The organism is Pseudomonas auratipiscis (assembly GCF_036324085.1).
Classification (GTDB): domain Bacteria; phylum Pseudomonadota; class Gammaproteobacteria; order Pseudomonadales; family Pseudomonadaceae; genus Aquipseudomonas; species Aquipseudomonas auratipiscis.
This window is the reverse complement of the sequence record NZ_JAZDCU010000007.1, coordinates 111,393-167,806: the sequence shown is the minus strand read 5'-3', so window position 1 is coordinate 167,806 and position 56,414 is coordinate 111,393. Positions and strand designations below refer to the sequence as shown.

Sequence of the window (56,414 nt, the reverse complement as noted above, 5' to 3'; positions counted from 1 at the left end):
AAAAAGCCCGGCAGTGCCGGGCTTCTTCGTACTGGGAATACTGAAAGCCCGGGGCTTACAGGATGCTCAGCGGGTACTCGACGATCAGACGCAGCTCGTCGATCGATGGCGAACCGTAGTACACACCATCGCCGGAACGGTAGGTCGCTTGACGGACGCGGAAGCTCAGGTCCTTGGCAGCGCCTTCTTGCAGCACATACTTCACGTCGATGTCGCGTTCCCATTCCTTACCGTCGTCGGTGGTACGGGTCTTGGCATCGGTACCACGGGCGTAACGCGTCATGAAGGTCAGGCCAGGCACGCCGAACTCAGCGAAGTTCAGGTCGTAGCGGGCTTGCCAGGACTTTTCGTCTTCGGCGTTGAAGTCGGAACGGGCAATGGAGTTCGCCAGGAAGATCGAGCCACCACCGTCGATGCCGTAGGCATAGTCGCCGTCACCGCTCAGAGCCTGGTATGCCAGGGTGAAGGTATGAGCACCAATGTTGTAGGCGCCGGAAAGGCTGAACGCGGTGTTGTCGAGCTCGCCGCCGCGGGTGCGGTAAGCGCCGGTGCGGTTGTCGCCGATGGACTTGGTGTCATAGATGTTGAAGTCGAACACCAGGCCTTGGTTGTCGCTGATTGGCAGCGCCCAGTTGATGTTGCCGTACCATTTGCGGAAGTGGTCTTCTACATGAGAGTAGTAGACGCTGGAGCTGAGGTTGTCAGTGAGGGCGTAGGTGCCACCAATGACGTCGGCTTGGGTCAGACCAGGATTTTTGAGGCGGTCATCATCAAGGCCACCAATGCTGTCATGGTAGGACTGTGATTGCGCATTCAGCGCGGTGAAGCGACCAGCGTTCACCTCCAGGCCTTTGATTTCGTTGGTGGTCAGCAGGAAACCTTCAACGGTTTCAGGCAGCAGACGGCTGTCGTCTGTTGCCAGGACCGGCATGGCAGTGAACTGGGTGCCGTATTTCAGCACGGTGTCGGAGATGCGCATTTTGACTGCGCCGCCGCCTTCGGAGAACGAGTCTTCGGAGCGACCGTCGGAGCCGGTAGGGAATTGGCCGGTGCCGGCGCGACCTTTGCCGCTGTCCAGTTTCAGGCCGAGCATGCCGATCGCGTCAACACCAAAGCCTACAGTACCTTGAGTGAAGCCCGATTCGTAGGTGCCGAGAAAGCCCAGACCCGTTTCTTCAGCACGGCTTTGCTCGCTACTTGGAACGTTGCGGAAGTCACGGCTGAAATACAGCATCCGAGTTTTGACGCTCAGTTGGCTGTCTTCGATAAAGCCCTTGGATTCACTCTGAGAAGACGCAATTGCCATCTGCGAGGTGCCTGCTGCAACAGCCAGGGCGATCATGCTCCACTTCATCACGCGCATCGTGATTTGCTCCTTTGGTTTTTAGGAAGAGTACTGCCGTCGCCGATTGGTTTTTTTATGCGGCGCGGCTCTTTCTTTTTGTGTCGGCGGAAATGTATATCACGCTGACTGTAGTTGGCGATATGGGGATAAAGAACCTTTCGGTAACTTTATGGTCATGTCGCTAACGGTTAAGTCCCTGTCGCAAATCACGCCCCGGTTTTCGCGGGTCGTGCAACTCCAGTGCTGTTCCGAGCGGCTTAAGGATAGGTAAAAAACATCTAACCCCCACATCCCCGGAACTCCCTGGTTCACCCATGCAACTGTTGTTATTTGTCGCACTTCACCGCCTCCAGTGCAGGTGTCGTGCCGACTGTGGCGAAAGGGAATGCAACAAGCGTGCTCAAAATTCCGCACAGTTCACAAAATTTTCACAACGGCGCTAATCACAGGGCGAAAGCCCCGTAAATCCGGGGGCTAAGATCGGTTGGTTTGCTGGTCTGTGTCGTTCGGGAATAAGCGCAAAAGCTGTCCGTTAAGTCAAAGCGTTACCGTTAGAGTCGTGCGCTGAGTAGTTTGCGGATACTTTGAGTGCTGGCATCCGCAGCAGGGCCTCATTTTGGTGCGAAAAGTAGCGTTTACCAGGATGTCAGGCTGTTACCTGATTCGTTGCAGGGAGTCCGATGGCAAAAAAACGTTCAAAGCGGTGCGCTTCATGCTGATCTACCGGCTGTCCGGCGGTGCTCCAGCATGCAAACGGGGGTATCCTGCAGCATTAGGTCTGCGGCGCAGGGTTTGGCGGTGAGTGGACAAAGTATTAAACAGTTGTAGGAGATTCTCCCGTGTTTGAATTGGACCCACGCTTGCAGCAAGACACCTATGTGCTTGGGGACTTCCCCCTTTCGCGACTGTTGTTGAGCAAGGATGCCAACTACCCGTGGTTTATTCTGGTGCCGCGTCGCGCGGGTATCAGTGAGTTGTTTCAACTTGATGACAGCGAGCAGCAGCAATTGTGGAAAGAAACCACCGCGCTGGCTGAAACACTTAAAGACTGTTTTGCTGCCGACAAAATGAATGTTGCCACGCTTGGCAATGTCGTCAGTCAACTTCATATGCACGTTATAGTGCGCCGCCGTAATGATCCGGCCTGGCCTGCTCCGGTCTGGGGTAGCAAGCCGGCGACCGCTTATACTGCTGAACAAGTTGCAGGCATTCGCCAGCGACTGGCGACTGTTCTCGATGACAACTTCACATTCGCCGAGGCTTAAGACATGACACTCGAAGCGCGGGTAACAGAGTTGGAGAGCCGTTTGGCCTTCCAGGACGATACGGTGCAAACCTTGAACGATGTCCTGGTCGAACAGCAGCGGATTGTCGAGCGGTTGCAGTTACAGATGGCAGCGCTGCTCAAACGTTACGAAGAGATGGTCGGCCAGTATCAGAGCAGCGAGGAGGAAGCGCCGCCGCCACATTATTGATCGGCGCGCATCCCCAGGCATAAAAAAACCGCGGACGCTTTGGCTCCGCGGTTTTTTTCTGCTCGATCAGCGCCGTGGGGCGGCGATTACATCTTCTGCCTGCAGGCCTTTGTCGCGATTCATGACCGAAAACTCCACACGTTGGCCCTCGACCAGTACGCGGTGACCTTCGCCACGAATAGCGCGAAAGTGCACAAAGATGTCATCGCCAGAATCACGCGAGATGAAGCCGAAGCCTTTGGAAGTGTTGAACCACTTGACCGTCCCGGTATCACGGTTGGTCATGTCGTATTGAGGGGCCTGGCTACGGGCACTGCCGGTTTTGAGGAAGCCGGCAACCAAATGCACCACTACGGCCAGCAGGGCACAGCCCAGGGCTGGCAGGTTGCCCAGCTCCGGGCGGGCCAGCAGGGTAAGCGTCTGTAACACCACTGCCAGCACCAGCAAGACGCTCGCCAGGCGTTGCAGGTGGAGGCGGGCACCTTTGTAGTAATGGGGTACTACGGGAGCGAGGAGCAGGTTAAGCAAACCGAAAAGTGCCAGGTAAACGGCTTCCGGTTGTTGCAGCAGCGGTTGCGCATCAGTTCTGAGGCTGGGAATGAAGGACAGCAGCAAAGCTGCAGCGCCCGTCAAAAGGTGGACGATTTTGAACATGTTGGTTGGCTCACATTTATAAGGCACATCACAGGAAGAGCTGACATCACGGCGCGCATTGGGTTGAGAAGCGCAAAAACGTGAGAAAAGGTCAGCCTATGCGCCCCTGCATTAACAATCGTCAGAGACGGCACGCCGCCTATTTAACAGCAAAGCCGGGGGCTTCTCAAATCATAGGCCCGCCGTGTGTCGCTTGCCTTGGATCAAGGTCTCGCTGCCTGCAGCCAGCGGTCGCAAGTCTCTGGCTGCAGGCGGTGACGAGTCTTGATACAGTGGGGCGTACCTGCTTGATCATCAAACATCATGGAAAGGGGAATCGCATGGCTATTGATATCGGTATTAGCGAAGAAGATCGCAAGTCTATCGTCGATGGATTGTCGCGACTCTTGTCGGATACTTATGTACTTTACCTGAAGACTCATAACTTTCACTGGAACGTGACCGGTCCGGCTTTTCGGACATTGCACTTGATGTTCGAAGAGCAATATAACGAACTGGCGTTGGCGGTTGATTCCATTGCAGAACGAATTCGCGCTTTGGGTTTCCCGGCGCCGGGTGCTTATTCCATTTATGCACGCCTGTCTTCGATCAAGGAAGAGGAAGGCGTGCCGGCAGCCGATGAAATGATCAAGCAACTGGTTGAAGGGCAGGAGGCCGTGACCCGCACAGCCCGGGGTATTTTCCCGCTGCTGGACAAGGTCAGCGACGAGCCCACCGCAGACCTTTTGACCCAGCGCATGCAGGTGCACGAGAAAACGGCGTGGATGCTGCGCTCGTTGCTTGAAGGCAAGTAATCTCACGCCCTTCAAACAGTTGGTAGCCAGCGCCCGAACCACGATGTTCGGGCGTTTTGTTTGGTGGGGAAGTAGTTCTGTTCTTACATGATTCTTCGCAGGTTATCGAGGAATCCTACAATTAGAGTGAGTGGGTCTGCTGGATTCAATGCGCGGGTGCAGTGCTTATTAGGGTTCATCTTCAGGTAATAGCGATTGCCCGGAGTTGTTTCCCCGATAGTTAAAGTGCGTGGTGCTTGTATGTCTTCATGGATGAATCGTGTGGGGCGCGTGGCGGGCGATACCGGTACAGAGGGTATCGATCCGTTCGAGGCGGACTTCAATATGGGCCTGGCACAGCCATTGTCACGCTCGGTGCGACTGAACGGATTTGCCACTTGTCTGCGTCTGGAGGAAATCTACTGGCACGTGCTTGAACGGATTGCCCAGGCAAACCATTGCTCGGTCAACGCCGTGCTGTCCTACGTGGATCGCGAGGTGCACCTGCGTCATGGCGGGGTAAAAAATTTCAGTGGCCTGATTCGGGTGGTCTGTGTGGTCTATCTGCTGGGCACCCAGGTGGCACGCTAGTCGGTTGTCGGGCTGCACAGCACTCCTTAACCATATATAATCCCGCTCTTTACTGCCTGAACCCGCCCGCGCTGTGGTTAACGAGACACACTTATGCCCCTGTACGACTATCAATGTGCTTCCTGCGATCACCAGATGGAAGTCCTTCAGAAGATCAGCGCAGAGCCGCTGAGCGATTGCCCGGCCTGTCAAAAGCCGGCGCTGAAGAAGCTGATCTCCGCACCGGGGTTCCGTCTGGGCGGTACAGGCTGGTACGAAACCGACTTCAAGACCGGTGCAAAGAAGAATCTTGCGGGCGGCGACAAAGCCGACTGAGTTGAATGCACCGGCCGGGTCTTGCACTATTAGCCTTTTGTGGCGCCAAGACCTCCACTGAACACACGAATGACGAGAAGCGAAACCACCATCATGATGCGCAGCCATTATTGCGGCCAACTGAACGAGAACCTGGAAGGTCAGGAAATTACCCTTTGCGGATGGGTCCATCGTCGCCGCGACCACGGCGGGGTGATTTTCCTCGATATCCGTGACCGCGAAGGCATGGCCCAGGTCGTATTCGACCCGGATCGCGCAGACAGCTTTGCTGCCGCCGATCGCGTGCGTAGCGAGTACGTGGTGCAGATCACCGGTAAGGTACGCCCACGTCCAGCGGGCGCTGTGAATGCCAATATGGCGTCCGGTGCCATCGAAGTGCTGGGTTATGAGTTGACCGTCCTGAACGAAGCGGAAACCCCGCCGTTCCCGCTCAACGAGTACTCCGACGTCGGCGAAGAGACCCGCCTGCGCTATCGCTTCATCGACCTGCGTCGCCCGGAAATGGCCGAGAAGCTGCGTCTGCGCTCGCGGATCACCACCAGCATCCGTCGCTTCCTCGATGAAAACGGCTTCCTCGATGTTGAAACACCAATCCTCACCCGTGCCACTCCGGAAGGCGCGCGTGACTACCTGGTGCCGAGCCGTACCCACGCTGGCAGCTTCTTCGCACTGCCGCAATCGCCGCAGCTGTTCAAGCAATTGCTGATGGTCGCGGGCTTTGACCGCTACTACCAGATCGCCAAGTGCTTCCGCGATGAAGACCTGCGTGCCGATCGTCAGCCAGAGTTCACCCAGATCGACATCGAGACCAGCTTCCTCGATGAGTCCGAGATCATGGGCCTGACCGAGAGCATGATCCGCAAGCTGTTCAAGGAAGTCCTGGACCTGGAGTTCGGTGAATTCCCGCACATGACCTTCGAAGAAGCCATGCGCCGCTACGGCTCCGACAAACCAGACCTGCGTAACCCGCTGGAACTGGTTGATGTTGCCGATCAGCTCAAGGACGTAGAGTTCAAGGTCTTCAGTGGCCCGGCCAACGATCCGAAGTGCCGTGTTGCCGCCCTGCGCGTTCCTGGCGCTGCCAGCATGCCGCGCAGCCGCATCGACGAGTACACCAAGTTCGTCGGCATCTATGGTGCCAAGGGCCTGGCGTACATCAAGGTCAACGAGCGCGCCAAAGGCGTTGAAGGTCTGCAATCGCCAATCGTCAAGAACATCCCTGAAGCCAACCTCAATGTGATTCTCGATCGCGTTGGCGCGGTCGACGGCGACATCGTGTTCTTCGGCGCCGATAAAGCCAAGATTGTCAGCGAAGCACTGGGTGCACTGCGGATCAAGGTCGGCAACGACTTCAACCTGCACACCTGCGAGTGGGCCCCGATGTGGGTTGTCGACTTCCCGATGTTCGAAGAGAACGACGACGGCAGCTTCACTGCCCTGCATCACCCGTTCACAGCGCCCAAGTGCACGCCTGAAGAGCTGGCGGCCAACCCGGCCACCGCGCTGTCGCGTGCTTACGACATGGTCCTCAACGGTACTGAGCTGGGTGGCGGTTCGATCCGTATCCACCGCAAGGAAATGCAACAGGCGGTCTTCCGCTTGCTGGGTATCGAGGCAGCAGAACAGGAAGAGAAGTTCGGCTTCCTGCTCGACGCTCTGAAGTTCGGTGCACCGCCGCATGGTGGCCTGGCTTTCGGTCTGGACCGTCTGGTCATGCTGATGACTGGCGCCCAGTCGATTCGTGAAGTGATCGCCTTCCCGAAAACCCAGAGCGCCGCTTGTGTCATGACTCAGGCGCCTGGCCTGGTCGATGCGAAGGCTCTGCGCGAGTTGCACATCCGTCTGCGTGAACAGCCCAAGGCTGAGTAAGTAGACCCCGGGCGCATCCAAATGGATGCGCCTTTGCGTTAAGCGGTACGGAATTTATTGTTCCTGCCCGATTGTTGTCGGGCAGGGGCGTGGCATTGTTTCAAAGGATTCGGAGTCGTTATGGCTGGTCATTCCAAATGGGCAAACATCAAGCACCGCAAAGAGCGTCAGGACGCCAAGCGGGGCAAGATCTTCACCAAGTGGATTCGTGAGCTGACCGTTGCTGCCAAGCAGGGCGGCGGTGATCCGGGCACCAACCCGCGTCTGCGTCTGGCGCTGGACAAGGCGTTGGGTGCCAACATGAGCCGCGACATCATCGACCGGGCCATTGCCCGCGGTGCTGGTGCGACCGAGGCCGATAACGTTGAAGAGCTCAGCTACGAAGGCTATGGCCCTGGTGGCGTGGCGATCATGGTCGAGGCCATGACCGATAACCGCAACCGTACCGCAGCTGCCGTGCGCCATGCCTTCAGCAAATGTGGCGGCAACCTGGGTACTGACGGTTCCGTGGCCTACCTGTTCGAGCGTAAAGGACAGATCAGTTTTGCCGCTGGGGTCGACGAAGATGCGTTGATGGAAGCGGCAATGGAAGCCGACGCTGACGACGTGGTCAGCAACGAAGATGGCTCCTTTGATGTCTTCACCTCGTTTGCCGGCTTCTATGCCGTGCGCAATGCCTTGGAAGAAGCAGGGTTCAAGGCGGCGGACGCCGAAATTGTCATGCAGCCGACCACCAGTGCCGAACTGGACCTCGAGGGTGCGCAAAAGGTGCTCAAGCTGATCGATATGCTGGAAGATCTGGACGACGTACAGAACGTCTACTCCAATGCTGAGATCCCCGATGAGGTCATGGAGCAACTGGGTTAACTCGCTTCCAGCCGATTTTCTCCAAGCCGGGTCTGCTTGCAGGTGTACTGTACCTGCAAGCAGATCCGGCTTCTGTCTTTACAACGACGCCTAAGCGCGTCATTGAGTATGCAGGCGTTATGACTCTGATTCTTGGCATCGACCCGGGCTCGCGCATTACAGGCTACGGTGTGGTGCGCCAGGGGCCCCGGGGCTGTGAGTATGTGGCATCCGGGTGCATTCGAACCGGTAGCGGCGAGTTGCCCGAGCGCTTGCAGATAGTCTTTCGCGGGGTGCGCGAAATCATCAGCCAGTACGGGCCGGTAACCATGGGGATCGAGCGAGTGTTCATGGCCCGCAACGCCGATTCAGCGCTTAAATTGGGGCAGGCCCGCGGCGCCGCTATCGTGGCGGCCATCGAGGAGGGGCTGGAGATTGCCGAGTACAGTGCGACCCAGGTCAAGCAAGCGGTTGCCGGTACCGGTGGCGCTAATAAGGAGCAGGTGCAGATGATGGTTATGCACTTGCTCAAGTTGACCAAAAAGCCGCAGATCGATGCTTCCGATGCCCTGGCCATCGCCCTGTGCCATGCCCATACTCGCTCCAGCTTGTTACCCCATGGGCTTTCCACTGCACGAAGCCGTAGCGGACGTCTGCGGCTCTGATAGCATCATGCGCTGAAACAAATTTTGACCGGGCAATGCCATCGGCCATTGCATTTGCTGTTAGGGTTGGTCGGTTGTTTGCCGGCGCCCATGAGGAAGGATTGCAACGTGATTGGACGTTTGCGCGGTACATTGGCTGAAAAGCAGCCGCCGCACCTGATTGTTGATGTCAATGGCCTGGGCTATGAGCTCGAAGTGCCCATGACAACCTTGTATCGTTTGCCCAAGATTGGCGAAGCGGTAACGTTGCACACCCACCTGGTGGTGCGTGAGGACGCTCATCTGCTCTACGGCTTTCATGAAAAGCGCGAGCGCGAACTGTTCCGTGAATTGATCCGCCTCAACGGCGTAGGTCCCAAATTGGCCCTGGCGTTGATGTCGGGCCTTGAGGTCGACGAACTGGTGCGCTGTGTTCAGGCGCAGGATACGTCGGCGTTGGTCAAGGTACCAGGTGTCGGCAAGAAGACTGCCGAGCGCCTGCTGGTCGAGCTTAAAGACCGCTTCAAAGCCTGGGAAACCTCTCCTGCCATGTTCGCCCTGGTGCCCAATGGACCAGCGCCTGTGGCCAGTGTGTCCAGCGCCGAAGCCGATGCCGTCAGCGCGCTGATTTCCCTGGGCTACAAACCCCAGGAAGCCAGCAAGGCGGTGGCTGCTGTCGATGCCAAGGGTTTGAGCAGCGAAGAACTGATCCGCCGCAGCCTGAAGGGAATGATCTAAGTGATTGAAGCTGATCGGCTGATAGCCGCCACCGGGCGTGACCGCGAAGAGGTCCAGGATCGGGCGATTCGCCCGCTGCGTCTGGCCGAATACATTGGTCAGCCAGTGGTGCGCGAGCAGATGGCCCTGTTCATTCAGGCGGCGCGCGGACGCAGCGAGTCGCTGGATCACACGCTGATCTTCGGCCCGCCGGGGTTGGGCAAGACCACCCTGGCCAACATCATCGCGCAAGAAATGGGCGTATCGATCAAGAGCACTTCGGGCCCGATTCTGGAACGACCAGGCGACCTGGCGGCATTGCTGACCAATCTCGAACCTCACGATGTGTTGTTCATCGATGAGATCCATCGCCTGTCACCGATTGTCGAAGAAGTGCTGTACCCGGCCATGGAAGATTTCCAGCTGGACATCATGATTGGCGAGGGACCGGCAGCCCGTTCCATCAAGCTCGACCTACCGCCTTTCACCCTGGTCGGCGCCACCACGCGGGCCGGCATGCTGACCAACCCGTTGCGTGACCGTTTCGGTATTGTCCAGCGCCTGGAGTTCTACAACACTGAAGACCTGGCCACTATCGTCAGCCGCTCCGGTGGCATTCTCGGTTTGCCGATCGAAGATGAAGGGGCTTTCGAGATCGCTCGCCGGGCGCGAGGTACGCCACGCATTGCCAACCGCCTGCTGCGTCGGGTGCGAGACTTTGCCGAGGTTCGGGGCAAGGGGCATATCACCAAGCCGATCGCCGACATGGCGCTGAACCTGCTAGATGTCGACGAACGTGGTTTCGATCATCAGGACCGTCGCCTGCTGCTGACCATGATTGAAAAATTCGACGGCGGGCCCGTCGGGGTCGACAGCCTGGCTGCAGCCATCAGTGAAGAGCGCCACACCATCGAGGATGTACTGGAGCCCTACCTTATTCAGCAGGGCTACATCATGCGTACGCCGCGAGGCAGGGTGGTAACCCGGCATGCTTATCTGCATTTTGGCCTGAACATCCCGAACAGACTGGGTGAGTCGGTCTCTGCCGAAGGTTTTTCTGCCCAGCCCGATGAATGACAGATTTATCTGGTGTTTTCGTGGTCCTATCGGCTGTCATGGAAGGACCACGCTGGCAATACGACATAATCAATGAAAAACAGTTGCTGGGGCGGATTGGCAAGCTGAGGAGTAAGCACTAGAGTATGCGCGCGCAAAATGGGCTTGAGTCGTTCGCACACCGTTGTCGGGTCTATTACGAAGACACTGATGCGGGCGGCGTGGTGTATTACGTCAATTACCTGAAATTCATGGAGCGTGCCCGCACCGAGCGGTTACGCGCCCTGGGCTTTGCCCAGTCGGCATTGGCGCAGGACAACCTGCTGTTCGTTGTTCACTCCAGCGAAGCGCGCTATCACGCGCCTGCGCGGTTGGACGACGAGTTGCGGGTTACCGCGCAAGTGCTTGAGTTGAACCGTGCCAGCCTGCGATTCGTGCAGCAGGTATGGCGCGAAAAAGATGCAACGCTGCTCTGCGAAGGGCAGTTCCTGGTGGCCTGTGTGCGCGCCGATACTTTCAAACCCCGGGCCATTCCCCCAGCGCTGCGAACGGCATTCGCCGAGGCGGGCGATCCGGGTACTCATTCAAATGCAGGAGATTAAGCGTGGAAGCTAACGTCGTCGACCATACCTCCATGTGGAGCCTGGTCAGCAATGCCAGCATCGTGGTGCAGCTGGTTATGCTGGTTCTGGTTGCCGCATCGGTAACGTCATGGATCATGATTTTTCAGCGCAGCACCATGCTGCGTGCCGGTCGTCGAGCGCTGGACAGCTTCGAAGAACGTTTCTGGTCGGGTATCGACCTGTCCAAGCTGTACCGTCAGGCGGGCAGCAACCCCGACCCGGATTCGGGTGTCGAGCAGGTATTTCGTGCCGGCTTCAAGGAGTTCTCACGCCTGCGCCAGCAGCCAGGTGTTGACCCAGATGCGGTGATGGAAGGTGTCGGTCGTGCCATGCGCGTCGCCATTTCCCGCGAAGAAGAGAAGCTTGAGCAGAGCCTGCCGTTTCTGGCCACTGTCGGTTCCACCAGCCCGTATATCGGTCTGTTCGGTACCGTGTGGGGCATCATGAACTCCTTCCGCGGTCTGGCCAGCGCCCAGCAAGCCACCCTCGCCACTGTGGCTCCGGGTATTGCCGAAGCACTGATCGCTACCGCGATCGGTCTGTTCGCTGCAATTCCAGCGGTTATCGCCTACAACCGCTTCGCGGCCCGCAGTGAAGTCTTGATCGGCCGTTACTACACGTTCGCCGACGAGTTCCAGGCCATTTTGCACCGTAAAGTGCACACCAGCGAAGAGTGATCAGGTAAAAGCCCATGGCCCGAGTTCGCCACAAACGCAAGCCGGTCGCCGAGATGAACGTGGTGCCTTACATCGACGTGATGTTAGTACTGCTGGTCATTTTCATGGTGACCGCACCGATGCTCAACCAGGGCGTGAAGGTTGATCTGCCCAAGGTTTCCAGTGAAGCCTTGCCGCAGGACAACAACGTCCAGGTCCTGACTATTTCGATCAAGGCTGACAAGACCTATTACTGGAACCTTGGCAGTGAAGTCGACACCGACAAGCAAATGGACAAGGCCATGACCTTGCCGCAGATGACCGACGCGGTGACCAAGATCATCGCTGCCGGCCGTGACCAGGGCAAACAGACCCAGGTCTTCATTCGTGGCGACAAAACTGTCGACTACGGCGCGGTCATGGGTGCCATGGGCGGGTTGCAAAAGGCAGGTGTCGGTAACGTTGGCCTGATTACCGAGGCGCCCTGATGCAACAGCGAGAGCCATCCGCCTCGGAAAGCTATTTCTGGCCCAGTGTCTGGGCCATTGCGCTGCACGTTCTGGTGTTCGGCATGCTGTTCGTCAGTTTTGCCATGACGCCGGAGCTGCCGCCGGCCAAGCCTATTGTTCAGGCAACCCTGTACCAGCTGAAATCGAAAAGTCAGGCCACCACCCAGACCAATCAGAAGATTGCGGGTGAAGCGAAGAAAACCGCTTCGCGCCAGACCGAAGTCGAGCAGATGGAACAGAAGAAGGTCGAGCAGCAAGCAGTAAAAGCTGCGGAACAAAAGAAAGAAGAAGCTGCTCAAAAGGCGGAAGAAGCGCGCGCCGAAGCCGAAGCGAAAAAGGCCGAACAAGCCAAGCAGGCAGAGGAAGCGAAGAAAACAGCCGAGGCCAAGAAAGCCGAGGAGGCCAAGAAGGCCGCCGAGAAACAACAGGCTGACATCGCCAAGAAGAAGGCTGAAGAGGAAGCCAAGAAAAAGGCTAACGAAGAGGCCAAGAAGCAGGCGGCTGAAGAAGCCAAGAAAAAAGCAGCCGAGGACGCCAAGAAAAAGGCAGCCGAGGATGCCAAGAAAAAAGCAGTAGCCGAGGAAGCAAAGAAAAAGGCTGCTGAAGACGCCAAGAAGAAAGCTGCAGCTGATGCGGCCAAGAAGAAGGCGCAGGATGCGGCCCGCAAGGCAGCAGAAGACAAGAAAGCCCAGGCCCTGGCCGAGCTTCTGTCCGACACTACCGAGCGGCAACAGGCATTGGCTGACGAGCAAGGTGACCAGGTTGCCGGCGATTTCGACGACCTGATCCGTGCACGTGCGGCCGAGGGCTGGGCGCGTCCACCTTCTGCGCGCAAGAACATGACGGTGGTTCTGCAGATCGGCATGCTGCCCGATGGCACCATTACTTCGGTGAGCGTAGCTCGCTCCAGTGGCGATGGTCCGTTCGACAGCTCGGCAGTTGCCGCGGTCAAGAACATTGGTCGGTTAACCGAAATGCAGGGCTTGAAACCGAGCGAATTCAATCCCTATCGTTCATTCAAGATGACATTCACACCTGAGGATCTAGCCTTGTGATTAAACTTCTTCGAGGACTGCTGGTTGTTCTCTGCTGCGTAGCAGGAATGGCCGTGGCAGAAGAAAAGAACATCCTGGTCACCAGCGGCAGTGATCGCGCCACCCCTATCGCGGTCGTACCGTTCGGTCTGCAGGGCGGTAGCGTGCTGCCTGAAGACATGGCCGACATTATCGGTAATGACCTGCGCAACTCCGGTTATTACTCGCCGATTCCGCGCCAGAACATGATCAGCCAGCCTAGCCAGGCCAGCGAAGTCATCTTCCGTGACTGGAAAGCCCTGGGTGCCCAGTACGTCATGGTCGGCAGCATCGTTCCGGCTGGCGGTCGCCTGCAGGTGCAGTACGCACTGTTCAACGTCGCGACCGAGCAGCAAGTGCTGACCGGTAGCGTCTCGGGCAGCGTCGATCAATTGCGCGACATGTCGCACTACATTGCCGACCAGTCGTTCGAGAAACTCACCGGTATCAAGGGTGCGTTCTCTACCCGCATGTTGTACGTCACGGCCGAGCGCTTCTCCACCAACAATACGCGCTACACCCTGCAGCGTTCGGACTACGACGGTGCCCGCGCCGTTACCCTGCTGCAATCGCGTGAGCCTATCCTGTCGCCGCGGTTTGCGCCTGATGGCAAGCGTATTGCCTATGTCTCGTTCGAGCAGAAGCGTCCGCGTATCTTCGTTCAGCACATCGATACTGGTCGTCGTGAGCAGATCACCAACTTCGAAGGCCTGAACGGTGCACCGGCGTGGTCGCCTGACGGTTCGCGCCTGGCGTTCGTGCTGTCCAAGGACGGCAACCCTGACATCTATGTAATGAACATGGGTTCGCGCCAACTGTCTCGTGTTACTGCAGGTCCGGGTATCAATACCGAACCGTTCTGGGGTAAAGATGGTTCGACCATCTACTTTACTTCCGACCGTGGTGGTAAACCGCAAATCTATAAAACCAATGTTTCGGGCGGTGGCGCCGAGCGTGTAACTTTTGTAGGAAACTACAACGCCAACCCTAAACTTTCTGCGGATGAAAAGACCTTGGTGATGATTCATCGCCAACAAGGTTTCACCAACTTCAAGGTGGCTGCACAAGATTTGCAGCGCGGTAGTGTAAAGATTCTCTCTGAAACAAGTCTTGATGAGTCTCCTACTGTTGCGCCCAACGGCACCATGCTAATCTACGCCACCCGCCAGCAGGGCCGGGGAGTCTTGATGCTCGTCTCTCTCAACGGACGCGTGAGGCTCCCGCTTCCTACCGCTCAAGGCGAAGTCAGAGAACCGTCCTGGTCCCCTTACCTGAACTGACGCGGCGCTTTACGTTGTACTTAACACATTGGGGTTCATTAGGAGTTTCACGATGGAAATGCTGAAGTTTGGTAAGTTTGCTGCGCTGGCTCTGGCCATGGCCGTAGCTGTAGGTTGCTCTTCGAAAGGCGGCGACGACGCTGGTCAAGGCGCTGTTGACCCTAACGCTGGCTACGGTGCCAACACTGGCGCTGTTGACGGCAGCCTGAGCGAAGAAGCTGCTCTGCGCGCAATCACCACCTTCTACTTCGAATACGACAGCTCGGACCTGAAGCCAGAAGCCATGCGCGCTCTGGACGTTCATGCCAAGGACCTGAAAGGCAACGGCGCTCGCGTCGTGCTGGAAGGTAACACCGACGAGCGTGGTACTCGCGAATACAACATGGCTCTGGGCGAGCGTCGTGCGAAAGCCGTTCAACGCTACCTGGTTCTGCAAGGCGTCTCTCCTGCTCAGCTGGAACTGGTTTCCTACGGCGAAGAGCGTCCAGTTGCTACCGGCAACGACGAGCAGTCCTGGGCTCAAAACCGTCGCGTCGAACTGCGTAAGTAATTCGATATGCGAACGTGCCGTCGTGCTCTAACCGTCCTGGCGCTCAGCCTGCCACTCGTGGCCTGGGCTGAGGTTCCTGTTGTTGATGACAACGCTGGCTATAGCGGCGCAAGCAGCTATCCGCCATCGGGTTATGGTACGAACGGCGCCTACGCCGGGGGAGGGGTTACCGCCCCTGCCTCGGCGCAGGGTCAGCTGTTCATGCAACTGCAGCAAATGCAGGATCAGCTATCGCGTCAACAAGGCATCATCGAAGAGTTGCAAAACGATGTTGCGCGCATGAAACAGGAAAGCCTGGAGCGATACCAGGACCTGGATCGGCGTATTGGAACCGGCGCTCCTGCCGAGGCTCCACAGAATTCTTCCGCGGGTGGCGAAGCCGCCGGCGCCGCTGCAGGGGCTGCCGCTGCGCAGCAACCAGCAGCCAGCAGCGAACCTGGTGATCCGGCCAAAGAAAAGCTCTACTACGATGCTGCTTTCGACCTGATCAAAGCCAAGGATTTCGACAAGGCCAGCCAGGCGTTCAACGCCTTTCTGCGCAAGTACCCCAACAGTCAGTACGCCGGCAATGCCCAGTACTGGTTGGGTGAAGTGAACCTGGCCAAGGGTGATCTGCAAGCTGCAGGGCAAGCCTTTGCCAAGGTCAGCCAGCTGTATCCCAAGCACAACAAAGTGCCGGATTCGCTGTACAAGCTGGCCGATGTAGAGCGCCGCCTGGGCCACACCGACCGGGTCAAGGGCATTTTGCAACAGGTCATCACCCAGTACCCGGGTACCTCCGCAGCACAGCTCGCTCAGCGCGATCTGCAAAAGCTCTAAACCAGCTGTTTCAAAAGAAACCCGCGCTTGCCGCGGGTTTTTTCGTTAGAATCTCTGCCCTTTTATTGAACTACGCTGCTGAAAACTACGCGATGCCGGGTTTTCAGCAGTGCCTGACGGAGGCGGACAGCCTGTTTAGCTGTTACGCCCGTGGCGACTATGCAAGACACATTACGTATTACCGAAGTTTTTTACTCTTTGCAGGGTGAAACGCGCACCGCTGGCTTGCCCACGGTTTTTGTCCGTCTCACCGGCTGCCCGTTGCGCTGCCAGTATTGCGACAGCGAATATGCCTTCAGTGGCGGCACCGTGCGCACACTCGACTCTATCCTTGAGCAGGTAGCAGGCTTCAAGCCGCGCTATGTCTGTGTCACCGGGGGTGAGCCGCTGGCCCAGCCCAATGCCATTCCTTTGCTCAAGCAGCTGTGCGATGCAGGTTACGAGGTTTCGCTCGAGACCAGCGGCGCGCTGGATATCTCCAAGGTGGATACGCGTGTCAGTCGGGTTGTGGACCTGAAAACGCCGGGCTCCGAGGAAGTGCACCGCAACCGTTACGAGAACATCGAGCTGCTGGGCGCAAATGACCAGGTCAAGTTCGTAATCTGTTCGCGGGAAGACTACGACTGGGCGGTGTCAAAGCTCATTCAGTACGGTCTGGAAAAACGTGCGGGTGAAGTGCTGTTTTCGCCGAGCCATCACCAGGTGAGCGCTACAGATCTCGCTGATTGGATTGTGGCCGACAATTTGCCGGTTCGTTTTCAGATGCAGTTGCACAAGCTGCTGTGGAATGACGAGCCGGGACGCTGACAGGAGTGAATGCAATGACTGAGAAACGTGCGGTAATCCTGCTTTCCGGTGGCCTTGATTCGGCAACCGTGGTGGCCATGGCCAAGGCCGATGGCTACAAGTGCTACACCATGAGTTTCGACTATGGCCAGCGTCACCGTGCCGAGTTGAACGCTGCTGCGCGAGTGGCCCGTGACCTGGGTGTGGTCGAGCATAAAGTGATTGGCTTGAACCTGGACGGGATTGGCGGCTCGGCCTTGACCGACAGCAGCATCGATGTGCCCGAGGCGCCCTCTGAGGGCATTCCGGTAACCTACGTGCCGGCGCGCAATACTGTGTTCCTGTCGCTGGCGCTTGGTTGGGCAGAGGTGCTCGAGGCGCGGGATATCTTCATTGGCGTCAATGCCGTGGACTACTCGGGTTATCCGGATTGTCGCCCAGAGTTCGTCGAAGCATTCGAGCGCATGGCTAACCTTGCCACCAAAGCCGGTGTAGAAGGGCAGGGCTTTCGTATCCAGGCGCCGCTGCAGAACTTGAGCAAGGCGCAAATCGTTCAGGCCGGCGTTGCCCATGGTGTCGATTACAGTCTTACCGTTTCCTGCTACCAGGCCGACGACGAAGGCCGTGCGTGCGGTAAATGTGACAGCTGCCGCCTGCGCGCCGATGGCTTTAAAGCAGCGGGTGTAGAAGACCCAACACGATATTTTTAAATTATTTTGCGATGGGGTGTTGATTTCCTGTTAGAAATCAGTATTATACGCGCCATCCAACGGGTCGTTAGCTCAGTTGGTAGAGCAGTTGGCTTTTAACCAATTGGTCGTAGGTTCGAATCCTACACGACCCACCATATGCTGTAAGTCAAAGCCCGCGTCCTGCAAAGGTCGCGGGCTTTTTCGTTTTCATCTTTTTTGAATTGTCTGGAGTACTGCGTGTCTCACCGTGGGTTCATGACAAAACACTCAAGTTCCCGCATCATGGTTTTCCACTTGAATGCATGACAATCAGGAATAGGCCCGCTTTGCGGGTCACGCATGAGGCATGAAGTAGCTATGACTGAAGGTTGTATCAACGCAGGTTCCGAGGCCGTGAGCAGTCAACCACTGGTATCGATTGTTGCCCCTTGCTATAACGCCGAGAAGTACCTCGAAGTAGCCCTGCAGAGCATCTTCGCCCAGGACTATGGCAACTTTGAAGTGATCATTGTCGATGACGGCTCGACCGACAATAGCCTCGCCATGTTGCGCGCCTTGCAGCAAACCTACGATTTTCAGCTCTACACTCAGCCCAACCAGGGGGTCAGTGCCACATTGAACAATGGCCTGGCCCACGCCAAAGGCGTTTATGTTTCAACGCCTGACCTGGATGACATCATGCTCCCTCATTCGATCAGCACCCGAGTTCGCTATCTCGATGAGCACCCCAAGGTCGGCTGCGTTGGTGCGTTGATTGCCTATATGGACAGCGATGGCGTCGAGATAAAAACCCAGCACCGTAGCAAGGTGAAGAAGTTCAGTTTCGACGAGATCGTCAGTGACGCTGTGGTCATGGGGGCGCCGGGTGCGCTGTACCGGATGGAGGCGATGAAGGCTGCTGGCTTCTACGATCCTGCGATCAAGGTTCAGGATTTCCAGATGACCTTGCGTATTGCCAGCAAGGGTTACGAGATTCATGAGTTGCCGGTGGTGGTTACGCGCTATCGTCGGCATCCCAATAACTTGTCGCGGCGCTTCAAGGTATTGCTTGATGCCGACCTGCAGGCCATGGCGCCTTTTCAAGATCATCCAGGTTACGAGAAGGGCCGCTCGGTCCTGATTCACAAGGCCTTGAAGTACGCTGTGGTGTCAGACAAAAAGTACGCATGGAGCTTGCTGCGCTCCATTCCGTTGCGTCATTTCAACCGTACGACGTTCAAACGACTGAAGCGTCTCGTACTGCACCGTTGATGTTCATCCGCCTACAAAAACGATAACAACTGCACGCAAGGATCAACCTGTGAAGCTTTTCGAGATGCTGAAGGATCGCCGAGAGTACAAGCGACTGCGCGCGATGGACAGGCTTGAACGCAAGGCCGAGAAGATCCGCCTTAGATACCCTCGATACACCATCGGTACCGGAACCTACGGAATCCCCGAAGTGATTGAGTTCGGTGATGACACGGTGCTTAAAGTAGGTTCCTACACCTCGATCGCAGAAGGTGTGCAAATTCTCCTCGGCGGTGAACACCGCACCGACTGGCTGACGACTTATCCTTTCCCAGCGATGGTCGATGAAGTTCGCGACATCAAGGATTACGCCCCGAGCAAAGGTGATGTGGTCATCGGCAGTGACTGCTGGATCTGTACCAATGCAGTCATTCTCTCCGGTGTAACCATTGGCCACGGTGCCATTGTGGCAGCTGGTGCCGTCGTTACCCGTGACGTGCCGCCTTTCGCCGTGGTGGGTGGTAACCCCTGCAAGCAGATCAGGTGGCGCTTCGAGGAGGACGTTCGTGCCCTGCTGCTTGAGGCCGCGTGGTGGGATTGGCCGATGGAAGAGGTCAAGGCGGTGGCGAGAATGCTGTGCAGCACCGACCAGGAGGCATTCCTCGCCTACATCAGGACGCGCAAGGCCCAGTAATCATTTATGATCGCCCGCTTGGCCAGTAGCTCCTGCGGGAAAAGGATGTTGTGTGTTTTTCAGGTCTGTTCTGATCGCCCTCATGTTGGCGGTATCTGCTTGTAGCTCTCACTCCCCAAGTTCCGGGGTTTCTGCCAACAAGGTGGTAGCCGGTAGCTACAAGGTCAAACGTGGCGACACGCTGTACTCGATTGCCACGCGTCACGGCTGGAACTTCAAGGAACTGGCGCGCTATAACGGGATCAGCCCGCCCTATGCGGTTAATGTCGGTCAGACAATTCGGTTCGGCGGATCGAAAGCTACGTCACGAAACAGAACCACTACTGCCAGCAAGAGCAAATCGGTTGCCCCGGCCACCAAGGTGACGCTGCGCGGTTGGGCGTGGCCGGTACAGGGCGCGGTGATCGGTCGCTACTCTGCGGCGGATAAACTCAGCAAAGGCATTCGTATTGCCGCCACTCAAGGGCAACCGGTGTTCGCCAGCCTCGGCGGCAAAGTGGCGTTCGCAACGAATATCCGCGGCTACGGCAACCTGATCATCCTTCAGCATGGTCCCTCCCATGCCAGTGTCTACGGCCACAACAGCAAACTGCTGGTCAAGGAAGGGCAAACTGTCAGCAAGGGCCAGAAAATTGCCGAGGCAGGCGACCTGGATGCCGATCGCGTGCAGCTGTACTTCGAGATTCGCCAGAACGGCAAGCCGCTCGATCCGCTTAGTGTCCTGCCGGCCGCCAGTTGAATTACTGGTACTTGATCACGATGCCCTTGAGCTTGCGCCCTTCGACAGAATGTATGTCACGGTCCCACAGGGGGCCGCTGACATAGGCCGACAGTGGCTGGATACGGTCGTAGACCACAACGACGGCATCACCACCAATCTTGGCGGCTTCGCTGCGCAGTTTCTGTTCTACGTCGCTGATAGGCGGCGCTGGCTCGACACTGGCATCGACGAGAATCTCGCCCAGGCGCGTATGCGCACGCAAAGGTTCGCGGCGCAGCACTTCAACATGAGCTGCGTCGGTGGGGGCGGCGTGTTCAACGCCGACATATTCGGTAGTGCGGGCATCGATGCTGCTGCAGCCAGCCAGTGCCAGCAGCAGCGCACCTGACAAGCAGAGTTTACTGATTGTCTTCATGGCTTCTCCCCTTCGGTACCCGTTGCCCAATGCAACGCGACTCAACTGACAGTAGCTGCAATTGAGTCACTGGCAAGGGGTCGAAGGCGGGGCTCAGCCGAGTACTTCTCGCAGGCGATACCACATCATTCCCAAGGCCAGCAGCGGCGAGCGCAGGGCCTTGCCGCCAGGGAAAGTCATGTGAGGCACAGCGCTGAATACATCCATGCCTTGGCTATGACCAACATCGATGGCTTCGGCGAGCAGGCGAGCCGTCCAGTGGGTAACGTTCAGGCCATGGCCCGAGTAGCCTTGGGCGTAGTACACGTTAGGGTGCTGCGACAGGCGGCCAACCTGCGGAAAACGGTTGGCAGTGATGCCAATCTTGCCACCCCATTGGAACTCGACTCGGGTGTCAGCCAATTGCGGGAACACTTTGAGCATCTTCGGACGCATGTAAGCGGCGATGTCCAGCGGATCACGACCGGAGTAGTGACAGGCGCCGCCGAACAGCAGGCGGCGATCTGCCGTGAGGCGGTAGTAATCCAGGCCGACTTTCTGGTCGCACAACGCCAGGTTCTGCGGGATCAGTGCATCGGCCTGCGCAGCGGACAACTGCTCGGTGGCGATGATGTAGCTGCCAGCAGGAAGTACCTTGCCGCTCAGGCGTGGCTCCAGTTCTTCCAGGTGAGCATTGCAGCCCAGCACCAGGCTACCGGCCCGCACGCTACCCTGGGCGCAGCGCACGTGGACGGTGGCGCCGTGGTTGATCTCGATAACCGGGCTGTGCTCGAAAATCCGCACCCCCAGGGACGCTGCTACTTGTGCTTCGCCCAGCACCAGATTGAGTGGGTGCAGGTGGCCCGAACCGCGATCGATCAAACCGCCCGCATACAGCTTGGAATTGACCACTTCACCCATTCGCTCGGGCCCGATCAACTGGGTCTGGTGGCGGTAGCCCAAGGTTGCCAGGTGCTCCTGCTCGGCGCGAAATGCGGCGAACTGGGCCGGGGTGTTGGCCAGTTCGCAAAAGCCCCAGCGCAAGTCGCAGTCGATGCCATGTTCCTTGATGCGGTTGGCGACAACTTCAACCGATTCAATCCCGGCCCGCTGCAGATACTTCACGCCGTCCTGGCCAACGTAGCGGGCAAAACCTTCGACGTCGTGACCGATGCCGCGAATCAGTTGACCGCCGTTGCGCCCGCTGGCGCCCCAGCCTATGCGTCGCGCTTCGAGCAAGATTACCGACAGGCCGCGCTGTGCCAGTTCGATAGCGGTATTGACACCGGTGAAGCCACCGCCGATCACGCAGACATCGGCGCTAAGGTCGGAACTCAACTGTGGGTGTTCAGGCATCGGACCCACCGATGCCCGGTAATACGAGCTGGCATGTTGCGCAGCAGGATTGATCATGGCGTGCTGGTTCATTTGTTCGACTTCACTTTGCTCCACGAGCGTGTCATCAGGCGCATGATTTGCGGGGTAGGGGTGTTGGAAACGTAGAGTTTGTCCAGCACCTCCTGCGGCGGGTACACCTCTGGGTTGTTGACCAGATCGGCATCCATGTACTGCTTGGCGGCCGGGTTGGCGTTGGCATAACCGACAGTGGCGCTGACCTGGGCGATCACTTTCGGCTCAAGCAGATAGTTGACGAAGGCATAGGCCTCTTTTGGATTGCTGGCATCGGAAGGGATGGCCAGCAGGTCGAACCACAGGTTGGCGCCTTCTTTGGGAATGGAGTAGGCGATGTTCACGCCGTTGTTGGCTTCCTTGGCGCGGTTGGCTGCCTGGAAAACGTCGCCTGAGTAACCGAAGGCCATGCAGATATCACCGTTGGCCAGGTCCGACACATACTTGGATGAGTGGAAGTAGGTGATGTACGGGCGCAGGGTCAGCAGCTTGGCCTCAGCCTTCTTGTAGTCTTCGGGATTATTGCTGCGTGGGTCCATGCCCATGTAGTTGAGCATCGCCGGGAACAGTTCGTCGGCCGAGTCCATGAACGACACGCCGCACTTGCTGAGCTTTTTCAAATTCTCTGGTTCGAACATCACGGCCCAGGAGTCGATGTGATCGACGCCGAGCACTTGCTTGACCTTGTCGACGTTGTAGCCGATGCCGTTGGTGCCCCACAGGTAAGGTACCGAATGCTGGTTGCCGGCATCGTTGCTCTGCAGAGCCTTGAGTAGCACAGGGTCAAGGTTTTTCCAGTTGGGCAGTTGCTCGCGATCGAGCTTCAGGAACGCGCCAGCTTGGACCTGGCGCGCCAGAAAGTGGTTGGAAGGCACGACGACGTCGTAGCCGGTGCGGCCGGCCAGCAACTTGCCTTCCAGGGTTTCGTTGGAGTCGAATACGTCATAGATGACTTTGATGCCAGTGCTGCCCTGGAAGTCTGCCAGGGTGGTGGTGCCGATGTAGTCGGTCCAGTTGTAGACGCTGACGCTTGGCTGGGCTTGGACTGTGGCGCTGACCAGCAGTGCCAGGGTTGCACTTGCAACGGTTTTCAATGAACGCATATCGACCTCTTCGAATTGTTTTTATCGATGCTTGTTACGCAGCAGGATTTAAACGCTGAGCAGCAAGAACTCTCGCTCCCACGAGCTGATCACACGTTTGAAGTTTTCGTGTTCGGCCCGTTTGACTGCCACGTAACCGCGCACGAACTTGCTGCCCAGGTGTTGCTCCACGCTCGGGCAGTCTTCCATGTTGGCCAAGGCGTCTTCGATGGTGATTGGCAAGCGCAAATTGCGCCGCTCGTAGGCGCGGCCCTGAACCGGGGCGCTCGGATTGATTTTCTCGACCATGCCCAGGTAACCGCACAACAGGCTCGCGGCGATGGCCAGGTATGGGTTGGCGTCGGCACCCGGCAAGCGGTTCTCCACGCGCATTGCATCTGGGCTGGAGGTAGGCACGCGCAGGCCTACGGTACGGTTTTCCTCACCCCATTCAACATTCACTGGCGCCGAGGTATCGGGCAGGAAGCGGCGGAACGAGTTGACGTTGGGGGCGAACATCGGCAACACCTTGGGGATGTACTTTTGCAGGCCGCCAATGTGTTGCAGGAACAACTCGCTCATCTGGCCGTCTTCATTGACGAAGATCGGCTTGCCGGTGGCGATGTCCACCACGCTCTGATGCAGGTGCATGGCACTGCCTGGCTCGTCGCCCACCGGTTTGGCCATGAACGTAGCGGTCACGTTGTGCTTGAGTGCAGCCTCACGCATGGTGCGTTTGAACACGGTGATCTGGTCGGCCAGATCCAGGGCGTCGCCATGGCGGAAGTTGATTTCCATCTGTGCCGGGCCGTCTTCGTGAATCAGCGTATCGAGGTCCAGGCCTTGGGCTTCGCACCAGTCGTAGACATCTTCGAACAACGGATCGAATTCGTTGGCGGCATCGATCGAGAACGACTGCCGACCGCTTTCGGCGCGGCCCGAACGACCCAGTGGAGCCTGCAACGGCAAGTCCGGGTCTTCGCAACGCTGGGTCAGGTAGAATTCCATCTCCGGCGCGACGATTGGTTGCCAGCCCTTGTCGGCATACAGCTTGAGTACTTTCTTCAGGACGTTGCGTGGCGACAGCTCAATCGGGTTGCCCTGCTTGTCGAAGGTATCGTGGATCACGATGGCAGTCGGCTCGATGGCCCATGGCACCACGTATACGGCGGCCGAGTCTGGGCGGCAAACCATGTCGATATCGGCAGGGTCAAGCAGGTCGTAGTAGATATCGTCGTCGACAAAATCCCCGGTTACCGTTTGCAACAGCACACTTTCCGGCAGGCGCATGCCTCGCTCATGCAGGAACTTGTTGGTGGGTGCAATTTTGCCGCGGGCGATACCGGTCAGGTCACTGACCACGCACTCGACTTCGGTAATCTTGTGTTCTTTCAGCCAAGCAGACAGCTGATCGAAAGGGGCATTCATAAAGACCTCGTTATTGGTTTTATTCCGCGCCAGGACCTGCGATCAAGGCTGGCATGCCGTCTGGACGACTTCCCCTGCAGCGCGTTGAGGGCTATCTTGGTCGAGGTGTGCAGATCCATCTATCCACTTTTTCCAGAATTAAATGCACCAAAAGAGTGCATGACGAGCCGTTTATGACAGCGCCAAATCCGTTTCAGGTTCAGGCTTTCAGTACCGCTACAGTGATCGAGCAAGAGCGCGCCTCGCCCAATTGGAGCGTGCAATACCAGCAGATGTCGCCGGGGCATTTTGAGGGGCGTATACGCTGCCTGGAGCTTGAAGGCGTAGAGATCTACGAAGAGTCCATGAACACGCGGGTAGAGCAGAGTTTTCACGCTCCTAGCGGGGCCTTGACCTTCTGTTTTGACCGCACGGACAACAGCCTTTACTTGCTCAACGGTGAAAGCCGCAACATCTGGATTACGCCAGAGAACTACCAGGAAGTGGCGGTGGTGTTCGGCCCCGAGTTCGTCCAGCGCCACGCTGTGGATATCGCCAGGCTCGAAGGGCTGTTCATGGCGCCGCTCAACTCGAGGCAGACTGCATTGTTCGGCGGTTGGTTAAGCAGCACCTTGACCCGTCTGGGGCAGGAAATTGATCCGCCCAGCCGCGAAGCCCTGACCGAGCAGTTGCTTCAGGATTGCCTGTACATACTCGACAGCGCCAGTGTTTGTCTGGACCGCAGCGCATTGGGGCGGCGCACCGAAGAACGCACGATCATGCGCCGTATCAGCCAATGGGCTGCCGACTGCCCGGAAGAGACGCTCAACCTGCTGGAGTTGGCGCAGGTTGCCGAGGTGCCATTGCGTCAGTTGCAGCAAGCCTTCAAGACCTACACCGGGATGACGCCGGCAAACTGGTTGCGTTTGCGTCGCCTGAACAGCGCGCGCCGTGAGTTGTTGAGCGCTCGACCCGGTGCCAGCACCGTCGCGGAAGTCGCCATGCATTGGTCATTCTGGCACTTGGGGCGCTTCTCTAATAGCTATCAGCAATTGTTCAAAGAGCTGCCTAGTGAAACGCTGAAACGAACGCAGCAGCGCAACTGAGCCGACAACTGCATGGCATCTGACCCTGTCGGCCATAGGCCCTGCAGTGGTATGTTCTGTCCGATAAATGAAGTCGATAGATTGGAAAGACCATGCCAAGAGCCTCACACCAAGACCTGCGTCGCGCGTTTCGTAAACTTCTTGCTTCTCCCGCCTGTTACCACACGGCTTCCGTGTTTGACCCGATGTCGGCGCGTATCGCCGCTGATCTGGGGTTCGAGGTGGGCATTCTCGGTGGTTCGGTCGCTTCCCTGCAGGTGCTTGCTGCACCTGATTTTGCCCTGATCACCCTTAGCGAATTTGCCGAACAGGCGACGCGCATTGGCCGTGTGGCCCAATTGCCGGTGATTGCCGACGCCGACCATGGCTATGGCAACGCCTTGAACGTAATGCGCACGGTCACTGAACTTGAGCGTGCCGGAATCGCGGCGCTGACCATCGAGGACACGCTGCTGCCCGCTCAATTCGGGCGCAAGTCCACCGACCTGATCAGCATTGCCGAAGGTGTCGGCAAGATCCGTGCGGCGCTGGAGGCGCGTGTCGATCCCGAGCTTGCGATCATTGCGCGCACCAACGCTGCGTTGATTCCGGTTGAAGAAGTCATTGCCCGCACCGTGGCGTATCAGAATGCCGGTGCCGATGGCCTGTGCATGGTCGGCATTCGTGATTTTGACCACCTTGAACAGATCGCCAAGCACCTGAGCGTGCCGTTGATGCTGGTGACCTACGGCAATCCGCAATTGCACGATGATGCGCGTCTGGCGCAGTTGGGAGTGCGCATTGCCGTGGACGGTCATGGCGCTTATTTTGCGGCAATCAAGGCGACCTATGATTGCCTGCGCGAGCAGCGCCGCATCACCAGCAGTGCCTCGGACCTGAGTGCCACCGAACTTACCCATACCTACACGGTGCCTGGCGACTATATCGTCTGGGCTCGTGAGTTCATGGACGTCAACGAATAGGCCCATGGCCTTGCTGCAACAACTCTCAAAAATGGACAAGCGGAACAATTCATGAAGAAGACAGTAGGTGTACTTTCCGGGCTCGTAGTCGCCGTGGCAGCAGTTTGCACGGCGGGTGCCTGGTACACCGGTAAGCAACTCCCGGCGGTGCTCGACCAGGCTATGGTGCAGGCCAATATCCAGCTCAAACAGTCCGCTGGCAATATGACCGTGGAGCTGGCATCGCTGGATTCGCACCTGTTCTCGAGCACCGCGCACTACCGGGTGAAGGTCAAGGACATGGTGGTTGGCGATCAGCTCAAGAGCTTTGAGTTCGGCATCGTCGATCGCATCGAGCATGGTCCGTTGCCCTGGACCCGGGTCAAGGCGTTGAGGCTCATGCCAGTGATGGCGGCGAGTAACTATGCACTGGAAAAAGATGCTGTCACCGCTGACTGGTTTGCCGCCAGTGGCGATGTGGCGCCGGTATACGGGCAGAACAGTCTGGGTTACGACGGTTCCACCGATGGCACCCTGATCATGCCGCCCATGGAGTTGAAAGAGGCGGGTGTCACGCGCATAAAGTTCTCCGGATTGCAGGTGCAGGCGACTGGCACCAAGGATGCCGAGCAGGCCAGGTTCACCGGCGATTCGGCGAGCTTGATGTTGAACCTGGAGGACGCAGACGACGTGCCCATGAAGGTGGAACTCAAGGACTTGCGTGTGTTTGGCGACCTGACCAAGACACCCCATGGTTTCTATGTGGGTACCATGAACATGGGTATGGGAGAGGTCAGCGCGTTGCTGGGTGAGCAGCAGAAAGTGCTGTTGATGAAGCATCTTGAGCAAAACAACGAATACCAGGCTGACGGCGACAAGCTGTCCGGCACCATGGCCTACAAGGTTGGTGATATCAACTTTGATGGCAAACCGGTAGGTTCCGGAGCGATGCACTGGAGCATCAAGAATCTAGATGTGCCAGCCATGCAGGCGCTGGCTGCCTGGTACCAGACTCGTTTGCCCGAGTTTCAAGCGGCAGCTGCGCAGGGTGATGCACTGCCATCACTGCCGATGACCGACGCAGAAAAAGCTCAGGTCAGTGCCCATGTTCAGCAAATGCTGGCCGCCAAGCCGCAAATTGCCCTGGACGATTTCTCGTTCAAGACAGCCAACGGTGAAAGTCATTTCAGCTTGAGTGTTCAATTGGGCAAGCCGGCTTCGCTGGAGTTGCCGACGGCTGAGTTGTATCAGCAGATGATTACCCAGGTGCAGAGCAAACTGCAGGTATCCAAACCCATGATCGGTGACCTGGCCACATTGCAGGCACGCCTGGAAGGGCAAAGTGATGCGCAGGTGCTTTCCCAGCAAGCATCGCAGGCTGGCGAAATGGTCGGGATGATGGCGCTGCAGAGCCGGATGGCTACGGTGCAGGGCAACGATATCCTTGCCAATCTGCACTACGCCGAAGGCATGGTTGACTTCAACGGCCAAAAAATGACCGTCGAGCAGTTCGCCAGCTTGATCATGGCCCACCTCGGCGCAATGCAGCCGACGGAAGGCTGACGGCACGCCTTGGGGCGGCTTGGTCGTCGCCCCAAGACCTGTTTCACTAAAAAAACCTTTTGAATTCATCCGATTAACTGTAGCCTTCGGCATCCCATAAAAACCCGAGGCCGCAGAAGGTCTTTGGTTCCGCCTGCCATGTCATTGTGTACGTTGCCTGCGGAGCCTGTAGCCGATTTGCCAGGGCTCGGTGATACACTCGGCTTACGCGCACAAGCGCCTGCAGGTCCAGCGATCATGACCCAGATTTCCGAACGCCTTTTGGTGCAAGCCCACCTCGATGCCAAGCAGCCCAAGCCGCTGACGTCCGAGCAAGAGGCCGACTACCGCGCCGCCATCGCCGCCGAACTCAAGGCGCAGAACGCGGTGCTGGTTGCCCATTACTACTGTGATCCTGTGATTCAGGCACTGGCCGAGGAAACCGGCGGCTGCGTGTCTGATTCGCTGGAAATGGCTCGCTTCGGCAACAAGCACGAAGCCAGTACCGTTATTGTCGCCGGCGTGCGCTTCATGGGCGAGACGGCAAAAATCCTCAATCCCGAAAAGCGTGTACTGATGCCCACCCTGGAAGCGACGTGCTCGCTAGACCTGGGCTGCCCGGTAGAGGAATTCTCGGCCTTTTGCGACAAGCACCCGGAGCGAACCGTGGTGGTTTATGCCAACACTTCGGCGGCGGTCAAGGCCCGGGCCGATTGGGTGGTGACCTCAAGCTGTGCGCTGGAAATCGTCGAGAGCCTGATGGACAACGGCGAAACCATTATCTGGGGCCCGGACCAACACCTGGGGCGCTACATCCAGAAACAGACCGGCGCCGACATGCTGCTTTGGGACGGTGCCTGCATCGTTCACGAAGAGTTCAAGTCACGCCAGTTGGAAGACATGAAGGTGCTGTATCCGGATGCCGCGATCCTGGTGCACCCGGAGTCGCCGGAGTCGGTGATCGACCTGGCGGATGCAGTTGGCTCTACTAGCCAGCTGATCGCCGCAGCGCAAACCATGCCGAACAAAACCTTCATTGTCGCCACCGACCGCGGCATCTTCTACAAGATGCAGCAGCTGTGCCCGGACAAGGTGTTCATTGAAGCGCCGACGGCCGGCAACGGTGCTGCTTGCCGCAGCTGTGCCCATTGCCCGTGGATGGCCATGAACACGCTGGAACGCACGCTGCAATGCCTGCGTGAAGGCAGCAACGAGATCTTCGTGGAGCCTGCGCTGATTCCCCAGGCGATCAAGCCACTCAAACGCATGCTCGATTTCACCCAGGCAGCGCGGATGAAACTGTCTGGCAACGCCTGACGGGGTCGTTCACTCACTGTCTAGTGTAGGCGCCGGCATCGCCGCGAAGGACTGCCCTGCAGTCCCTCGCGGATAAATCCGCTCCCACACGGACGGTTGTTCTCAGCGCATCATGTCCTTGACCATCCGCTGCTGCTCCAGCAATTCGCGCTGACGTGCATCGATTTTCGATGCCAGCACAAAGTTGCTGCCTGCACGTTGCTTGGCATAGTCGAGTTGCTGCAGCGCCTGGTCGAAATCGCCCACCAGGGCGAAATATTCAGCGCGCGCCTGATGCAGGCCGATGGTGTTGCCAGAAAGCCCGCGCACTTCGGCAACGTCGTACCAGACATCCGGGTCATCCGGGCGACTCTTGAGCAGGGCATCCAGGGCTTTTTCCGCTTCAGGCGCGCGGTTCTGTTTGAGCAGCAGGTCAATTCGCGCCTGCTGCAGCGGGTAGTTCCCTGGATACAGTGCGCGCATGCGCTCGATCCGTTGCTGGGCATCGGTCAGGCGATTGTTGGTAACGTCGAGGTCGATTTGGGCCAGGTTGTAGGTGACGTCGTTGGGCGCCTTGGCCAGCAAGGGCTTGAGGGCATCTCGCGCTTCGTTGAGACGGCCACCTTTGATCAACGCCAGCGCCAGGCCGTAGCGGGCCGAGTCCAGGTTCGGGTTTTCATCCAGCTGCGCCCGGAAGCGTTTGGCTGCAAGGCCCGGAGTGCCCTCGTAGATCAGCGCAACGCGAGCTCGAATCAACTGGTAGCGCTGGCTGTCCTCAGTACCACCCTTGGGCGCTTGTTCGGCGCGGTTGCGGGTGTCGGCGATACGCGACTCGGTAACCGGGTGAGTGAGGAGGAATTCCGGTGGCTTGGCGTCATAGCGGTACTGGCGCATCAAGCGCTCGAACATGCTCGGCATGTTGCGTGGGTCGTATCCGGCTTTTTCCAGGTTGAGAATGCCGATGCGGTCGGCCTCTTGTTCGTTCTGGCGCGAGAAGCGCCGCTGTTCCTGGATAGCGGCTGCCTGGGTGCCGGCAATCGCGGCGATACCGGCATCACCGGCACCGGCTGCGGCAGCGACGATGCCCGCTAGCAACGCCGCCATCATCGGCAGTTGCATGCGCTGCTGGGCTTCGACACCTCGGGCAAAGTGACGCTGAGACAAGTGCGCCAGTTCGTGGGCCAGTACCGAGGCATATTCGCCTTCGGTCTGCGCGTTGAGGAACAAACCCCCGTTGACCCCGACAATCCCGCCTGGGGCGGCGAAGGCGTTGAGCTCGCGGCTGTCGATCAGGACAAATTCCAGGCGACGGTCCTGCAACTGACTGGTTTCAGCCAGGCGATAGACGCTGGTTTCGACATAGTCCTTGAGTTGCGGGTCATTGAGCTGGTTGATGTTGCCCCGTAGCAGGCTGAGCCAGGCACGACCCAACTGGTGTTCCTGTTGCGGAGAGACAATGGCAGAACTGGCGTCGCCAAGTGACGGCAGGTCGTCGGCATGACTGGGAAGCGCCATCAAACAGGCCAGCGTCAGCAGGGTAGGGCGCAGTAAATTCATGCACAAAGCTCTGGTCGACAAAGAACCTTACTGTAGCTGGCTCACACGTTGGCGACCAGTGGCGGTATTCTACGAAGCTTGTTCGAATGTGCCTGCCTGGAGTCCCTGATGAGCGATACCCTGACGTTTGACGCCGAACTCGACGCCTGTGGCCTGAACTGCCCGCTGCCGTTGCTCAAGGCAAAGATGGAACTCAATCGCCTGGCCAGCGGCGCGGTGCTCAAGGTGCTGGCCACCGATGCCGGGTCGCAGCGCGATTTTCGCACTTTTGCCAGATTGGCCGGTCATACGCTGCTGCTCGAAACAGCAGAAGAAGGTGTTTACACCTACTGGCTTCGCAAAGCCTGAGTTTTTTTCCTAAGGATCGTCAATGTTCAAGGTGCTTCGCGACTGGATGCAGCGCTACTTCTCCGATGAAGAGGCAGTGGTGCTGGTGGTCTTGTTGGTTCTGGCTTTTACCGCTGTCCTGACGCTGGGCGGCATGCTGGCGCCAGTGCTCGCCGGCATGGTTCTGGCGTTTCTCATGCAAGGCCTGGTCAATGCCCTGGAACGCCTGCATGTACCGACCCGCTATGCCGTCGGTATGGTCTTTACCCTGTTCATGGGCGCCTTGGCGGTGTTTTTGCTGGTGCTGGTGCCATTGCTCTGGCATCAGTTGATCACCCTGTTCAACGAGCTGCCCGGTATGCTTGGCAAGTGGCAATCGCTACTTTTATTGCTTCCCGAGCGTTACCCGCACCTGGTGTCTGACGAACAGGTGCTGCAGGCCATCGAGGTGATGCGTGGCGAAATTGGCAAGTTTGGCCAATGGGCACTGACCTTCTCGCTGTCGAGCTTGCCGCTGCTGGTCAACATCATGATTTACCTGGTGCTGGTGCCGATCCTGGTGTTTTTCTTCCTCAAGGATCGCGAACTGATTGCTCGTTGGGTCAGTGGCTACCTGCCGCGTGAACGCACGTTGCTGAATCGGGTGTCCGAGGAAATGAATCGGCAGATCGCCAACTACATTCGCGGCAAGGGTATCGAGATCCTGATCTGCGGCGTGGCGACCTACATCGCCTTCATCGCCCTGGGGCTCAACTATGCGGCGCTATTGGCGCTGTTGGTGGGGTTTTCGGTGGTGGTGCCTTACGTCGGCGCCGTCGTGGTGACCGTGCCAGTTACCCTGATCGCATTGTTCCAGTGGGGCTGGGGCGATCAGTTCATCTACTTGATGGCGGTGTACGCGATCATCCAGGCGTTGGATGGCAACGTGCTGGTGCCACTGCTTTTTTCCGAAGCGGTCAGCCTGCACCCGGTGGCGATCATTTGCGCGGTGCTGTTGTTTGGCGGGTTGTGGGGCTTCTGGGGGATTTTCTTTGCGATCCCGCTGGCAACCCTGTTCAAGGCTGTGCTGGATGCCTGGCCGAAGCAGGAGCCGGCAGTCGCGCCGTTGTTGTGAAAGCATCGTGGAGCCAGTCGGGCCGGCGCTTGTGACGGCTCCACTGGCTCCACGATTAATGACTCAGGCCTGGTTCAGCGCTTGCGCTTGAGCCAGCACTGCATCCACATGTCCTGGCACCTTAACCCCGCGCCACGCCTTGCGCAGCACGCCGTTCTTGTCGATCAGGAAAGTGCTGCGATCAACGCCCATGTATTCCTTGCCGTAAAGCTTCTTCAGCTTGATCACGTCGAACAGTTGGCACAGGGCCTCGTCTTTGTCGCTGATCAGCTCGAACGGGAAGGCCTGCTTGGCCTTGAAGTTCTCATGAGACTTGATGCCGTCGCGGGAAACACCGAACACCACGGTGTTGGCTGCTTCGAAGGCCGCATGTTGGTCACGGAAGCCTTGGCCTTCGGTTGTGCAGCCCGGCGTGCTGTCCTTGGGGTAGAAATACAGCACCACTTGCTTGCCTTTGAGATCAGCCAGACTGACGGTCTGGCCGCTGGTGGCCAGCGCCTGGAAATCGGCGACGGGTTGGTCGAGTTCAACGGCCATGGAAAGCTTCCTTACAGTGGGTTCTGTGGGCGCCAAGGTTCGATCAGCGCATCCAGGTTCAGGGCGTCGGAGAAATCCAGGAACTGGTCACGCAGCCAACTGATTTGCGTACCGGCCGGCAGGGTCACGGTAAAAGTGGCATTGAGCATGGTGCCGCCGGTTTGTGGCGCCTGGTAGGTGTCGCACGTGAGGTTTTCCAGTTCGACGTGGTGGTCGATGAAGAACTGGCACAGCTCATTGATGATGTCCGGACGATAGGCTGCGCTGACATAGGCCACGTAGGGCAGCGCCAGCGGGCGCACTTCAAGCTCGGCACTGCGTACCACATTCACAGTGAAGGTGTGCTTCTTGGCCAGGCCAGGCAGGGCTGCTTCGAAGCGAGCCAGGGCATCCCAACTGCCGGAGACTTGCAAGACCAGTGCGCTGCATTCGCCGTGACGGGTCAGGCGCGAGGTGACGACCGAGCAGCGATTGTCGTTACTGGCCCGGCACAGGATGTTGGTCAGTTCCATGGGATTGGCGCCCAGAGCACTGATGACAAGGAATTGTTCGCGAACGGTGGGGGTGGACATGCAGCATTCCTAAAGCGATGAGCGGTCGGTACCTGACGACTCAGAACGGCGGGAAGGCGTGGTCCCGGGGCTTCAGATCGAGGCTTTGGGCACTGCCTGCGCAGGTTGTCGGCAGCCCGGCGGGCCACTGTGTACCGATCAAAGAGAGAAGGGTAGCGAAAATGGTCGCCGAGGGGAATGCTCCAGCCTCCAGCTTTGCTTGTGCAAGGCCGATGGCGCCAGTACCATTACCGCTCTCTTTTTCCGGCAGGAGCAGTTTCATGATTGCGGGCAGTATGGTGGCATTGGTCACACCCATGGATGCACAAGGGCGTCTTGATTGGGACAGCCTCGGCAAACTCGTGGACTTCCATCTGGAGAAGGGCACTCATGCCATTGTCGCCGTCGGTACCACCGGCGAGTCCGCAACCCTGGATGTCGAAGAACATATCCAGGTCATCGAGTTCGTGGTCAAGCGTGTCGCTGGACGCATTCCGGTCATTGCCGGTACCGGTGCCAACTCTACCAGCGAAGCCGTGCACCTGACCCGCAACGCCAAGAAGGCTGGCGCCGATGCCTGCCTGCTGGTCGTCCCGTACTACAACAAGCCGACCCAGGAAGGCCTGTACCAACACTTCAAGCATATTGCCGAAGCTGTCGACATCCCGCAGATCCTCTACAACGTTCCCGGCCGCACCTCGTGCGACATGCAGGCCGAGACCGTGATCCGTTTGTCCAGCGTACCGAACATCATCGGTATCAAGGAAGCCACCGGCGACCTGAAACGCGCAAAAGCCATCATCGATGGCGTGAGCAAGGATTTCATCGTGTTGTCCGGCGATGATCCGACCGCTGTCGAACTGATCCTGCTCGGTGGCAAAGGCAACATCTCCGTCACTGCCAATGTCGCCCCGCGCGAAATGGCCGATTTGTGCGAGGCCGCCCTTGAGGGCAATGCCGAGAAGGCTCGCGCAATCAACGAAAAACTCATGCCGCTGCATAAAGACCTGTTCTGCGAGGCCAACCCGATTCCGGTGAAGTGGGCGCTCGTTGAAATGGGCTTGATGCAGAAGGGCATCCGCCTGCCGCTGACCTGGCTGAGCGAATCCTGTCACGAAACGGTACGCAAGGCGATGCGCCAGTGCGGCCTGCAGTTTTAATTGAGGACGTACACCGCATGAAGCGATTGGCTGGTCTTTCCGCCCTTGCCTTGATCATTTCCAGCACCAGTGGTTGTGGCTGGCTCTGGGGCGAAGAGGGTTACTTCCGTGACCGTGGCAGCGATTATCTGGAGGCCACTCAGAAGGCGCCGATGCAGCTGCCACCAGACGTCAGCAACGCCAAGCGTCTTGATCCGCTGCTGCCGATCCCGCGTAACGTTGCCGATGACAACGTCAGGGGCGAGTTCGAGGTTCCGCGTCCACAACCCCTGAGCGCCGGTGCCGACATCAGCGATTTCAGCCTGCAGAAGAGCGGTACTTCCCGTTGGGTCCTGGCCCAGCGTGCGCCTGCCGAAGTCTGGCCGGTAGCCCGTCAGTTCTTTGAAGACAACGGTTTCCGTATCGACGAAGAGCGTCCGCAGACCGGTGAGTTCAATACCACCTGGCAACGCTTCGACGAGCTTTCCGGTTCCATGGCCGGTCGTCTGGCGAGCGCTTCGAGCAGCCGCGACAACGAAGTGCGCACCCGTGTGCGTATCGAGCCGGGCGTGCAGCGCAACACCAGTGAAGTCTACATCGTGACCGTCGAGCGTCCGGCGGGCAGCACTGCCCAGCCTGATTTTCCGAGCAGCTCGCAGAACACCGGTGTCGACGCCATGCTGGTCGACGAGATGCTTGCCAGCATGACCCGTAGCGCCGAGAAGGGCGGTTCGGTGTCGTTGCTTGCCGCACGTGATTTCGATACGCCAAGCCGTGTCAGCCTGAGCGAAGATGGCAGTGGCAACCCGGTATTGAACCTGGGCGCCGACCTCGACCGTGCATGGTCCAGTGTCGGCCGCGCTCTGGAACAAGGCGAGTGGCGTGTTGAAGACATCAACCGCAGCCTGGGCTTGTATTACATCAACTTGGCCGAAAAAGCCGATGCCAAAGACCAGGAGCCTGGTTTCTTCAGCAAGCTGTTCGGTAGCGCGCCAAGCAAGGAAGAGCGCGAAGCTCGTGCCGAACGTTATCAGGTTCGCCTGAGCAAAGTTGGTGAAAGCGTCCAGGTTACCGTCGAGAAGAACATCAACACCGTGGCCCCGGCTGATGTCGCCCGCCGTGTGCTGAGCGTGATTCAGGATAACCTGGGTTAAGTGCGCTTCGCGGTTCTAGGAAGTGGAAGCCAGGGAAATGGCACGCTGATCGCCAGTGACAAAACACTTGTCCTGGTCGATTGCGGCTTTTCCCTGCGTGAAACCGAGCGGCGCCTGGCGCTGCTCGGCGTTTCAGCCCATCAATTGAGTGCGGTGCTGGTAACTCACGAACATGCCGACCATGTGCATGGCGTCGGTTTGCTGTCGCGGCGCTACAATGTACCGGTCTACCTCAGTCGTGGCACGTTGCGCGGTATGCGCAAGCCGGTCGAGGCCGCCGGGTTCCTGGCAGCAAACGAAACATTGCAGATCGGTGGCTTGAGTATCCGTGCGGTGGGCGTGACCCATGATGCGCTGGAGCCTCTTCAGTATGTTTTTGACGACGGTGGCCGGCGTTTCGGCGTACTCACCGACCTGGGTTCCTATGACGCATCCTTGTTGCAGAGTTACCAGGGCCTGGATGCATTGCTGATCGAGGCCAATCACTGCCGAGACATGCTCGGACGCGGGCCTTACCCAATGTTTCTCAAACAACGGGTGGGCGGCGACTACGGGCATTTGAACAACCACCAGGCCGCGCGCCTGGTGTCGGAGCTGGACTGGCAGAACCTGCAGCATCTGGTGCTGGCCCATCTCAGTAGCAAGAACAACCAGCCACAGCTGGCCCGGCAATGTTTCGTCGACACCCTTGGGTGCGACCCGGACTGGCTGCAAGTGGCCAACCAGGATTGCGGGCTCGACTGGCGCGAAATCGCCTAGCCCATCTTATTAGTTAGCAAGAGGAGCCCATCATGGAAAAACGTGAAGAACTCTACCGCGGCAAAGCCAAGTCGGTTTACAAGACCGACGACGCTGACCGCTTGATCCTGCTGTTTCGCAACGACACTTCGGCGTTCGACGGCAAGCGTATCGAACAGCTTGATCGCAAGGGTATGGTGAACAACAAGTTCAACGCCTTCATCATGCAAAAGCTGGAAGAAGCCGGTATTCCAACCCAGTTCGACAAGCTGCTGGGCGACAACGAGTGCCTGGTCAAGAAGCTCGACATGATTCCGGTTGAATGCGTCGTGCGTAACTACGCAGCCGGCAGCCTGGTCAAGCGCCTGGGTGTCGAGGAAGGCATCAAGCTGGAGCCTTCGACCTTCGAACTGTTCCTCAAGAACGACGAGAAGGGTGATCCGTTCATCAACGAATCCCACGTTGTTGCCTTCGGTTGGGGCACCGCCGAGCAACTGGTGAAAATGAAAGCCTTGTCGCTCAAGGTCAACGAAGTGCTGAACAAGCTCTTCGACGACGCCGGCCTGCTGCTGGTCGACTTCAAGCTGGAGTTCGGCGTATTCCACGGCGAAATCGTCCTGGGCGACGAGTTCAGCCCTGACGGCTGCCGCCTGTGGGACAAGGAAACCCGCAAGAAGATGGACAAGGATCGCTTCCGCCAGGGTCTGGGCGACGTGATCGAAGCCTACGAAGAAGTTGCCAAGCGCCTGGGCGTGCCGCTGTAAGCGGCAAGTTCACGCAAGCGCCTGATACCACGCGAATTTTTTTCGCAAACGGGCTTTGCCTTTGAGCGAACTGCTGGTATCATGCGCGCCACTGGAGAGATGCCGGAGTGGCCGAACGGGACGGATTCGAAATCCGTTGTACTGGCGACAGTACCTAGGGTTCAAATCCCTATCTCTCCGCCATACATCGAAAAGCCCCTGAAACCCAAGGTTTCAGGGGCTTTTTGTTTTCCGCATTTCAAGTAACTTTCCCAGAATTGCCGCCTATACAGCGCTGGGCATATTTTTGCTCCCCAGTCTTCAGTGACGTGGTATCAACCGTCTTGTCCCATTGCTTTACTCGCCTTGCAAGACAGCGCTCGATCCACACGCTATCGATTTTCCCCGCCAGTTAAGCCAGGCCTTGTCCCAGCCGGTTTCATGCGTGGTGCCGGGTATCACGATCGTTTGCAGGCATGCGGCTGGCCCTAGTTGATGCCGGTAAAACGTTTCGATCATCGTCGGCACTACCCGATCCTCTGCACCTACCAAGTGCCGCTGAGGGATCTGCGCCAGGCGCTGGCGATACTCCAAAGGGTCGAGTGAGCCGCGCAACGGCGCAAGCTGGTGTATCCGAACCCATTCTGCCGGACTCAAGTTGCCGGCCAGTGTCTGAACCTGAGTGATGTCATCGCGCCGAGAGGCCAATAGCAGTGCCAATGCGGCGCCACCGGAATAGCCAACAAGTTCGAATTCCCGGTTGTGAAAGCGCACTTTCAGTACATCCAATGCCTGATCGAGGCTTGCGACGACTTGTTCAGAGAATCGCCGGTTGGTCCACATTTCGGTCGTACAACGAGGCACGCTGACGAACTGGCAGGGGCGAGCGAGATAAATCGAAGGTGTTGGATCATTCAGCGCCAACCGCGCCACTAGCAGTTGCCTGGGGCTGGGGTCCATGCTCGGCTGTGTGGGTGTTGCCCAAGCGTGGCCATCACCTTCCAAATAGATGCGCAGTCGGGTGGGGGCATCGTGCTTGAGCGTCGCCATCATCGCCAGGGGGAAAGGATGGGTAGCCAATATTTCCGGATGCTGGCCGTGGGCGGATGCCAGCGCTTGAAGTGCCTGCTGAGGTGACTGGCAACCGCTCAGCACGGCACTGAACATCAGTGCCGTGCCTTGCAGGCAAATCCCAACCCAGCGCAGCGGGCTGAGTTTTGCCGCGGTCATCAGAAGTCGTAACGCACTTTGGCGGTGACAGTGTTGGCATCAAAGTCCGACTTGCCCACGTAGTCGTAGTTCAAGCCAACCGTTACGGCGCCCAAGTGATAGTCAGCGCCTAGACCCGCTTCATAGCTGTTGCGTACGGCACTGGCACCGCTGGTGACGAAGGGGGTGTTGCCCGAGATGAAGGTAGAGGTACTGCTGACTTCGTCACCGATAAAGTCGTGATAGGCCATGACTTGGGCTTGCGGTTCAAAGGTGCCGTTGCCCAGCGGGAAACTTCCGGCAACACGCAGGCCTGCACCCAGTTCCGCCACTTCAAAGCGCTGATCTTCGACTTTCAGTGCAGCAGAGCTGCCTTTTTCACGATAGCCGTCGATGTTCACCAAGCTGTATCGAGCGGCAATGCGTGGTTCAACCAGTACCGATGGCGAGACATGATAGGTGTAGCCACCCACCAGGTTCACACCAAACAGGTTGCTGTCGTAATCACCTTTGGCGGTCGTGCTGGCGATGCTGCGTTTGCTTTCGTTGTCGTTGATGCCGTAAGTCAGGCTGCCATCGACAAAGTAGTTGTCTTGCTCGAATCCACCGTACAAGGTGAAGGCATGGCCGTCGACTTTGGTTTTGTCGCCGCTCTTGCCGTTCACATCGGTGTTCAAGTAGCTATACGCGACACCCAGGGTCACCTGATCATTCAGTTTGCCGTCGGCACCAACCGCGATACCGCGGCTGTAGGCGTTGTAGCCTGCGACGTTGTCGCGCAGGTCTTGGCTGGCATCGCTGTACAAGGTTTGTACCCAGACACCCGCCTCCTTGAAGCCTTCACCCGAAGACATGCCGCGCGCGCCGGAGGTACGGGCGCTGGTAACGTTGCTGATGAGCGTCTGGCCAGTGGTTGCAGCCTGAGTCGCACCGCCGTTGACCTCAGGGGTCAGTTGTTCAGCCAGGGTACGCAGTGCTTGCGCGTCCTGCGATGCGTTGACGTAGGCCTGGAACACCTGATCCTGCGGGTTCAGCGTGGCCAACTGAGTGGCAACACTGCTGAATGCCGAAGCGGCGCGCTGGGCGTTGCCCGAACCGCCGATGTCCTTGATCACCTCACCCACTTGCGAGGACGATTTGCCGGTGACGGTGGCAATCACCTGATTACCTTCGACTGTATAGGTATCGACATTCAACAGCGAAGAACGGCTGCTGACCAGCTTGCCTGTCTCGGTCTGATTGTCCAGCGAATCAGCCTTGACCAGGGTGTAGGTGCTGCCGTTGGCGGTGAAATCTTTACCCTGGGCGGCCAGCGTAATGTGTGAGCCTTTTTCGAAGGTCGCCTTGCCGTCGACGCTCAGGACCGCCTTGTTGGCATTCGTCGCGTTGCTCAGGTTCAGATCCAGCGACGAACCATTGCCCACCACCAGATCACCCTTGAGCGAAGTGTGCGCATTAGCCAACTGCAGATGCCCAGCGCTGCCCGCGGTGCCGACAATCACCGGGCCATTGTCGAACATGCGGATGTTGTAGCCATCGACATCGGCGTTACTGCCTTTGAACACTGCATCGCCGGTGACATAAATGCGATCCAGATCGATCAGGTTGCCGGTAATAGAGCCGGCCTGCCAATCCAGTACCACTGCGCCCGATGCGTCGGAGGCGTCAATGGCTTCATCTTCAGAGGTGATGGTGCCTCGGTTGACCAGCGTCAGCGCGCCGCCTTGGCCGTCGCCATCGATGTCAAAGCCACCAATCTCAATGGCAGCATCGGTAGCCTGAATGAGTCCATTGTTGACCAATTGAGCAGATGAAGTGGAGAAGCTGACGCCATCGAGCTCCACGCCAATGGCGTCGGCGCCCGTAGCGATAATGCGGCCATTGTTCTCAATGCCACCAATGTCCACACGGTCGCTGTAAGTCGTGCCCGCCCATGAGTACTCGTTGGAAGTCACGTCCAGCGCAGTGGCATCCTCGCCACTGACTTGAATCAGGCCGTTGTTGATGAGCTTGCCGTCGATCTCGCCGCCTTCAAGCAGGATGCCTGTGGCGTTCTTGCCGTCTGCCAGAATCTTGCCAGTGCTGGCGTTGATCAGGTCGCCGTGCAGTTCCGACTCGCCCGAGAATTCCAGGGCACGGATACCGTCACCTTCAAACTCGTCGCCCTTGACGCTCAAGGTGCCTTCGTTGATCAGGTTGCCGTGGATAATGGCCGGGTCAACCAGCATCGCCGACACACCACCGCCACTCACCGCAATACTGCCCTTGTTGACCAGATTGCCGAATATTTCGGTTGCTAGGCCGAACGACGACGGGTCTTCGTCTTCACCTGCCATCGACAGATCCAGTCCATCAGCGTTATTGCCATTGGCATTTACGCTGGCATTGATCACCAGATCCTTGTTAAACGTCACACTGTTGAACTCAATAGCGTCCACATCGCTGTTGGAGGTCGTGAACGAGCCTTTGACTTCAACCTGCTCCGCATAGCTGCTTCGTTCGATCTGCAGGCCGGAGTTGGTCAGCGTCAGCGTCTGTGCATAGGCAGGTTGCGCTGCGGCGGCGATGGCAAGAGCAATGAGTGTTTTATGGAGTTTGACGACAGCCACTTTTTATTCCTTTGACAACCAATGTGAAATAGCTTCCTTGCATGGCTTCGCTTTGCCTTGATGGCCAATTGCCACTCTGGAGGTCGCGGAGTATAAATCCTGTGGTTTATCAGTGATATAAATTTTTGACGTCATGAGAATGACTCGGTTGGGCTAGCCTCGAACTCACGGCGTTCGCTCGACGCCCTATGTGAAAAGCCCCCGCCAATCATCGATTGGCGAGGGCTTTTGGTGTACGGGTTTTAAGTGTTCCAGGGCAGACAGGCAGGGAAACGGTTGCGATGAGCGCTAACTCTCCTCAGACCATCCACAGATGGACGGTGAGCAGTCCCCCTCCCATCAGCATGATGAAAAGACTGAAGGCCAGAGCGAATGGTTTCAGGCCCAGCGCCTTGAGCTTTTCCAGCCGGGTCTCGTAACCCAGTGCCGCCATCGCCATGGTCAGCGCGATTTGCCCCGCCAGAACCAGCCCACTGTGCAGTGCGGCAGGTAGCGTTACGTAACTGTTGAAAACGACCATCGCCAAGAAACCGAAAGCGAACCAGGGAATGGTGATTTTCTGCTTTTCGCTGCCGGCTGCGCGGGGCTGACGGGCGAACCACCATTGGCCGACGATCAGCAGAAATGGCACCAGCAACATCACCCTGACCAGCTTCACAATGACCGCATTGGCCAAGGCATCAGGTCCGACGGCAACACCTGCCGCGACCACTTGCGCCACTTCATGGATGGTCGCCCCGATGTACACCCCGAACACATTTTCGCCAAGGCCGGCCAACGGGTAGAGCAACGGATAAACGACCATCGCCATGGTGCCAAACAGCACCACGGTTGCTACCGCCATGGCGGTGGCTGCGGGGCGTGCACGAATCGCCGCTTCAGTGGCGAGCACGGCAGCGGCGCCGCAGATCGCGCTACCTGCACAGGTCAGCAGGGTGACGTCGCGGTCCAGCTTGAGCAGCCGTGTGCCAATGAAATAGCCAGCAACCATGACAACGGTGATCACGCCGGCATCCAGGGCAATGATTGCCGGTCCCAGCTTGAAGATTTGTTGAAGCGTTACTGACAAGCCGAACAGCACGATCCCGCCACGCAGCATCCACCGCGTACACACCTGCAGGCCCCGTTGTATGGACGCCAAGCCGCCGATCAACGGCAGGTTGCCGACGACGATACCCAGCAACAGTGCGAACACGAGCGGGCTGAAGCCGCTCTGTTGAAGCAGTGGAATACGGCTGAGCCCATATCCACCCAAGGTCAAAAGTGCGCTCAGTAAAAGGCCCCGAAACATGAAGTTGTCTCCTCTGTGACGACCTCAAAAATAGCCCTGTTTCGTTCAGATGAAAAAATGGTTATAACGATATAACCATTCGGAGAAACTGAAATGAACATCGGGGTTAGCTTCCGACAGCTGCAGGTCTACGTCACCGTGGCCAAACTCGGCACCATCGGCGCAGCCGCCCAGCGTCTGAACCTGTCACAGTCAGCTACCAGTCAGTCGCTGTCCGAGCTGGAGCGCCACTTGAACGTGCCGTTGTTCGAAAGAACCGGCCGCCGGCTGGTCCTCACCGAGGTTGGCTTGCGGCAATTGAGCCATGCCGAAGCGTTGCTGGACGGCTTGCAACGTTTCGTCGAGGGGGCCCAGGAGCCTGACGGAATTATCCAGGGCAACTTGTTGATTTCTGCCAGCTCGACCATTGGTACCTACCGGGTGCCGTTTCTGATCGACCGTTTTTCCGATCTTTACCCGGGTGTTTCGCTGCAGGCTCGCTTGCGAAATACCGAAGAGGTGCTTGCTGAGGTCTCGCGCCTGGAAGCGGATATCGGTCTGATCGAGGGACCGTGCACCGATGAGCGGCTGATGACGGAGTATTGGTGCGATGACGAGTTGGTGGTTGTCTGTGGTGCAGAGCATCCACTGGCTCGCGTCGGCAGGATCGATGATGCAGGCATCGCCACCCAGCCGTGGATAATCCGTGAAGCGGGATCCGGCACGCGATCGGTGCTGGAGTCTGCTATTGCCGGACATGCGCAGAAGTTGAACATACGCATGGAGCTCGGCCAGAGCGAAGCCATCAGGGAAGCAGTCAGGGCGGGGTATGGGCTGGCATGCTTGTCAAAGCTCAGTGTCATCGAAGACCTGCACCGCGGTTCGCTGGTGGAATTGAAGAGCAGCCTGAATCTCAAGCGGGCGTTCCATATCGTCTGGCATCCACAACGTTACCAAAGCCCGGCGTGGCAAGCGCTCAAGGTGTTTTTGCGCGAGCGTGCAACTGAGTACATGAGGTCCGAAAGCGTTGTCGGCAATTAATTCTGTACGGATTCGTTTGTAAGTTTATACATCGATCTGCGTGCAGATATGGAAGTTCGAAGGGGACTCAACTATCGCGAGTAACGATATGGCGAAATTCTTTCAATGCAGGTCATGATTTTTTTTAATTTCACTGACCCGATCCTGTTTGGCAGCCTTGCCATGAAAGTTGAAGCTGACCCATCTATTACGAAAAGTAAAAGTGCACGTGGCGATATAACCTGAAGGCCAACGCTGCTACGGTGATGGCGGGTTTGTTATACCCTGGTGCGCGCTTTCCAAGGATATGTTGATGACCTTACGCGAACTCCGCTATCTCGTTGCATTGGCGGAGCACCGTCATTTCGGTCGTGCTGCCGATGCCTGCCATGTCACTCAATCCACGCTGTCCACCCAATTGCGCAAGCTGGAAAACTACCTCGGCCACGTGTTGATAGACCGTCACGCCAAGCAATTCACCCTCACCCCCAGTGGTGAGCAGATCGTCAAGCGCGCGCGGAACATGCTTGCCGAAGCCGACACCATTCTCGCCCTGACCCGTGCGCGCCGCGACCCGCTTGAAGGGATTCTTACCCTGGGCATCATCCCGACCTTGGCGCCGTATTACCTGCCGCACCTTTTGCAGGCAGTAGAGGCCGCCCATCCCAAGTTGCAATTGGTGATACAAGAAAGCTTTACCGCTGATTTGTGCGAACGGCTGAACGAGCAGTCCATCGACTGCGCATTGCTGGCACTCCCGCGGCCGCTGTACCAGACGATGTTGCGCTCTGCGGAGTGTCTGCGATGCGAGGCGGCAGTGCAGGGCGGGCCGCGCCTGCTCGATCCTGAAGCCTATGACGAGCGAGTGCTGTTCGACGAGCCTTTCTGGGCGGCATTGCCGTTAGGGCATGAGCTCGGCGCCGGCAGCGATGTGGCGGTCGAGGCACTGAGCGATCTCAAGCTCTTGCTGCTTACCGATGGTCATTGTCTGCGCGGCCAGGCGTTGCAAGCATGCGGCATGAGTGAGGTGCAGGCAAACGATTCGGCAGACTGCCGGGCGGCCAGCCTGGAAACTCTGCAGCATCTGGTCGCTGCTGGCCGCGGATGTACCTTGCTGCCAGCCTTGGCGGCGATCAATGCCGACCGCAGCCGATTGACCGTGAAGCCGTTGCGTGGTGATGAGCATCGGCGCATTGGTCTGGTATGGCGTCGTACTCATCCACGCGCGCAAGAGTTCGAGCTATTGGCTGCGACACTCAAGCGTACAGCCCCCACCGGTACTAAACCCTGGCAGCTTTGAAGTTTTCACGGTGTAATGTTTGAACTTGCCGTGCGCTAAGTGTGTTTCCAGAACTTTCATCAATCAGGTTATCAATCGGCCCCGTTTATAACCTCAATTGTTCGAAAAACGGTGCGCAATTAAAGTTTGTGAAGCATATGCAATCCGGTAACTCCCGGTTTCATTGCGTACTTTTTTCCTGACTCGACGCCCGTTTTCAAACCCGGTTGATGATTGGCCTGGTTTACACACTTACAAGGATTAAGCCCCCATGCGCATGAAACAGCTGCCCTTGGCGATTGCCCTGATAGTTGGCTTTTCACCCATTGTTCACGCCGATAATACCGGCGCCGCCTCGTTGGCTGGCAAGCACCACCAGATGACCAACAAGGATTGGTGGCCCAATCGCCTGGACCTTTCCTTGCTGCGACAACACAACCCGGCCTCCAGCCCTGCCGACGCTGATTTCAATTACGCCAAGGCGTTCAACAGCCTTGACTTGAGTGCGGTTAAAAAGGACATCCAAGCAACCCTGACCCAGTCTCAGGACTGGTGGCCAGCGGACTACGGCAACTATGGGCCGTTCTTCATCCGCATGGCCTGGCACAGTGCCGGCACCTACCGGACGCTGGACGGTCGCGGTGGTTCTGACGGTGGCCAACAGCGTTTCGATCCACTTAACAACTGGCCGGATAACGTCAGTCTCGATAAAGCACGGCGCTTGTTGTGGCCGGTGAAAGAGAAGTACGGAGCGAGTATTTCCTGGGGCGACCTGATGGTGTTGGCCGGCACCGTGGCGATGGAATCAATGGGGATGAAAACCTACGGTTTCGGCGGCGGTCGCGAGGATGACTGGGAACCGGATCTGGTCTATTGGGGCCCTGAGAGCACCTGGCTCGGTGATGAGCGCTACCACGGCAAGCGTGAGCTGAACAAACCCCTGGCGGCCGTGCAGATGGGCCTTATCTATGTGAACCCGGAAGGCCCCAATGGCAAGCCAGATCCGCTGGCCGCCGCCAAGGATATCCGCGATACGTTTGCGCGCATGGGCATGAATGATGAAGAAACCGTGGCACTGATTGCCGGCGGTCACACCTTCGGCAAGGCGCACGGTGCGCACAAACCAGAGGGGTGCCTGGGCGCGGATCCTGCCAGCGCACCGACCGAGCAACAAGGCCTGGGCTGGAAAAATACCTGCGGCAAAGGCAACGCTGAAGACACCATAACCAGTGGCCTGGAAGGCGCGTGGACCTCAAGCCCTGCGAATTTCACCAATCAGTATCTGGCCAACCTCTTTGGCTGGACATGGGTTCAGACCAAGAGTCCGGCAGGTGCAATCCAGTGGATTCCATCCGATCCGTCGGCTGCGGTCATGGTTCCCGACGCACACGTCAAAGACAAACGCCATGCGCCGATCATGTTCACCACTGACCTTGCGCTGCGATTCGACCCCGCGTACGAGAAAGTTTCCCGTCATTTCCTGGATAACCCCAAGGCATTCGAACTTGCCTTCGCCAAGGCCTGGTTCAAGCTGACTCACCGTGATCTTGGCCCGCGTACCCACTACCTGGGAGCCGACGTACCCAAGGAAGACCTGATCTGGCAAGACCCGATTCCAGCGCTGGACCACAAGCTGATCGATACCAAAGACATCGAAGCCCTCAAAACCAAGGTTCTCGCCTCGGGCCTTAGTACCGGCGAGTTGGTACGTACTGCCTGGGCCTCGGCCTCTTCGTTCCGTGGCTCTGACATGCGCGGCGGTGCCAACGGTGCACGGCTGCGTCTTGCCCCACAGAAGGACTGGAATGCCAATAATCCGGCCGAGTTGAGCAAAGTGCTCGCCAAGCTCGAAGCGATTCAAAAGAACTTCAACAGCAAACTCAAAGGCGGCAAGCAAGTCTCGCTGGCGGACGTGATTGTGATTGCGGGTTCTGCAGCGGTTGAGTCTGCCGCGAAGAAAGGTGGATTCAACGTGCAAATTCCGGTAACCCTGGGTCGGATGGACACTACCCAGGACAAGACCGATATCAATTCCTTCGCGGTGCTGGAACCCAAGGCTGACGGTTTCCGTAACTACTACAGCGCTGACGCTCGTCTCTCGCCAACCGAAATGTTGGTCGACAAGGCCAGCTTGTTGACCCTCACTGCACCGGAGATGACCGTGCTTGTCGGTGGCATGCGGGCGCTCGGGGCGAATACCGATGGCAGCAAAAATGGTGTGCTTACTGCTCACCCAGGCACATTGTCCAACGACTTCTTCGTCAACTTGATGGACATGTCGACTGCCTGGTCGAAGTCTTCAACTGATGGCTTGTATGAAGGTCGCGACCGCAAGACTGGCGAGGTCAAATGGTCAGCCACGCCGGTCGATCTGGTCTTCGGTTCTAACTCGGAGTTGCGTGCGGTGTCCGAGTTCTACGCCGCAAACGATGCCAAGGAAAAGTTCGTCAAGGACTTCGCCAAAGCATGGACCAAGGTCATGAACCTCGATCGCTTCGACATCTGACAGTGGCTGAGCCTGTGCCGTAGCGCCTGTGCTTAAGGCCCTATCGCTGGGAAATACCACGGAGCCCTCGCAAGTCGCTGATTTTCGAGGGCTCTTTTGCGTCTGTCAGAGCCTCTATGCCGTACATGAATATTATCAATCGATAAATTATTGTGCGTGAGAAGTTATCGTCTGATAATTAACTTCGGGTCGCGGCGTTTCCGACCTTTCGCAACGACCTTGATCTCTTTACTCACTGACAGGCAGGGGAAGCTATGGGTGTACTAGCGCTCGACCATTTCACAATTCGAACCCGCCGTTGGGGTGAAACCGCTGATTTCTTCGAACGGGTCATCGGTCTCACGCCGGGACCTCGGCCAGGTTTCAGTTTTCCTGGATGCTGGATGTATGCCGGTGGCCGTCCGTTGTTGCACATCGCCAGTGTCGATGTTGACCAACAGGAGTTGCGTGCCTATTTGGGCGACAAGCCAGACAGCTACGGCTCCGGGGCGCTCGATCATGTGTCGCTGCGTTGCGAGGGGCTCAACCACGTTCAGACGCGCTTGCAGTCGCTGGGTATTGCCTTTCGTGAACGGGTGATTCCGGATATCGGCGAACATCAGCTGTTTCTCGAAGACCCAAACGGCATCACCATCGAGATGATCTTCGAGTACATACCTGGAAGCCGAATTGTCGGGCGCGCTATGCCGAGCCTGGCCCTAGACCAGACTCAGGCTGATGACTGATGTCGGGATTCAATAGAAGGCAGTTCATTCACGCTTTCGGGGGCGCGGCGCTGTTGGCGGCGGCGCAAGCCCGTGGCAATAAACTTGCGGGAAGCCAGCCCATGATTCGCCTTGGTGTAACAGATCTTTCCTTTCATCGTGCGACGGCTGCCGTTGTTTCCTTGGTATTGCAGCGCATGGGCTTTAGCGTGGAGCGTTCCTACGCGTTGCACGAGGCCAACTTTGAACGGCTGCGTGAAGGTTCGATCGACATGATCGCGTCCGCCTGGATTCCTTCCAGCCATGGCATGTACAAGGCCCGTGTTGAAGAGCAGGTTGCTACCCGTGAGATGGGGCTGCACTACCAGCCTTATGCGCTGTGGGGAGTACCGGACTATGTTCCGGCGTCCGAGGTGGACTCAGTCGAGGATCTGCTCAAACCCAGGGTGCAGGCGCGTATGCACAAGCTTATCCAGGGGATCGGGCCAGGTGCGGGTATAACGCGTTTTTCCCTGCGGATGATGGACGATTACGGCCTGGCTACGGCCGGCTATAGCTTTCGTACTGGCACCCAGGAAGAATGCGTCGGCGCATTCGAGGCGCTGGTGCAGGCGGGCGAGTGGGGCGTGGTCCCGCTCTGGCACCCGCAGTTTCTACATTTTCGCCATCGAATCCGCGATCTCAAGGACCCCAAGGGACTGCTGGGCAGCGTCGACCGCGCGGTACTGCTCGCTCGGGTTGATCGCCTCGGTGTATTCAGTACAGCGCAGATCCAGGTTCTGGACAACGTTCGCCTGAGTAACGCCATCGTTGCTGAGCTCGATTACGCAATCAACCGCGAGGGTAAAAGTGCCGACCAGGCCGCTGCCAATTGGTTGGACAACAATCCACAGGTGCTCGCTGCATGGCTCGCCCCGCTAGGTTGAGTCGTGCCAGCGATTCTCACGGCAAGGCATAGGTCAGAGGGTCACGGCGTCAGATCCTGATTGTAATGCAAGGCACCCTCCAGAAAGGCATTCACTCGGTGGGTGATCAATTCGCTCAGGTCTTCGGGAACGGGCATTTGATACACCCACTTGCGCACCCCCAGGTAGAAGAAACTGCTGTGGAAACCCCACAGCACTTCCATTTCCACTGCCAACTCGTGTTCAGTCGGCGGCTGAGTAAAATGCCGCTGATGGCGTAGTTCTTCATTGATCACCACGAAAGTGTCCTGATGCAGGCGCTGAAGATAACGCTGGTTCAAGCTGGGGTCTTGCAGCCCTGCGTAGAGAAAGATACGCACCCATTCATTGCTCAGAATTGTCTCGGTATAGCCAATGAAGTAGTCAATCAGGCGCTCTTTCAAAGGGCGGCTGCGATCTTTGAGTTGAAGCTCCAGGCCAGGGTCCCAGCGATTCATGAACACTTGCTTGTAAACCTGTTCAATCAACAACTGCTTGCTGGGGAAGTAGCGGTACAGCAGGGGTTGGGTAACCTGCAGACCCTTGGCAAGTTCTCGAGTGGTCAGGGCAAAGCCTTTTTCAGCGAAAAGGGCAATGGCCCTCTCAACCATTTGCTGCTGACGATCGGCAGCAGCAAGATTTTTCCGGCCAGCCGTAGCCGTCTTACCGGTAGCGCTGATTTTTGCCATTCTCGACCTTTGCAGTGACTCATATTGAACGCGTGACAGGATCATACCCGTTGACGTGTGCATGTGTTACGGGTCGCTACGCTTGCAGCGATGCCACCTGGCCTTTTATGCCAGCGTTTACAGGCGTGTGCCGATGTGGCCAGGCGTTGCATTTGTGACGCATTTGGCGCTTCGCAATATTTGCTGGCAGCCAGCCCTGGAATTTATCCCAAGCTTGCCGACACTCAAGCAAGGGACTTTTTCTTCGGGAGTGCCAACATGCACAGGACGTTTCAGGTTGTCGGTATGGCCATGCTCGTTTGCCTCAATGCAGTGGGTTCAACGGCAATTGCAGAGGCTCAGGGTGTGATCAGGTTTGCCGGGAGTATTGTCGAACCGACGTGTTCCACCTCCACCCTGTCGAGTGGTTGGCGCGTAGAAGGGTGTTCAGAAATGTCCCGCGGTACTGCAATCAATGTACGCGAGTTGAAACCGCAGGCGTCGGCCAGTTCCTTGGACAACGCATCGGTGCAGGTCAAGTTGGTGGCCGACAGTAACCGGGGCCTTTATTACGATCAGCTTTACACGCTGGTCGATAACTCAGGCAAGGCGGTCACCCAAGGCTTATACCTGATTACCCTGACCTCACCATGAGCCAACGCCTTGCTCATTCTCCAGCCGGGTCCCGGTAAGTCTGGCGAAACTCGCCCGGCGGCATGCCGCGTCGGCTTTTGAAGGTGCGATGGAACGAGCGCGGTTCAGTAAAGCCCAGGTACTGGGCGATGTCTTGTATCGGCAAAGTGCTGTGCAGCAGGTAGTGCTCGGCGAGCTCCTGGCGCAGATCATCGAGGATTTGTTGGTAGGAGGTATTGGCCTGGTGCAGTTGGCGTTGCAGGGTGCGTACCGATACCGAAAATTGCTCCGCCACTTGCTCCTTGCGTGGCAGCCCCTCCTTGAGCAACTGACGCAAAATGCTCTTCACGCGCTGCTCCAGCGATGCATCTTCGAGCGTGGCCATCAATCCTTGGGCGTGTTCCTCCAGGGTGCGCAACAACTGCGCATCGGCTTGGCGCAAGGGCAGTTGCAGGTAGGGCAGGGGCACCACAAGCGCTGAATAAGGCTGGCCGAACAGCACCGGGCAGTCGAAGAACTGTTCGTATCGGACGAGCTCGATATCAGCCGGCTGGGCATGTTCGAACCAAACTTGAGTCGGGGAAAGCTGGGTATCGGCAATCCAGCGCGCATATTGCAACCACGAGCCGAGGACGTTCTCCACCAGGTGACGGCGAATGCGTGGGCGTTGGTGGCGGCAATTCCAGATCAGGTGGACCTGTTCGCCCTGCATTTCGGCACGACTGACACCCATGTCACCGACCAGTTTCTCGAAGGGCATGATGCGATTCATGGCATCGCCCAGGGTCGCGCAGTTCATGGTGATGTAGCCCAACACGCTCCAGGAGTTGGGCAGCACGAATCGCGCTGAATTGAGGCCGAACAAGGGGTCGCCTGAGTGCTCGCAGAAGTAGTCGAGCAAACGTTCGTGGGCTTCGCCCGGCAGTCGCAGAGTATTGTCACTCAGTTGTTGGGCCTGCAGTCCGGCGACCGCCAATGCAGGTTCGATGGCCATGCCCAGTTGCTCGGCGTGGCGCACGTACTTGAGCAGGGGCGGAACCGAAGTGTAGCCAAGGGATTGCATGATCGGGTTCCTTTGATCGAGGCAGACTGGCACAGATAAAGACCCTGAAAGGTAATTTGAAACCACCGTTAAAGTAAATGGCTGGAGCGCGCTACGGCCCTTGGCTCAATTGGCTACTCCAGCTGGCTTGATGCGACCGTGACAGGCCTGGGCGGCTGGCTACTATAGGCGCCAGAACTATTACCTTATAAGAACCGCAAAAGGACACACGCATGCGACGCTGGAACGGCTGGGGGGATGCAACCACGGTGGTCGAACTGCCGGCCCAGGGCGCGGGGTTTCTCGCTGCGCGGGTAGGGGCGGGACGTGCACTGCCAGACGCCACCCTGGACACTGCACTGGCCCGGGTTCCGGCGTCACGCCTGGCGGCCCACAGGTTGTACAGCGTGGACGTTCAGGATCGCCTGCTGCACGCTCGCGGCCAGAGCCTGCCGGATTGGCTGGCACTGCGCGAGGGCGCGTTGGGGCGATACCCGGATGCGGTGGCGTTCCCGCAGAGTGTCGAGCATATCCGCCAGTTGCTGGCGCTCGCCCACGACCAGGACTTGTGCCTGATTCCCTATGGGGGCGGCACTTCGGTCGCCGGGCACATCAATCCGCCGTCATCCACTCGGCCGGTACTGACCGTTTCCCTGGCGCACATGAACCGCCTGCTCGATGTTGACGAACAGAGTCTGCTGGCCACCTTTGGCCCCGGCGCCACCGGGCCGCAAGTGGAAAGCCAACTGCGTGCCCGTGGCTACACCCTGGGGCACTTCCCTCAATCATGGGAGTTGTCGACCGTCGGCGGCTGGGTTGCCAGTCGTTCCAGTGGCCAGCAGTCGTTACGTTATGGCCGCATCGAGCAACTGTTCGCTGGCGGCACCCTGGAAACCTTCTCCGGGCCATTGGAGATCGCCACCTTTCCGGCCTCGGCTGCCGGCCCCGACCTGCGCGAAGTGGTGATGGGCAGTGAAGGGCGGTTCGGGATCATTTCCGAGGTCAAGGTAAGGATCAGTGCCCTGCCTGCCGACGAGCGCTTTTATGGCGTGTTCCTGCCGAACTGGGAGCAGGCCTTGCAGGCTATTCGGCAATTGGCCCAGGCACGCGTACCGCTGTCGATGCTGCGCTTGTCCAATGCCGTGGAAACCGAAACCCAACTGGCCCTGGCCGGGCATCCGCAACAAATCGCCTGGTTGGAAAAGTACCTGGCGTTTCGCGGTGCCGGTAGCGGCAAATGCCTGCTGACCTTCGGAGTGACTGGCAACCGGCGGCAGAATGCGCTGTCTCTCAGCCAGGCCAGGCAGCATCTAAAAGCCTTCGGCGGGGTATTCACCGGCACACTGCTGGGCAACAAGTGGGCGCAGAACCGCTTTCGTTTTCCGTACCTGCGCGAGAACCTGTGGAACGCTGGATACGTGGTGGACACCCTGGAAACCGCTACCGATTGGAGCAATGTCGACAACTTGCTCAACCGGATCGAGAGTAGCCTGCGCGATGGCCTGGCCGCTGAAGGCGAGCGGGTGCATGTGTTTACTCACCTGTCCCATGTATACGGTGAAGGGTCGAGTATCTACACCACCTATGTGTTCCGACCGGCAGAGGATTACCCGGCTACTCTGGCACGTTGGCAGGCGCTCAAGCACGCAGCCAGCCAGGTTATCGTCGAAAACAACGGCACCATCAGCCATCAGCATGGCGTGGGCAGGGACCATGCCCCTTACCTGCTGCGTGAAAAAGGCGAATTGGCGCTGGATACGTTGCAGGCATTGAGTCGCCACTTCGACCCGGCCGGACGCTTGAATCCCGGCACGCTGTTGCAGGAGTGACGGCATGAGCCAGGACTGGAATGGCGCTTGGCGCCAGCAGGTGTTGCCGACGCTGGCGCAGGAAACCTGGGACCTGATCGTCATTGGCGGCGGCATAAGCGGTGCCGGTATCCTGCGTGAAGCCGCTCGGCGTGGCTGGCGTTGTCTGTTGCTTGAGCAACGCGATTTTGCCTGGGGCACCTCCAGCCGCTCGTCGAAGATGGTGCATGGTGGTTTGCGCTACATTGCCAAGGGTCAGTGGCGCTTGACCCGCGACTCGGTCCACGAGCGCCAGCGCTTGCTCGATGAAGCACCGGGGCTGGTCGAACCCATGAGTTTCATGATGCCGCACTATCGCGGTGGCTTCCCTGGACCTTGGGTTCTGGGGGGGCTGTTGACGGTATACGACGCTCTGGCCAGGCGCCGCAACCACAGCTTTCACAACGCGCAACAACTGCGTTATCTGGCCCCGGGGCTCAAGGAGGACAAGCTGCTCGGCGGCACCTGTTTTATCGACGCCCTCACCGATGATGCGCGCCTGGTCATGCGCGTGCTGGCCGAAGCGCGGGCTGATGGCGCGCTGGCGCTCAATGGGCTACGTGTTGCGCAACTGCTACGTGAAAACGACCGGGTTTGTGGCGTTGAGGTTGAAGACGAAGAAAGCGGCGAGTTGCTGCAGTTGCGGTGTAGCGCCTTGGCAGTGGCAACGGGCGCCTGGGCCGAGCGCCTACGTCCCACTGATGCGCCGCCTCAGTTGCGTCCGCTGCGCGGCAGCCACCTGCTGTTACCCGGCTGGCGCTTGCCGGTGGCCCAGGCCTTCACCTTTTTGCATGCTCACGACCGGCGACCGGTGTTTGTGTTTCCCTGGGAAGGCGCCACGGTGGTTGGCACTACCGACCTGGATCACCACGAGGACCTGGACCACAGCGCGAGTATCAGCAGCGAAGAACTCGACTACTTGCTGGCCGCGTGCGCTCAACAGTTTCCCCAGGCCCAGGTGCAGGCTAACGATGTACTTTCGACCTGGTCTGGCGTGCGACCTGTGGTGGGGAGTGCCCACGGTACTGCGCAGGACAAACCGTCCAATGAAACCCGTGAGCATGTGCTGTGGTGCGAACCCGGTTGCGTGACCCTGGCCGGTGGCAAGTTGACCACGTTCCGACCGCAGGCCCTCGAGGTGCTCAAGGTTTGCGCACAGATGATCGGCCGTGAAATCAGCGATGACGGCGCCCCGGTTTTTGCCAAGGTAGCAGGGCAGCCGATTGCCGGACTCAATGGCCGCCAGTGGCGGCGCCTGGCCGGACGTCATGGCCGAGACCTGCCGCGCCTGGCGTTGCTGGTCGAACAGCTGGGCCACGCAACCGTCGGCGCCAGCGACACGTTATGGGCGGAGCTGGCGTTTGCCTGCGATGCCGAACTGGTCCTGCATCTTGATGACCTGTTGCTGCGCCGCACCCGTGTCGGCCTGCTCCTGGCGCAAGGGGCACAAGAATACCTGCCGGCCATTCGCCGCCTGTGTCAGCCCCGGTTGGGCTGGGGCGACCAGCGTTGGCAGGCAGAAGAACAACGCTACAGGGTTTTGTGGCAACGCCACCATGGTTTGCCGGATGCCACGCATTAATGCCCATCGAAGAGAGTTCCATGGATAACAACAAGAACAAGCGCTACCTGCTGGCAATTGACAATGGCACCCAGAGCGTACGGGCGCTGCTGTTTGACCTGCAGGGCAATCTGTTGGGCAAAGGCAAGGTCGAACTGCACGCCTACACATCGGCGCAACCTGGCTGGGCGGAGCAGGAACCTGATTATTACTGGGCCAAATTGGGCGAAGCCTGCCAGCAGTTGTGGCAGCAGACCGGCATCGATCGCACACAGATCGCCGGCGTGTCACTGACTACTCAGCGCGGCACGGTGATAAACGTCGATGCCCAAGGCAAGGCGCTGCGTCCGGCAATTCTCTGGCTCGATCAGCGCCAGGCCGAGGTTGAAGGCGGGATCAAGGGACCGTGGGGCTGGCTGTTCAAACTGGTTGGCGCGCAGGCTACCGTGGATTACTTCCGGGCCCAGGCCGAGGCCAACTGGATCGCCCAGCATCAACCCGAGGTTTGGGCCGCGACCGACAAATTCCTGTTGCTGTCGGGTTTTCTCACCCACCGCCTGTGCGGGCGCTTCGTCGACTCGGTAGGCTGCTGCGTCGGCTACTTGCCGTTCGACTTCAAGCGCCTGCGCTGGGCTGCGCCCTCTGATTGGAAGTGGCAGGCGTTGACGGTACGGCCGGAGCAATTGCCGAGTTTGTTCAAACCGGGCGAAACCCTGGGTCATATCAGCGCCGAGGCGAGTCGGCACACGGGTATCCCCGAGGGCACGGCACTGATTGCTGCAGGTGCCGACAAAGCCTGTGAAGTACTCGGTGCCGGTGTGGTCGATTCGTCCACGGTGTGTCTGTCCTATGGCACTACGGCAACCATCACCACCACCCGGTCGCGCTACCTGGAAATCATCCCGTTGATTCCGCCGTATCCGGCAGCGGTGCCGGATCAATTCAACTGTGAAGTGATGATCTACCGTGGCTACTGGATGGTCAGCTGGTTCAAGAACGAATTCGGCTTGCGAGAGATGCAACAGGCCCAGGAGCAGGGGCTGGAACCAGAGCAACTGTTCGATGCCCTGGTCAATGCAGTGCCGCCCGGTTCCATGGGGCTGATGTTACAACCCTATTGGTCGCCTGGGATTCGAGAGCCGGGCATGGAGGCCAAGGGCGCGATGATCGGCTTTGGTGACGTACACACCCGTGCGCATATTTATCGGGCGATCCTTGAAGGCTTGGCGTATGCGCTGCGACAGGGCAAGGAGAACCTTGAAAGACGCTCGAAACAATCAATCCAGCGCCTGCGTGTTGCCGGTGGGGGGTCGCAGAGCGATGCAGCGATGCAACTCACGGCAGACATCTTCGGCCTGCCGGCAGAGCGTCCGCATGTCTATGAAGCCTCGGGGTTGGGGGCCGCCATATGCTGTGCGGTGGGGCTTGGTCTTTATCCCGACTTTCCTACGGCAATCGGGTCCATGACCCGGGTCGGCACGGTGTTCATGCCCCAGCCTGAGGCGCAACAGATTTACCAGCGGTTATACAAGGAGGTTTACCTGCGTATGTACCGTCAGCTCAAACCGTTGTACCAGAGCATTCGGCAGATCACCGGCTACCCGGCCTAGTGAGCATCCTTGGGGGTGGGACTGACGTGTACAGAGAAAACCAAGCCCGTGCCTGAATGCCCACCCCGCGCTTACCGATTTGACACATTGCGGTGGCGCTATCGGAGAACTTTATTGGCGAGATCGGACAGTGTCAGGCGCAAGGGCGATTGTTAGGCTCAGCCCCCAAGCACATCCAATAAGAATTAAAATCAATGAAGCTCAAACTTCTCTTAGCGCTGCTTTGCGCGTTCGCTCCAGCGGCCTGGGGATGGTCCAATCATACGGTTGGCAGTTACCTCGCATTGCAGGACCTGGCGGCCTTGCGTGAAGCCTCTCAGGTTGAAGTCGAACCGCTGGAGCAGTTTCTCTCTGAAGAATACGACGCGATTGCCAAACTGCTCGATGAGCAGGAACGCTTCGCCCGCAAGCACTTTCCCCAGTACCCCTCTCGCCCCGACAACCTGCGATTGCCCGCAGCGCCAAGGGACAATCTGCGCCACGACTTTTTCACCGCTCTGCGCATCAATCCGCAGATCCATCTGGCCATGGTCATCCAGCCACTGCCAGGGCAGGA

General features: G+C 58.2%; 57 protein-coding genes and 2 tRNA genes (1 of these 59 only partly in view). 44 read left to right on the top strand and 15 right to left on the bottom strand.

Translation table 11 applies throughout. From position 1 onward, the window contains the following. Positions 1-55 precede the first annotated feature (55 nt). Complete coding sequence (locus tag V0R60_RS12305; RefSeq protein ID WP_136477777.1) at positions 56-1,363, bottom strand: OprD family porin; 1,308 nt, start codon at positions 1,361-1,363, stop codon at positions 56-58. Positions 1,364-2,184: 821 nt separating this feature from the next. Here V0R60_RS12305 and V0R60_RS12300 point away from each other — a divergent pair. Next, positions 2,185-2,610: an HIT family protein gene (locus V0R60_RS12300; RefSeq protein ID WP_136477776.1), complete on the top strand. Its 426-nt coding sequence runs from the start codon at positions 2,185-2,187 to the stop codon at positions 2,608-2,610. A gap of 3 nt (positions 2,611-2,613) precedes the next feature. After that, entirely contained in the window at positions 2,614-2,820 is a 207-nt protein-coding gene (locus V0R60_RS12295) for a SlyX family protein (RefSeq protein WP_136477775.1), read from the top strand. 66 nt (positions 2,821-2,886) lie between these two features. Here the strand turns inward: V0R60_RS12295 and V0R60_RS12290 are convergent, their stop codons facing one another. Continuing rightward, complete coding sequence (locus tag V0R60_RS12290) at positions 2,887-3,474, bottom strand: cold-shock protein (RefSeq protein WP_136477774.1); 588 nt, start codon at positions 3,472-3,474, stop codon at positions 2,887-2,889. Positions 3,475-3,794: 320 nt separating this feature from the next. Here V0R60_RS12290 and V0R60_RS12285 point away from each other — a divergent pair, with 320 nt between their 5' ends. The 21 genes from V0R60_RS12285 to V0R60_RS12185 all read left to right on the top strand — a co-directional run bounded on the left by V0R60_RS12285 (position 3,795) and on the right by V0R60_RS12185 (position 19,936). Further along, positions 3,795-4,268, top strand: a complete 474-nt coding sequence (locus V0R60_RS12285; RefSeq protein ID WP_136479013.1) for a Dps family protein — start codon at positions 3,795-3,797, stop codon at positions 4,266-4,268. Positions 4,269-4,508: 240 nt separating this feature from the next. Then, positions 4,509-4,838, top strand: a complete 330-nt coding sequence (locus V0R60_RS12280; RefSeq protein WP_330079801.1) for a ribbon-helix-helix domain-containing protein — start codon at positions 4,509-4,511, stop codon at positions 4,836-4,838. Between the two features lie 93 nt (positions 4,839-4,931). Further along, a complete protein-coding gene (locus V0R60_RS12275) occupies positions 4,932-5,153 on the top strand; it encodes an FmdB family zinc ribbon protein (RefSeq protein WP_136477772.1) in 222 nt (73 codons plus the stop codon). Between the two features lie 93 nt (positions 5,154-5,246). Next, entirely contained in the window at positions 5,247-7,022 is a 1,776-nt protein-coding gene (gene aspS / locus V0R60_RS12270; RefSeq protein ID WP_136479012.1) for an aspartate--tRNA ligase, read from the top strand. Positions 7,023-7,142: 120 nt separating this feature from the next. Then, positions 7,143-7,889 carry a YebC/PmpR family DNA-binding transcriptional regulator gene (locus V0R60_RS12265; RefSeq protein WP_136477771.1) on the top strand — a complete coding sequence of 249 codons (747 nt, stop codon included), beginning with the start codon at positions 7,143-7,145 and terminating at the stop codon, positions 7,887-7,889. A 119-nt stretch (positions 7,890-8,008) separates the two neighbouring features. Beyond that, positions 8,009-8,533 (top strand): crossover junction endodeoxyribonuclease RuvC, encoded by a 525-nt coding sequence (gene ruvC / locus V0R60_RS12260; RefSeq protein WP_330079800.1) that lies wholly within the window; start codon positions 8,009-8,011, stop codon positions 8,531-8,533. Between the two features lie 108 nt (positions 8,534-8,641). Beyond that, entirely contained in the window at positions 8,642-9,250 is a 609-nt protein-coding gene (ruvA, locus tag V0R60_RS12255) for a Holliday junction branch migration protein RuvA (RefSeq protein WP_136477769.1), read from the top strand. Continuing rightward, on the top strand, positions 9,251-10,306 hold the full coding sequence (gene ruvB / locus V0R60_RS12250; RefSeq protein WP_136477768.1) for a Holliday junction branch migration DNA helicase RuvB: 1,056 nt from the start codon (positions 9,251-9,253) through the stop codon (positions 10,304-10,306). Positions 10,307-10,431: 125 nt separating this feature from the next. Continuing rightward, positions 10,432-10,887: a tol-pal system-associated acyl-CoA thioesterase gene (ybgC, locus tag V0R60_RS12245; RefSeq protein WP_136477767.1), complete on the top strand. Its 456-nt coding sequence runs from the start codon at positions 10,432-10,434 to the stop codon at positions 10,885-10,887. A gap of 2 nt (positions 10,888-10,889) precedes the next feature. Next, the gene (gene tolQ, locus V0R60_RS12240) at positions 10,890-11,585 is read left to right on the top strand and encodes a protein TolQ (RefSeq protein WP_128322363.1); all 696 of its coding nucleotides are present in this window, start codon (positions 10,890-10,892) and stop codon (positions 11,583-11,585) included. A 14-nt stretch (positions 11,586-11,599) separates the two neighbouring features. Continuing rightward, a complete protein-coding gene (gene tolR, locus V0R60_RS12235; RefSeq protein ID WP_136477766.1) occupies positions 11,600-12,052 on the top strand; it encodes a protein TolR in 453 nt (150 codons plus the stop codon). Continuing rightward, positions 12,052-13,128 carry a cell envelope integrity protein TolA gene (gene tolA / locus V0R60_RS12230; protein ID WP_136477765.1) on the top strand — a complete coding sequence of 359 codons (1,077 nt, stop codon included), beginning with the start codon at positions 12,052-12,054 and terminating at the stop codon, positions 13,126-13,128. The genes tolR and tolA overlap by 1 nt, the downstream gene beginning before the upstream one ends. A 47-nt stretch (positions 13,129-13,175) precedes the next feature. Then, on the top strand, positions 13,176-14,426 hold the full coding sequence (gene tolB, locus V0R60_RS12225) for a Tol-Pal system beta propeller repeat protein TolB (protein WP_211201883.1): 1,251 nt from the start codon (positions 13,176-13,178) through the stop codon (positions 14,424-14,426). A 52-nt stretch (positions 14,427-14,478) separates the two neighbouring features. Beyond that, positions 14,479-14,976 (top strand): peptidoglycan-associated lipoprotein Pal, encoded by a 498-nt coding sequence (pal, locus tag V0R60_RS12220; RefSeq protein WP_028943075.1) that lies wholly within the window; start codon positions 14,479-14,481, stop codon positions 14,974-14,976. 6 nt (positions 14,977-14,982) lie between these two features. Further along, positions 14,983-15,795, top strand: coding sequence for a tol-pal system protein YbgF (gene ybgF, locus V0R60_RS12215; protein ID WP_136477763.1), 813 nt, complete (start codon positions 14,983-14,985; stop codon positions 15,793-15,795). Positions 15,796-15,954: 159 nt separating this feature from the next. Next, on the top strand, positions 15,955-16,602 hold the full coding sequence (gene queE, locus V0R60_RS12210) for a 7-carboxy-7-deazaguanine synthase QueE (RefSeq protein ID WP_136477762.1): 648 nt from the start codon (positions 15,955-15,957) through the stop codon (positions 16,600-16,602). A gap of 14 nt (positions 16,603-16,616) precedes the next feature. Next, positions 16,617-17,291, top strand: a complete 675-nt coding sequence (gene queC, locus V0R60_RS12205) for a 7-cyano-7-deazaguanine synthase QueC (protein WP_330079799.1) — start codon at positions 16,617-16,619, stop codon at positions 17,289-17,291. A 61-nt stretch (positions 17,292-17,352) separates the two neighbouring features. Further along, positions 17,353-17,428: transfer RNA gene (locus V0R60_RS12200), tRNA-Lys, on the top strand. 202 nt (positions 17,429-17,630) lie between these two features. Beyond that, entirely contained in the window at positions 17,631-18,524 is an 894-nt protein-coding gene (locus V0R60_RS12195; RefSeq protein ID WP_330079798.1) for a glycosyltransferase family 2 protein, read from the top strand. A gap of 49 nt (positions 18,525-18,573) precedes the next feature. Then, a complete protein-coding gene (locus V0R60_RS12190; protein WP_136477759.1) occupies positions 18,574-19,197 on the top strand; it encodes a CatB-related O-acetyltransferase in 624 nt (207 codons plus the stop codon). 52 nt (positions 19,198-19,249) lie between these two features. Next, on the top strand, positions 19,250-19,936 hold the full coding sequence (locus V0R60_RS12185) for a peptidoglycan DD-metalloendopeptidase family protein (RefSeq protein ID WP_330079797.1): 687 nt from the start codon (positions 19,250-19,252) through the stop codon (positions 19,934-19,936). 1 nt (position 19,937) lies between these two features. On the opposite strand, the gene V0R60_RS12180 is transcribed toward V0R60_RS12185, so the two are convergent. From V0R60_RS12180 to V0R60_RS12165, 4 genes are all read right to left on the bottom strand, one after another. After that, positions 19,938-20,333, bottom strand: coding sequence for a hypothetical protein (locus V0R60_RS12180; protein ID WP_136477757.1), 396 nt, complete (start codon positions 20,331-20,333; stop codon positions 19,938-19,940). Positions 20,334-20,426: 93 nt separating this feature from the next. Further along, positions 20,427-21,740 carry an NAD(P)/FAD-dependent oxidoreductase gene (locus V0R60_RS12175; RefSeq protein WP_375547275.1) on the bottom strand — a complete coding sequence of 438 codons (1,314 nt, stop codon included), beginning with the start codon at positions 21,738-21,740 and terminating at the stop codon, positions 20,427-20,429. Next, positions 21,737-22,825 carry a polyamine ABC transporter substrate-binding protein gene (locus tag V0R60_RS12170; RefSeq protein ID WP_136477756.1) on the bottom strand — a complete coding sequence of 363 codons (1,089 nt, stop codon included), beginning with the start codon at positions 22,823-22,825 and terminating at the stop codon, positions 21,737-21,739. Before V0R60_RS12170 ends, V0R60_RS12175 begins: the two co-directional genes overlap by 4 nt. Before the next feature lie 48 nt (positions 22,826-22,873). Beyond that, positions 22,874-24,232: a glutamine synthetase family protein gene (locus V0R60_RS12165; RefSeq protein ID WP_128322352.1), complete on the bottom strand. Its 1,359-nt coding sequence runs from the start codon at positions 24,230-24,232 to the stop codon at positions 22,874-22,876. A gap of 173 nt (positions 24,233-24,405) precedes the next feature. Between V0R60_RS12165 and V0R60_RS12160 the strand changes: the two genes are divergently transcribed. From V0R60_RS12160 to nadA, 4 genes are all read left to right on the top strand, one after another. After that, complete coding sequence (locus V0R60_RS12160; protein ID WP_136477755.1) at positions 24,406-25,317, top strand: helix-turn-helix domain-containing protein; 912 nt, start codon at positions 24,406-24,408, stop codon at positions 25,315-25,317. A 92-nt stretch (positions 25,318-25,409) separates the two neighbouring features. Then, on the top strand, positions 25,410-26,279 hold the full coding sequence (locus V0R60_RS12155) for an isocitrate lyase/PEP mutase family protein (protein WP_136477754.1): 870 nt from the start codon (positions 25,410-25,412) through the stop codon (positions 26,277-26,279). A 51-nt stretch (positions 26,280-26,330) separates the two neighbouring features. Further along, positions 26,331-27,821, top strand: a complete 1,491-nt coding sequence (locus tag V0R60_RS12150) for a YdgA family protein (protein ID WP_330079796.1) — start codon at positions 26,331-26,333, stop codon at positions 27,819-27,821. Between the two features lie 237 nt (positions 27,822-28,058). Continuing rightward, positions 28,059-29,117, top strand: a complete 1,059-nt coding sequence (gene nadA / locus V0R60_RS12145; protein WP_330079795.1) for a quinolinate synthase NadA — start codon at positions 28,059-28,061, stop codon at positions 29,115-29,117. 102 nt (positions 29,118-29,219) lie between these two features. On the opposite strand, the gene V0R60_RS12140 is transcribed toward nadA, so the two are convergent. Next, positions 29,220-30,653, bottom strand: coding sequence for a M48 family metalloprotease (locus tag V0R60_RS12140; RefSeq protein ID WP_136477751.1), 1,434 nt, complete (start codon positions 30,651-30,653; stop codon positions 29,220-29,222). A gap of 108 nt (positions 30,654-30,761) precedes the next feature. Here V0R60_RS12140 and V0R60_RS12135 point away from each other — a divergent pair, with 108 nt between their 5' ends. Together V0R60_RS12135 and V0R60_RS12130 are read left to right on the top strand one after the other, a co-directional pair. Next, a complete protein-coding gene (locus V0R60_RS12135; protein WP_136477750.1) occupies positions 30,762-31,001 on the top strand; it encodes a sulfurtransferase TusA family protein in 240 nt (79 codons plus the stop codon). Between the two features lie 22 nt (positions 31,002-31,023). Next, positions 31,024-32,094, top strand: a complete 1,071-nt coding sequence (locus tag V0R60_RS12130) for an AI-2E family transporter (RefSeq protein WP_203541993.1) — start codon at positions 31,024-31,026, stop codon at positions 32,092-32,094. A 63-nt stretch (positions 32,095-32,157) separates the two neighbouring features. Here the strand turns inward: V0R60_RS12130 and V0R60_RS12125 are convergent, their stop codons facing one another. The 3 genes from V0R60_RS12125 to V0R60_RS12115 are packed head-to-tail and all read right to left on the bottom strand — an operon-like array spanning position 32,158 to position 33,465. Further along, complete coding sequence (locus tag V0R60_RS12125; protein WP_203475915.1) at positions 32,158-32,631, bottom strand: peroxiredoxin; 474 nt, start codon at positions 32,629-32,631, stop codon at positions 32,158-32,160. An 11-nt stretch (positions 32,632-32,642) separates the two neighbouring features. After that, positions 32,643-33,203 (bottom strand): glycine cleavage system protein R, encoded by a 561-nt coding sequence (locus V0R60_RS12120; RefSeq protein ID WP_136477747.1) that lies wholly within the window; start codon positions 33,201-33,203, stop codon positions 32,643-32,645. A gap of 40 nt (positions 33,204-33,243) precedes the next feature. After that, positions 33,244-33,465: a hypothetical protein gene (locus tag V0R60_RS12115; protein ID WP_136477746.1), complete on the bottom strand. Its 222-nt coding sequence runs from the start codon at positions 33,463-33,465 to the stop codon at positions 33,244-33,246. On the opposite strand from V0R60_RS12115, the gene dapA reads away from it, so the two are divergent. The 5 genes from dapA to V0R60_RS12090 all read left to right on the top strand — a co-directional run bounded on the left by dapA (position 33,464) and on the right by V0R60_RS12090 (position 37,160). Continuing rightward, entirely contained in the window at positions 33,464-34,342 is an 879-nt protein-coding gene (dapA, locus tag V0R60_RS12110; protein WP_330079794.1) for a 4-hydroxy-tetrahydrodipicolinate synthase, read from the top strand. The genes V0R60_RS12115 and dapA overlap by 2 nt on opposite strands. A 17-nt stretch (positions 34,343-34,359) precedes the next feature. Then, positions 34,360-35,475, top strand: coding sequence for an outer membrane protein assembly factor BamC (gene bamC, locus V0R60_RS12105; protein ID WP_136477744.1), 1,116 nt, complete (start codon positions 34,360-34,362; stop codon positions 35,473-35,475). Then, a complete protein-coding gene (locus V0R60_RS12100) occupies positions 35,476-36,234 on the top strand; it encodes an MBL fold metallo-hydrolase (RefSeq protein WP_136477743.1) in 759 nt (252 codons plus the stop codon). It abuts the gene before it with no gap. Positions 36,235-36,266: 32 nt separating this feature from the next. After that, a complete protein-coding gene (purC, locus tag V0R60_RS12095) occupies positions 36,267-36,977 on the top strand; it encodes a phosphoribosylaminoimidazolesuccinocarboxamide synthase (RefSeq protein ID WP_038613804.1) in 711 nt (236 codons plus the stop codon). A gap of 93 nt (positions 36,978-37,070) precedes the next feature. Continuing rightward, positions 37,071-37,160: transfer RNA gene (locus V0R60_RS12090), tRNA-Ser, on the top strand. A gap of 153 nt (positions 37,161-37,313) precedes the next feature. On the opposite strand, the gene V0R60_RS12085 is transcribed toward V0R60_RS12090, so the two are convergent. From V0R60_RS12085 to V0R60_RS12075, 3 genes are all read right to left on the bottom strand, one after another. Next, a complete protein-coding gene (locus V0R60_RS12085) occupies positions 37,314-38,186 on the bottom strand; it encodes an alpha/beta hydrolase (protein ID WP_330079793.1) in 873 nt (290 codons plus the stop codon). Further along, the gene (locus V0R60_RS12080) at positions 38,186-40,774 is read right to left on the bottom strand and encodes an autotransporter family protein (protein ID WP_330079792.1); all 2,589 of its coding nucleotides are present in this window, start codon (positions 40,772-40,774) and stop codon (positions 38,186-38,188) included. The genes V0R60_RS12085 and V0R60_RS12080 overlap by 1 nt, the downstream gene beginning before the upstream one ends. Before the next feature lie 298 nt (positions 40,775-41,072). After that, entirely contained in the window at positions 41,073-42,065 is a 993-nt protein-coding gene (locus V0R60_RS12075; protein ID WP_330079791.1) for a YeiH family protein, read from the bottom strand. Between the two features lie 93 nt (positions 42,066-42,158). On the opposite strand from V0R60_RS12075, the gene V0R60_RS12070 reads away from it, so the two are divergent. The 5 genes from V0R60_RS12070 (at position 42,159) to V0R60_RS12050 (ending at position 48,479) form a co-directional block, all read left to right on the top strand. Further along, on the top strand, positions 42,159-43,085 hold the full coding sequence (locus tag V0R60_RS12070) for a LysR substrate-binding domain-containing protein (protein ID WP_330079790.1): 927 nt from the start codon (positions 42,159-42,161) through the stop codon (positions 43,083-43,085). A gap of 292 nt (positions 43,086-43,377) precedes the next feature. Further along, positions 43,378-44,364 carry a LysR substrate-binding domain-containing protein gene (locus V0R60_RS12065; RefSeq protein ID WP_330079789.1) on the top strand — a complete coding sequence of 329 codons (987 nt, stop codon included), beginning with the start codon at positions 43,378-43,380 and terminating at the stop codon, positions 44,362-44,364. Positions 44,365-44,614: 250 nt separating this feature from the next. Beyond that, complete coding sequence (gene katG / locus V0R60_RS12060; RefSeq protein WP_330079788.1) at positions 44,615-46,849, top strand: catalase/peroxidase HPI; 2,235 nt, start codon at positions 44,615-44,617, stop codon at positions 46,847-46,849. Positions 46,850-47,103: 254 nt separating this feature from the next. Then, positions 47,104-47,574, top strand: coding sequence for a VOC family protein (locus V0R60_RS12055; RefSeq protein WP_330079787.1), 471 nt, complete (start codon positions 47,104-47,106; stop codon positions 47,572-47,574). Positions 47,575-47,675: 101 nt separating this feature from the next. Continuing rightward, positions 47,676-48,479 (top strand): glycine betaine ABC transporter substrate-binding protein, encoded by an 804-nt coding sequence (locus tag V0R60_RS12050; protein ID WP_136477722.1) that lies wholly within the window; start codon positions 47,676-47,678, stop codon positions 48,477-48,479. A 41-nt stretch (positions 48,480-48,520) separates the two neighbouring features. On the opposite strand, the gene V0R60_RS12045 is transcribed toward V0R60_RS12050, so the two are convergent. Continuing rightward, positions 48,521-49,186, bottom strand: coding sequence for a TetR/AcrR family transcriptional regulator (locus tag V0R60_RS12045; protein ID WP_218571410.1), 666 nt, complete (start codon positions 49,184-49,186; stop codon positions 48,521-48,523). A gap of 258 nt (positions 49,187-49,444) precedes the next feature. Here V0R60_RS12045 and V0R60_RS12040 point away from each other — a divergent pair, with 258 nt between their 5' ends. Further along, positions 49,445-49,819, top strand: coding sequence for a type 1 fimbrial protein (locus V0R60_RS12040; protein WP_330079786.1), 375 nt, complete (start codon positions 49,445-49,447; stop codon positions 49,817-49,819). Between the two features lie 13 nt (positions 49,820-49,832). On the opposite strand, the gene gliR is transcribed toward V0R60_RS12040, so the two are convergent. Then, positions 49,833-50,861: an AraC family transcriptional regulator GliR gene (gliR, locus tag V0R60_RS12035; protein WP_136477721.1), complete on the bottom strand. Its 1,029-nt coding sequence runs from the start codon at positions 50,859-50,861 to the stop codon at positions 49,833-49,835. A gap of 212 nt (positions 50,862-51,073) precedes the next feature. Here gliR and V0R60_RS12030 point away from each other — a divergent pair, with 212 nt between their 5' ends. From V0R60_RS12030 to V0R60_RS12015, 4 genes are all read left to right on the top strand, one after another. Beyond that, positions 51,074-52,669 (top strand): FAD-binding oxidoreductase, encoded by a 1,596-nt coding sequence (locus tag V0R60_RS12030; RefSeq protein ID WP_330079785.1) that lies wholly within the window; start codon positions 51,074-51,076, stop codon positions 52,667-52,669. A 4-nt stretch (positions 52,670-52,673) separates the two neighbouring features. Beyond that, positions 52,674-54,269: a glycerol-3-phosphate dehydrogenase/oxidase gene (locus V0R60_RS12025; protein ID WP_330079784.1), complete on the top strand. Its 1,596-nt coding sequence runs from the start codon at positions 52,674-52,676 to the stop codon at positions 54,267-54,269. 20 nt (positions 54,270-54,289) lie between these two features. Beyond that, entirely contained in the window at positions 54,290-55,858 is a 1,569-nt protein-coding gene (locus V0R60_RS12020) for an FGGY-family carbohydrate kinase (RefSeq protein ID WP_330079783.1), read from the top strand. Between the two features lie 194 nt (positions 55,859-56,052). Continuing rightward, a protein-coding gene (locus tag V0R60_RS12015; RefSeq protein ID WP_136477717.1) for a phospholipase C/P1 nuclease family protein crosses the window boundary here: on the top strand, positions 56,053-56,414 show its 5' portion. Its footprint extends 955 nt past the window's final position; the window shows 362 of its 1,317 coding nt (coding positions 1-362); the start codon lies at positions 56,053-56,055; the stop codon falls past the right edge of the window.

Bases quoted from the DNA above. Each gene is read 5' to 3' on its own strand.
- V0R60_RS12020 (WP_330079783.1), top strand. From the start codon at position 54,290: ATGGATAACAACAAGAACAAGCGCTACCTGCTGGCAATTGACAATGGC.
- V0R60_RS12175 (WP_375547275.1), bottom strand. From the start codon at position 21,740: ATGAACCAGCACGCCATGATCAATCCTGCTGCGCAACATGCCAGCTCG.
- V0R60_RS12070 (WP_330079790.1), top strand. From the start codon at position 42,159: ATGAACATCGGGGTTAGCTTCCGACAGCTGCAGGTCTACGTCACCGTG.
- V0R60_RS12155 (WP_136477754.1), top strand. From the start codon at position 25,410: ATGCCAAGAGCCTCACACCAAGACCTGCGTCGCGCGTTTCGTAAACTT.
- V0R60_RS12135 (WP_136477750.1), top strand. From the start codon at position 30,762: ATGAGCGATACCCTGACGTTTGACGCCGAACTCGACGCCTGTGGCCTG.
- V0R60_RS12040 (WP_330079786.1), top strand. From the start codon at position 49,445: ATGCACAGGACGTTTCAGGTTGTCGGTATGGCCATGCTCGTTTGCCTC.
- bamC (WP_136477744.1), top strand. From the start codon at position 34,360: ATGAAGCGATTGGCTGGTCTTTCCGCCCTTGCCTTGATCATTTCCAGC.
- V0R60_RS12290 (WP_136477774.1), bottom strand. From the start codon at position 3,474: ATGTTCAAAATCGTCCACCTTTTGACGGGCGCTGCAGCTTTGCTGCTG.
- V0R60_RS12115 (WP_136477746.1), bottom strand. From the start codon at position 33,465: ATGAAACTGCTCCTGCCGGAAAAAGAGAGCGGTAATGGTACTGGCGCC.
- V0R60_RS12045 (WP_218571410.1), bottom strand. From the start codon at position 49,186: ATGGCAAAAATCAGCGCTACCGGTAAGACGGCTACGGCTGGCCGGAAA.
- ruvC (WP_330079800.1), top strand. From the start codon at position 8,009: ATGACTCTGATTCTTGGCATCGACCCGGGCTCGCGCATTACAGGCTAC.
- V0R60_RS12305 (WP_136477777.1), bottom strand. From the start codon at position 1,363: ATGCGCGTGATGAAGTGGAGCATGATCGCCCTGGCTGTTGCAGCAGGC.
- ybgF (WP_136477763.1), top strand. From the start codon at position 14,983: ATGCGAACGTGCCGTCGTGCTCTAACCGTCCTGGCGCTCAGCCTGCCA.
- dapA (WP_330079794.1), top strand. From the start codon at position 33,464: ATGATTGCGGGCAGTATGGTGGCATTGGTCACACCCATGGATGCACAA.
- katG (WP_330079788.1), top strand. From the start codon at position 44,615: ATGCGCATGAAACAGCTGCCCTTGGCGATTGCCCTGATAGTTGGCTTT.
- queC (WP_330079799.1), top strand. From the start codon at position 16,617: ATGACTGAGAAACGTGCGGTAATCCTGCTTTCCGGTGGCCTTGATTCG.
- V0R60_RS12120 (WP_136477747.1), bottom strand. From the start codon at position 33,203: ATGTCCACCCCCACCGTTCGCGAACAATTCCTTGTCATCAGTGCTCTG.
- purC (WP_038613804.1), top strand. From the start codon at position 36,267: ATGGAAAAACGTGAAGAACTCTACCGCGGCAAAGCCAAGTCGGTTTAC.
- V0R60_RS12295 (WP_136477775.1), top strand. From the start codon at position 2,614: ATGACACTCGAAGCGCGGGTAACAGAGTTGGAGAGCCGTTTGGCCTTC.
- V0R60_RS12150 (WP_330079796.1), top strand. From the start codon at position 26,331: ATGAAGAAGACAGTAGGTGTACTTTCCGGGCTCGTAGTCGCCGTGGCA.
- V0R60_RS12180 (WP_136477757.1), bottom strand. From the start codon at position 20,333: ATGAAGACAATCAGTAAACTCTGCTTGTCAGGTGCGCTGCTGCTGGCA.
- V0R60_RS12275 (WP_136477772.1), top strand. From the start codon at position 4,932: ATGCCCCTGTACGACTATCAATGTGCTTCCTGCGATCACCAGATGGAA.
- tolA (WP_136477765.1), top strand. From the start codon at position 12,052: ATGCAACAGCGAGAGCCATCCGCCTCGGAAAGCTATTTCTGGCCCAGT.
- tolB (WP_211201883.1), top strand. From the start codon at position 13,176: ATGGCCGTGGCAGAAGAAAAGAACATCCTGGTCACCAGCGGCAGTGAT.
- V0R60_RS12030 (WP_330079785.1), top strand. From the start codon at position 51,074: ATGCGACGCTGGAACGGCTGGGGGGATGCAACCACGGTGGTCGAACTG.
- V0R60_RS12130 (WP_203541993.1), top strand. From the start codon at position 31,024: ATGTTCAAGGTGCTTCGCGACTGGATGCAGCGCTACTTCTCCGATGAA.
- nadA (WP_330079795.1), top strand. From the start codon at position 28,059: ATGACCCAGATTTCCGAACGCCTTTTGGTGCAAGCCCACCTCGATGCC.
- pal (WP_028943075.1), top strand. From the start codon at position 14,479: ATGGAAATGCTGAAGTTTGGTAAGTTTGCTGCGCTGGCTCTGGCCATG.
- V0R60_RS12125 (WP_203475915.1), bottom strand. From the start codon at position 32,631: ATGGCCGTTGAACTCGACCAACCCGTCGCCGATTTCCAGGCGCTGGCC.
- V0R60_RS12160 (WP_136477755.1), top strand. From the start codon at position 24,406: ATGACAGCGCCAAATCCGTTTCAGGTTCAGGCTTTCAGTACCGCTACA.
- V0R60_RS12165 (WP_128322352.1), bottom strand. From the start codon at position 24,232: ATGAATGCCCCTTTCGATCAGCTGTCTGCTTGGCTGAAAGAACACAAG.
- V0R60_RS12285 (WP_136479013.1), top strand. From the start codon at position 3,795: ATGGCTATTGATATCGGTATTAGCGAAGAAGATCGCAAGTCTATCGTC.
- V0R60_RS12085 (WP_330079793.1), bottom strand. From the start codon at position 38,186: ATGACCGCGGCAAAACTCAGCCCGCTGCGCTGGGTTGGGATTTGCCTG.
- V0R60_RS12280 (WP_330079801.1), top strand. From the start codon at position 4,509: ATGTCTTCATGGATGAATCGTGTGGGGCGCGTGGCGGGCGATACCGGT.
- V0R60_RS12065 (WP_330079789.1), top strand. From the start codon at position 43,378: ATGACCTTACGCGAACTCCGCTATCTCGTTGCATTGGCGGAGCACCGT.
- V0R60_RS12055 (WP_330079787.1), top strand. From the start codon at position 47,104: ATGGGTGTACTAGCGCTCGACCATTTCACAATTCGAACCCGCCGTTGG.
- V0R60_RS12025 (WP_330079784.1), top strand. From the start codon at position 52,674: ATGAGCCAGGACTGGAATGGCGCTTGGCGCCAGCAGGTGTTGCCGACG.
- ybgC (WP_136477767.1), top strand. From the start codon at position 10,432: ATGCGCGCGCAAAATGGGCTTGAGTCGTTCGCACACCGTTGTCGGGTC.
- V0R60_RS12265 (WP_136477771.1), top strand. From the start codon at position 7,143: ATGGCTGGTCATTCCAAATGGGCAAACATCAAGCACCGCAAAGAGCGT.
- V0R60_RS12195 (WP_330079798.1), top strand. From the start codon at position 17,631: ATGACTGAAGGTTGTATCAACGCAGGTTCCGAGGCCGTGAGCAGTCAA.
- aspS (WP_136479012.1), top strand. From the start codon at position 5,247: ATGATGCGCAGCCATTATTGCGGCCAACTGAACGAGAACCTGGAAGGT.
- V0R60_RS12170 (WP_136477756.1), bottom strand. From the start codon at position 22,825: ATGCGTTCATTGAAAACCGTTGCAAGTGCAACCCTGGCACTGCTGGTC.
- V0R60_RS12050 (WP_136477722.1), top strand. From the start codon at position 47,676: ATGATTCGCCTTGGTGTAACAGATCTTTCCTTTCATCGTGCGACGGCT.
- V0R60_RS12075 (WP_330079791.1), bottom strand. From the start codon at position 42,065: ATGTTTCGGGGCCTTTTACTGAGCGCACTTTTGACCTTGGGTGGATAT.
- tolR (WP_136477766.1), top strand. From the start codon at position 11,600: ATGGCCCGAGTTCGCCACAAACGCAAGCCGGTCGCCGAGATGAACGTG.
- queE (WP_136477762.1), top strand. From the start codon at position 15,955: ATGCAAGACACATTACGTATTACCGAAGTTTTTTACTCTTTGCAGGGT.
- gliR (WP_136477721.1), bottom strand. From the start codon at position 50,861: ATGCAATCCCTTGGCTACACTTCGGTTCCGCCCCTGCTCAAGTACGTG.
- V0R60_RS12140 (WP_136477751.1), bottom strand. From the start codon at position 30,653: ATGAATTTACTGCGCCCTACCCTGCTGACGCTGGCCTGTTTGATGGCG.